Source organism: Bradyrhizobium iriomotense (genome assembly GCF_018129405.1).
In the GTDB taxonomy this organism is placed as follows: domain Bacteria; phylum Pseudomonadota; class Alphaproteobacteria; order Rhizobiales; family Xanthobacteraceae; genus Bradyrhizobium; species Bradyrhizobium iriomotense_B.
In genome coordinates, this window is record NZ_JAFCLP010000020.1 from 1 (window position 1) to 55567 (window position 55567).

The following is a 55567-nucleotide window of genomic DNA, read 5'->3' on the forward strand; positions in this document are numbered from 1 at the left end:
GACCGGTGCCATCAGCGTACGGCAAAATCGTGTGGTCCTGACGCCCGGGGTCTGTGCGTCAAGTCTTGCGGTGATGTCGCGGCCCGACCGGGTCCGCGCATCAGTCATCCGCAAGGCGACGGGGGCAATAGTGCATCGCTCCCCGGGGAGATCACGACTAAGCCGTAAAACCACTGCGCAGGGAAGGCCGGGATGCTCCGGTTGCCCTGTTACCCGCTGTGCATCGTAGCGCAATCTGCTCGTGGCATAGCGGTCAATGGGAGCCAGCCGGCTCCCGGTCTTCCCTGCGTCCTCTTTCATCTGAGGGTGAGACGACCAGGCAAAGCTCGGGCGAGATGAGCCGCGAGAATGCGAAGGTGCGTCTGCGATGAAGATGCGAGCCATAGAAGCATGCCGGAGCCACTTGCTCCGTCATTGCGAGGAGCTCCTGCGACGAAGCAATCCAGACTGTCTCGTGGAAAAGATTCTGGATTGCTTCGCTGCGCTCGCAATGACGGCGTTGCGACGGACGAGCAAGATACCTCCCCAACGTCGTCCTGGCGAAAGCCAGGACCCATTACCCCGGTCAGCGTTGCCGAAGCGCGATGTGGCCACCAGCGTTCGCAACAACCAAGTTCGGTGGCTATGGGTCCTGGCTTTCGCCAGGACGACACCAAGGATGTTGCCGCATCCCCCTCCCCAGCCCTCTTGCCCCGCCAACAGGCCCTTGTAACAAAACTGTCATACAGCAAAACTAAACGATTGCCGGGGGCCGCGGTCGGCGGCCATGCCGCCTCACCGCCAGGAGACTTCCATGCGCCGTTCACTGCTGTTGCTGTCCGCCGGACTGACAGTGCTGTCCACCGGACTTGCTTCCGCCCAGAACAATACCCCCCGAAACCTGATCCTGTTCATTCCGGACGGTCTGCGCGCGCTGAAGGTGACGCCCGAGACGGCACCGGCGATGGCCGAGGTCCGCGACAAGGGCGTCAACTTCAAGAACCCGCATTCGCTGTTCCCGACCTTTACCATGGCCAACGGCTCGGCGATGTCGACCGGCCATTATCTCGGCGATACCGGCGTGTTCTCGAACACGATCTGGACCAACTACACCTCGGTTCCGGCTGGTGACACCGTGGTCCCCTTCATCGAAAACGACGCCGTGCTCGGCGACATCGACGAGCATTTCAAGGGCGACTATCTCAACGAAGAGACCATTCTGAAGATGGCCCGCGACAAGGACCTCAGCACCGCGGCGATCGGCAAGGTCGGTCCGACCTACCAGTTCGACCACACCGACAAGCCTGAAAAGGCGGGCCTGCACTCGATCGTGTTCGACGATTCCACCGGCGGCAAGAACGGCGTGGCGCTGTCGGACGAGGTGAAGGCGGCGCTGACCAAGGCGGGCCTGCCCCTCGCCACGCCGCCGCGCGGCGACAACTCCAAGGCGGGCGATGCCAAGACGCCGGGCACCACGGTCGCCAATGTCGCGCAGCAGGCCTATTTCGCCGACGTCGCCGCCAAGGTGGTGCTGCCGATGTTCAAGGCGCGCAACAAGCCGTTCGTGCTGGTGTTCTGGTCGCGCGATCCCGACGGCAGCCAGCACAACACCGGCGACAGCCTCAACCAGATCCTGCCCGGCATCAACGGGCCGACCTCGATGGCCGGCATCAAGAACGCCGACACCAACCTCGCCCAGCTCCGCAAGGCGCTCGACGAGCTCGGCCTCACCGCCTCGACCAACATCATCGTCTCCGCCGACCACGGCTTCTCGACCATCTCCAAGGAAAGCAAGACCAGCCCCTCGGCCAAGGTCAGCTATGACGACACGCCGAAGGACTTCTTGCCGATGGGCTTCCTGGCGCTCGACCTCGCCAAGGCGCTCGACCTGCCCCTGTTCGACCCCAACGACAAGAACGCGAAGATCGAGGGCAACAAGCATCCCAAGGCCGGCAACGGCGTGCTCGGCAAGGATCCGGAAAAGCCCGACCTCGTCGTCGCCACCAATGGCGGCTCGGACCTGATCTATCTGCCGAACAAGGACAAGAAGCTGGCAGCGAAAACCATCAAGGCGCTGCTCGAGCAGGACTACATCTCCGGCCTGTTCGTCGAGGACTCGCTCGGCCGCTTCCCCGGCACGCTGCCGCTGTCGAGCATCAACCTGCGCGGCAAGTCGGCAACGCCGACGCCGTCGATCGTCGTCAACTTCCGCTCCTATGCCAGCGAGTGCGGCGAGGCGCCGACCAACTGCTCGGTGCAGGTGGCCGACACCGTGCTGCGCCAGGGCCAGGGCATGCACGGCAGCTTCAGCCGCGGCGACACCATGAACTTCATGGCCGCCATCGGTCCGGACTTCAAAGCCGGCTTCGTCGACGAGCTGCCGGTCAGCAACGCCGATGTCGGCATGACCGCGGCGCAGCTGATGGGCCTGCGCGGCGCGCAGAACGGCGGCCTGGTCGGCCGGGTGATGTCGGAAGCCCTGCCGAACGGCATCGTGCCGAAGGCGTACAAGGCGGTTGAGAAGTCGAAGATGTCCGAGAACGGCCTTCAGACCGTGCTCAACCTCCAGCGCGTCGGCAGCCAGCGTTATTTCGACGCCGCCGGCTTCCCGGGCCGCACGCTTGGCCTCGAGCCGGATGCCGGCAAACAAAAAACGGCGGGGAAATAACCCCGCCGCTCTCTCTCGCGCCTCGCAAGGGGCGCGAAAATCTTACACGCCCAAAACGTTACATCCCAATGTCGAACACTTTCGGCAATTGGCCCGCCAGAGGCAGCGCGGTGGCGCCGAGGAACGTCGCCACCATCGCCATCAGGCGACGGTTGTTGTGACGCTTGCCGCGCATCTGGCCGGCGATCCACTCCAGCATCTCGCTGTTGACCTTGGAGGCGTAGGACGGCGCCCAGCTCTCGATGTCGGTATCGGCCGACAGTGCGACGCTGCGCGGCGGCACCTTCAGACCCGAGGCGCTTGCGGCATAATGGGCAACGGCCTTGGCGAGCAGGTCGTCGAAGCGCCCGCCATCGGTGCGCTCGGTCGCGGCCTCGTTGATCTCGAACAGGACTTCGGCCTCGGTGCGGCTGACCGGCTGGTCGTTGACGGCGGTCGCGGTCAGGATACGGGCGCACCAGGCGGTGTCATCGGCATCGAGCGAGCGGGAAAAGTGGACCCGGCCCTTGGTGGTTGGGCCTTCGCCCGTGATCACGCCGTCGCGTACGATGGAGAGTGCGTGGGCCGCGGTATCGCGGCAGGACGGTTCGAGGGACGGCGACTCGACAGACTTAGGCGCAGCGGCAGACATAGTTCACTTCCAGATTTCTTCTGATCGGCCAGCATTTTCATGCCGGCGTAAAGGGGTGGTTAATGATTCGATACGGGGATCGCGACTTTTCTCAATGGTTGCCGATTAGTCGCTACGAGGACCATTTCGGTTCCGGAGAGCGTCGGGCCAGCGTGATGCGGGTCATAAAAGGCTTTATCGCGGCAACCGAGAACGGTGGAGATGTTTCGCCGCAGGTGCCGCGGTAACAGAAAAGTGCTAGGAGATCGGCTCTTCAGAGAAGGAATTCACATTTTACTTCAAGCGGTTCAGTCAGCGTTCACTTAAGCCCGCCAAGCCCCTATACTGACGGCGACGGCCAGAGACAAATTCTCAAGTAAATTCAATGCGATGAGGTAGAACCATGACACTTCCGATTGGCACCACCGCCCCCGACTTCGAAGCCGAGACCACCGAAGGGAAGATCAAGTTCCACGACTGGATCGGCAACAACTGGGCCCTCCTGTTCTCGCACCCCAAGGACTTCACGCCGGTTTGTACGACCGAGCTCGGCGTGCTCGCCAAATTGAAGCCGGAATTCGACAAGCGCGGCGTCAAGCTGCTCGGCCTCTCGGTCGATCCGATCGATCGCCACGCCAAATGGGCCGAGGATATCAAGGAGACGCAAGGCGCGGCTCCCAACTATCCGCTGATCGGCGACACCGACTTCAACGTCTCGAAGCTCTACGAGATGCTGCCGGCCTCGACCTCGGGCGATCCCCTCACCCGCACGCCGGCCGACAACCAGACCGTCCGCAACGTCTTCATCATCGGGCCGGACAAGAAGATCAAGCTGGTGCTGGTCTATCCGATGACCACGGGCCGGAACTTCCAGGAGATCCTGCGCGTCATCGACTCGCTCCAGCTCACCGCCAAGCACCGCGTCGCGACCCCGGCCGACTGGTTGCAGGGCGAGGACGTCATCATCGCGGGCTCGGTCTCCAATGACGAGGCCAAGACGATCTACCCGCAGGGCTGGAAGGAGCCGAAGCCCTACATCCGGATCGTGCCGCAGCCGAAGTAACTGACAGTCATTCCGGGACGGTCCGCAGGACCGAACCCGGAATCTCGAGATCCCGGGTCTGGTCCTTCGGACCATCCCGGGATGACGACGCTGAATTACGCCGCGTGCACGCGGTCGAGGAAGCCGTCGACCTCGGCCTTCAGTTGCAGGCTCTCGCCCGACAGCGCCTGGGCGGAGGCGAACATCCGGCTCGACGTCGCGCCGGTCTCGCTTGCGCCCTTGGCAGCGTGACGGACATTGACCGCGACATCGGCGGTGCCTGACGCCGCAGCGCGAACGCTGGCCGCGATGTTGTGGGTGGCATTCCTCTGCTGCTCGACCGCAGCCGAGATCGAGCCCGCGATGCTGCTGATGTGCTCGATGGTCTGGCCGATCCCCTTGACGGCGGCAACCGACTCCTCGGTCGCAAGCTGCATGCTGGCGATCTGGTTCGAGATCTCCTCGGTCGCCTTCGCGGTCTGGCCGGCGAGCGTCTTGACCTCCTGAGCCACCACCGCGAAGCCGCGGCCGGCATCGCCGGCGCGCGCGGCCTCGATGGTGGCATTCAGCGCCAGGAGGTTGGTCTGCTCGGCGATGGAGGTGATCAGCTTGACCACGTCGCCGATGCGCGAGCCCGCCTCGGACAGCTGCGCGATACGCTGGTCGGTGGCCTCGGCCTGCCGCACCGCCTCGGCCGAGATTTCGTTCGATTCCTGCACGCGGCGGGTGATCTCGGAGATCGACTGCGACAGCTCGTCAGAGGCTGCGGCCGCCGAGCGGACATGCTCGGAGGCGTCCTCTGAGGCCCCGGCCGACCGCGCCGAGAGATCGGCGGTGGAGCGCGCGGTGTCGGTAAGCTGCCGCGCGGCCCGTTCGAACTCGCCGGAGGAGCTCAGCACCTTGTCGAGGATGCCGCCGACGCTGCCGCGGAATTCTTCGACGAAGTTGCGCAGCTCCGCCTTGCGTTGCTCGGCCGCGGCAGCCGTGGCCGCCGTCTGCTCGCTGCGCAGACGCGCCCGCTCCAGCGAATTGCTTCTGAACACCGCGACCGTGCGGGCAATCTCACCGATCTCGTCGGCGCGGTCCTCGCAATCGATCTCGACGTCGCTCTGGCCGTTGGCGAGCGCCGTCAGCGAGCGCGTGACCGAGGTGAGCGGCCGGGTGACGCGGCGGACGATCAGCAGCGTGAGGACCAGGACCAGCAGCGCAGCAAGTCCGGCGGCGGCGGCCATGCTCGATATCGCCTGGGTCAGCATGGTCTCGAACTGGGCCATGGGGATGCCGACATAAAGAATGCCGGCGACCTTGCCGGCCGCGTCCACGACCGGGAAATAGGCGGTCATGAACGACTTGCCGAACAGGACGGCCGGGCCCTTATAGGCCTCGCCACGGCGCAAGCCGGCCTGCGCCGGATGATCGGCGGCAAGCTGGGTGCCGACGGCGCGGTCGCCATTCTCCTTCTTCACGTTGGTCGAGCGTCGGACGAACTGGCCGCTCGCATCGTCGAACACGAACAGGGTCGCGTTGCCGCCGACATAGGACACCGCGCGATCGACGATCGCATGGTCCTTGAAGTCGGGCATTCTGGGGACCTCGGCGCGTACGACCGCGCCATCCCTCACCGTGATCTTCACCTCAGGAGCGGTCTCGGCAAAGGCCAGCGCCAGGGTGCGCAAATTGACCTCGATGTCGCGCAGCGCACGATCATTGAAAGCGGACGTGAGCGACCAATAGCCGGCACCGACCACCAGCGCCGTGTTGACGGCGATCAGCAGCACGGCCGACAGGACTGCCTTGGTGCCGAGCTTGAACTGCGGCAAGAACCTTGCCGTCGAAAGGTTGGACATGAATGGAATCACCCCCGTAATTCCTGCATAATCGTGCAATCGGCTTACGGCAGCATTAACGACGGTTCACAGCGCCGCGAGCGGCATGCTTTCCAAATCGTAAACGAGGACCCGCCTGACCACGCCAAGCGCGCCGCCCATCATCGTCTGGTTTCGCGATGACCTCCGCCTGTCCGACCATCCCGCCCTCCATGCCGCCGCGGCATCCGGCGCGCCGGTGATCTGCCTTACGTCCTCGACGACACGGTCGGGCCAGCGCCGGCATCACGCCCGGCAAGACCTATTCGCAGCCGATCGTCGATCATGCGAGGGGACGCGAGCGCGCGCTCGCTGCCTACGCAAGGATCCGCAAAGGTTGAGCGTTGCTTTGACACAATTGTGAAACCAGCTATCGTCATCGCTCCATACAAACCGTGGGGGACGATATGGACGACGACAAGCCGATCACCGAACAGGCGATAGAGACGGTGGCCACCGCCGTGGAAGCGACCAAGGGCGCCGCCGTCACCGCCGCCAAGACGGTGAGGAAAGCTGCCAAGAAGGTTGCGAAAAAGGTCGCGCCGAAGAAGGCAAAGAAGGCCAAGAAATCTTCGAAGAAGGCTGCAAAGAAGTCGGCGAAGAAAGCTGCCAAGAAGACCGCGAAGAAGGCGGTGAAGAAATCCGCGAAGAAGACCGCCAAGAAGAAAAAGAAGGCCAAGAAGTCCAAGCGCTGATCGCGGCGCGAGAAGCATGTCTCCGGGTGCGGGCGCGCCCGGAGACGGCTCCTGCGATCCCCTACCCCTGCTTTTTGGCGGCGCGCCGGCCCGGGTGATGCTTGCCTTGCGGATCGCGGAATTCGCTGCGATGACCGCGCCGGTCCTCGCTGTTGAAGCGCCGCCGCTTTGCAGGCGAGCCGAATGCCTTGATCACCTTCCTGCCGTTGACTTTCTTGATGACGTAGCCGCCCTCGGTCATCGAGAACGGCTCCTTGAGCGTTCCCTTGTGGTCGAACTTGGTGCCGCGCGGATGCTGGAACGGCTCGAACCAGGACGGGTAGACAAAGTTCGACATTTCGAAGCGGCCGACGCGGAAGGAATCCTCCTCCACGGCGTCGCAGACCTCATAGGCATATTGCGTGTTCGGGTTCTTGTCGGCCCAGAGATTGGCCATGGGGTCGAGCACCATCTCGAACAGCTCGTGCGAGGCCGCCACGCTGAGGGGCTCGTCGCCCAGTACCTTGACGAAGATCTTTGAGATCGGCTGGCCGCGATGGGTCAGCTCGTGGCGCCCGAGCATGTTCTTGTGCGAGGCGTCGTCGAAATAGACCAGCTGCCAGTCGGTCGGCTTCGGCTTCCGGGTGACGTAAAGGTCGACCGGATAGCCCCACACCGGCAGGAAGTGCTTGTCGTAGCATTTTTGCAGTGCCGCGGTGAGCTCGGCCATTTCGTGGCCGCTGATCGACTCCTCCGCGTAGTTGATGCAGGCAATCCGGACCGGCTTCAGGGACCGGCCAAGCAGCGCGCGTCTGGCTTTCTTCATGGAAATCACCGCGTGAAAGGGGAAGCTGAAATGTGCTCAGCCTAACACGACGCGGCCCGCACGTCAGGGATGTATTCCACCGTACCGCTCCACCCGCCTAGAACCGCCGGTTGACCACGAACACCGCGGCCGCGCACATCGCCATGCCGGCAATCGCCAGTGCATCCAGCATTTCGCCAAACAGCAGATAGGCCATCAGCGCGGTCACCGCGGGCACGAGGTAGAACAGGCTGGCCACCGACGTCGCCGCGGCGTGGCGGATCAGCCAGTACAGCAGCCCGATCGATCCGATCGAGAGCGCCACCGCAAGCCAAGCCAGCGCGAGCACGAACTCCCGCGTCCAGTGCACCACGCGGTCCTCGAACAGGAAGGCGCCGATCGCGAAGAAGATGGTAACGGACACGTACTGCACGAGATTGCCGGCGCGCCAGTCGATGTGATTGCAATAGCGGCGCTGATAGAGCGTGCCGAGCGTGATGGAGATCAGCGAGACCACCGAGGCAAGCCAGCCGAGCCCTGCTTCGCCGGTCATCGGACGGTTGTGCAGGATCATCACCACGCCACCGAGACCGAGCACGAGGCCGCCCCATTGCACCGGCGTCACCTTCTCCCCGAGCCAGCGGTTGGCGATGGTCGAGGTCAGGATCGGCTGAAGTCCCGGAATGAGCGCCGAGAGCCCGGCCGGAATCGAATGGGCGATCGCGATCGCGGTGCCGCCGAGATAGAAGCCGTGGACGAGGATGCCGGCGACCGCGCTGTGCGCAATGCCAATCCGGTCAGGCCATTTCGGCCGGGCAATTGCGACGATGATCGCCATCAGGCCGACCACGATCGCCATGCGGATGGCGAGATAGGTCAAGGGATCGGCATTGTTGACGACGTATTTGGTGCCGATGAATCCGGTGCTCCAGAGCAGAACGAACAGGATCGGCGCGGCGCGGGCGGTCAGGGCTTCTTGATTATGGTTCATTGCCGCCCTCATTGCCCCATGGGGGCCTATGCGGCAATGCGAATTTCTGGGACGGCGATGCTGCGCTGCGACGGACGGCGGCTCGGCTCAGCCGCTCACCATTCTTCCGGACAGGGGTCGATGATCCTCCAGAGCTCGACACCGTTCTTGATCTTCTTCATGTCGGTGGTGAGCCCGCCATTGCGGCGGATCCAGTCCTTCACGGTGTCGGGGTAGTAGGACATCAGGTCGGACGTCCCCTCCGAGCTGGTGACCTTGATGCCGAAGGTGAAGGCCTTGTCGTAATAGGCCTGGTGGAAGCCGAGGCTGGCGCGCGGCGTCACACAGATCTTGTTCATCGGCACCATGCCGAGCACGAGCGTGCAGGCCGAGTTGCAGATGCCGTCGATGATGACGCGCTCGCCCTTCTCGCGGACGCGCTTGTACTTGGCCTTGTACTCCTCGACATAGCCGCCATGGTCGCGAGTGATGTGCAGCTCGGCCCGCGCCGGCGTCGTGGCGGCGAAGCAGAGCAACAGCAGGCTCAGAAGCGTGATGCGCATGACGAGGTGACGGTGAAAACCTTGCGGGAATGAGCCGGCCTCAAAGAGCACCCCAGGCGACCGGCAGGAATCTCTAACCGAATTCTTCTTGGTCATACTTGTGTGGGGAATTCGTTAAGCATCCCGAAAAGGCCAAAAATGGGCAGACTTCGACCGCACTTCCGGCAATTCTGTCACACCCATCCGGGAATCGGCGGGATTAGCCCCTGATTCCGGCCCCCGGACGGGTGCCTTCGCGGCTCGAAATGGCTATAACGGCTGAGCTATTTGCGCGGGTTCCGGAGAATCGAGATGAGCAAGTTGAAGCTTGTAGCCGCAGTTGCTGCCCTTTCGGCCGCAATCCTGGCCCCTGGCCTTGCGGAGGCAAATGGACATCACCGGTATCACCGCTCCTACGTCAACCCGCTGCCCTACCCGATCAGCTATCTGCACAATTACGGCCCGGGCATCACCCCCGGCACCTTCGCCTATTACGATGGCCCGGCGACCAACCACTGCTACCAGAGTTCAGCCGCCTATATCGGCCAGGACCGCCGCCGGCACCCCTGCTACTGAGGGGCGCCAGCGCGTCCGCTGCGGGCGTCCTTATTTCGCGGCGCCCGACCGCAGCAACTGCTTCTCGATCTCATAGACCGGCAGCTTGACGAGGTCCTTGCTGACCTCGCCCTGAAGCGCCTTGCGCACGACGTCGGAATAGTCGGCGCGGATCATGCCGAGCGCGCGCGGCGAGGCCACCATGGTCAGGGCCGAAGTCTCGCCCGAGCTGACGGCAGCGTCGAGCCGGCCGGCGAGGCTGCGCAGGAAGGCGCGCTCGGCCTCGTCGTGCCAATCGGTCTGCTCGACCGAGCTGCGTGCACCGCCGACCGCGCCATGCAGCCTGCCTGGCGCATCGCTTCCTTGCGAGCTGGTCGAGGGATTGGGCTGCTCGTGCACCTCCCTGGTGTGGAGGTTCGGAAACATCCCGTCGCCGAGATTTTCCAGAATGAGCGCCTTGCGCCCGTCGCACACGACCAGCCAGTCACCCTTGTCGATTCTCATCTTGTCCATTGCACAGCTCCAATCAAACCGTGGACCTCGGCCGATGCACGCGACCGGCCGGCCGCCTTTCGAATTCCGCGAAGGACTGCCCACAACCACAAGACTAGGGAGGAAGGCGCGACGGTGAATTGCGCAGGATCAAGGATGGCGGCGAAGTCCTGGGGGCAAGCGCGGCATGGCCGCGGCAGCAAAGCTGAGCTAGTCTGGCAGGGTCAGGTCAGGCCCGCGGCGGAGCGGCTGAAGATTTGTTCATCAGCATTACATTTCGGTTCCGCCACAATTTGATCAGAACAACTTCGATATCCTGTATTGCGTAAGCGGAGGAAGACATCATGAATCTCAAGATTGGCCTCGTCGTCGCGTCCATGTTCGGTGCTCTTGCGGCATCGCCGGCGGCGTCCGCCATGCCCGTCGCGCCTGCACCTGCCGTCCCGCAGGTCTCCGACGTCGAGCAGGTCCGCATGGTCTGCGACGCCTGGGGGCGCTGCTGGTGGCGTCCGAACTATTATGGGTATTACGGCCCGCGGCCGTATTACGGGCCCCGATATTATGGGTATGGGCCCCGTGTCTACGGACCACGCTATGGATACTACGGCTACCGCCGCTGGTGATTAGAAGGGGCCCTCGGGGCCCCTTCGCTTTTGCGAGATCACCCGTTCGGTCCACCTGGACCAATTCCAAAACTGATCTAGATCAAAGAGAAAATTCGTCGGGTCGTCATTCTACGGCGATGGCCGATTTGATTGTCTTTCGATGCCCTCAGACGGGCATGAACGTGCAGACGCATCTGGAAAAGCAGCAGAGTCCGGAGACACGAAGCTTCGAGTCCTTCGCCTGTCCCGCTTGCACACGCCTCCATTTCATCGACCTCGTCACCGGCCAACCGATGAGCCGTGAACGTTGACGGTGGCAATGATCCGGCGGACTTCATGGCATGATGTCCGCAATACTACGGCCCGGAATCCGGTTTACTGAGGCGGGATGTTTCGCCATTGATGGCAATGTACTGACGTTCATTTCATTGTCACATTGCAGCAACCGGCCAGACGCATGTTCGACGCCCTCGTCCCGTCCTCCGCGCTTCAACTCATCGGCTTTGCCGATGTCGATGCCTTCAGGCCAATCGAGTCGATGGAAGATGCGAGAAGCATTCCGCTCGACGTTGCGAACTTCGCGGCCGCCCGCGCCGTCGTCTCCCTGCCGGCGTGCCGCATCATCGTGATGCGGTCCTTCGCGCGCATCCTCGACACCGCCTATCGCATGCCGGGCGGGATGGTGATCCTGTCGATGACCGACGACCTTCAGGCCAATTCCAAGGGCATGGATCTCGACGCCCGCTTCTTCGTTGCGCTCCGCGGCAACGACGAGTGCCATTTCGTCGAGCCCCGGACCAATCATTACGCGATGATCATCCTTTCGCCCGGCCTGAAAGACCGGGGCTGGTTCGATCATGCCGACGATTTGCGGGCCTATGTCGCCAACCGGCCCGCCCTGCTCCATGCGCGTCAGCTCGTGCACGACATCCTGCGAACCGCGTCGGTGCAGCCGTTCCTGTTCGAGACCACCGAGGCCGCCGCCCATCTCCAGGAAGGCCTGCTGCTCGCGCTCGACGATCTGTTTCGGATCGGTGCGGGCCCGGACCGGAGCACCTCGGTCCAGGGCGGCCGGTCGACCCTGCTGGTGCAGCGGATCGACGATTACGTCGCAGCCTATCCGACCGCTCCGATCTACACGGCCGATCTCGCCGGTGAGTTCGGTGTCTCGGTCCGGACGCTCAGCGGGGCCGTCAGCAAGGTGCGTGGCATGAGCCTGCACCAGTACATTCGGCTGAAGCGATTGTGGGCGACCCGCGCCCGGCTCCTGAAAGGCGGCGGTGTCACCGTCGCCACCTGCGCGCGCGCCCAGGGCTTCCACCACATGGGCGAGTTCGCCGCGGCATACCGTGCAACCTTCCACGAGGCCCCCTCGGACACGCTGGCACGGGGACGGCAGAGCGGCCTTTCGGCAGGCTGAGTTGCAAGCGCGGCGACGGCCGTCCGGTCTCAGCATCGCCTGGAATACGGCGGTAACACCGCCAGCGGCTTGGCGCGCTCGGAAGGATTCGAACCTCCGACCCTCGGAATCGAAATCCGATGCTCTATCCAGCTGAGCTACGAGCGCCCTGGCCCGGGGATTGGGCCGTAACCGCGAAGCGCCGGACCGTGGCTGGCGAGCCAGCGCACCGGGCGGCGTTCGGACGGGTTCGAATTAGCAGAGAGGCTGGCCAATAAAAAGCCCTTCCCGCCTCCATAGAGGCGGGTCCCAACCGGCTTGTCACCAGGTCGTGTTGAAGAGGCCGAAATGCGGCTGCTGGGCCACCATCATCGGCCGGCCATACTGCGGGCCACCATATTGTGGCGCACCATACTGCGGCGCCGGATGGGCTCTGGCGACCTTACGCTTGGGCTGAGCCTGGGCCTGCGGCTTGACGTCCGTCTTCTTGGCGGCGTCGGCCTTCGAACCAGGCGTAAACTGGGCAAAGGTCTCGCGCACCCGCGCCTTGGCCGACATCTCCGCGAGGGCCGCTGCCGACGCGGTATCCGGCGGCTGGGGCGCAACGGCGGCAGCAGTCTTCACCGCAGGCGGGGCAATCGTGGCCTGGCTGGTGTCGAGCACGACACGCTCGGGCAGATGGCGATCGGACCGGATCCGGATCGACGGCTGGTCGTTGCTTGCGGTCGCGACGGCTGGCGTCACGGGCGAGGCCGGCACGACGAAGTTCACCGCAAACAGCAGGGTGAGCAACGCTCCGCCGACAAACATGAAATACCGAAAGATGGGCATTGGCCGCGCTCCGCCCCCCGCAATCCCCGCGTGGGCTCTCCGCCCTTAACAGGCGATACTTTGATTGGTTCCTGGCCCGGCCCTTCGGTTCAAATGGCGACGCCAAGTTTTTTGGCCAAGGTCCGAACAAGGCCGGAAACGGTAACTTTTCCGCTACCGGAAGACGCCGCCCTTCATGCCCGTCGTGCCGCAACCAGCGAACACTTTGCCTGATCGGCATTGACGTTGACGTATCCGATCGGAATGCGCGCGAACGTCTTGCGGCTCTTCATGCTGACAGTGTCGGGCAGCACGCGGCTGCGAGCGGTGAGAGGCGTGCCGTCACGACGCACGAACGCGCAGATGATCTCGACATCCCTTACGGCATAGTCATTGTCGTTTCGTAGCGTGAACGTCACCAGCGCCCTCGAGCCGAGGCCGCCGCGACGCCAGGTCTGCGAGGAAATCCTGAGATGGTCGAGCTCTGCTGCAGCCGAAGCCGGGACTTCGGCCGTCGGCGAGACTGCCGCTGCGGCATCGCTTGGAGCAGCCGGTTCGACAACGGCCACGTCCGACTTGACCGGCTCGGTGCTATTGCCCTTGGAGAACGGCAGCAGCATCCAGATGCCGCAGCCGACGATGACGGCCGCCAGCAGCCACAGCAAGCCTCGGCCAAACGAGACGCTCACAACCGTCACGGCCCGAGCCAGTCGCTCGCCGGTCCCGGCAAAGCGTCCCAACCCGATCCGGTGAAGCCTGGCGTTCATGGGTGCATCACTAGTGGCGGCCGAACTGCGTTTGCACGACGCAGCAGTCCACTGCTTACCTTAATCCCGGAGAGGAACTAAGGTTCCCGCGAAAGCGAGTCGGCGGGGACGGTGGCGATCACCGGCCGGGGCCGCTAACATGCGCCGCAACATCGAAAGACCCCGTTGGGAGACTATGAAATGCCAATCGCCGTCACTTGGGATCACGTCCATCTGCGCAGCCCCGATCCGGAGGCCACGGCGGCTTGGCTGCGGGACATCCTTGGCGGCGAGATCGTGCGCGCGCCCGGACGGATCGACGTGAACCTCGGTGGCGCCAAAATCTTCATCGCGCCGCTCGAAGGCGACAACGCCGTCAATCCGCCGCCCCCGCACCCGCATCAGGGCCTCGACCATTTCGGTCTGACGGTGAAGGACATCGACATTGTGGCCGCCGAGATCAAGGCCAAGGGCGTCACCTTCACGCGCGAGCCGACGACGATCCGGCCCGGCGTGCGCATCTGCTTCATCCGCGGCCCCGAAGGCATCTCCATCGAGCTGCTCGAGCGCGACAAGAAATACACCTGACGCCGCGCAAGCGCGCCAAGCAACAGCAAGGCCAGCCGGCGTGCCGCCTGGTGCGCTTACGTCATGCTGCCGGGCATGAAGCAGCGGATGGTGACACCCATGTAGCCGTAGATCGGCCACACCATGGTGCGCCCCACCCGGTTCGGCTCCGAGATCACGGCCTCCTCGGGCACATCGACCCAGACGAGTTCCTGCTGCTGGCCGTCAAGCACGTAGCCAAGGCGTGGGACGCGGACACGATAGTGCCCGTCCTTGCTCTCCCAGTCGGTGTCCGAGAGCGCCGAACCGTCGGCATCGGAGCAGCAGGGCCCCTTGCCGCTTCGCAGGCTGTCGAACCAGGCCTTCAACTCAGCATTGGTGTTTACGAACTGGCCCCGGTCACGGGCGTGCCCAAAGGGGGCCGCGAGCCCAATCAAAGCTACGGCGCAGGCCAGCTTCGTCACGCTTCGCCGGCGTGTCGCGCTGCCAATCCGCCGTCGTTCGTTTTTGCAAATCGTGGGACGCGCACTGTACAGACGCGGCTCATCGCCGCCGGAATCGATCCAGTTGCTCACGTTTGTCTTGCTCCAGCACCCCGCGGCCAGTGCAACAATGGTTATGCATTTCGCGGGCCAACTTGATTCGCAACGACTGGCCTCGCCCCATGATGAGACCGTCATATCGGCGTCACAGACAAGCCGGGACAATTACGGTCCGCGCGACAGGGCTACTTGCCGACCGGCAAACTGCCGCGTTGCGCGCGGGGATGTGCTTTGGCATAAAAGCCGTACCGGTTACGCCATTGGGCGATGGCGGCCGGCCCACGGGACGTTATGAAGAACGGCCTCTATTCGATCCACGTCACGCTGCTCGATGGTCGAGTCGGCAAGGGCAGCGGTGTGATCCTTTTTCGCGACGGCAAGATCCTTGGCGGCGATGCCTACCTCTATTACACCGGCAGCTATGTGGTGAAGGACGACCGTACCTTCAAAGGCGAGGTGCTGGTGCAACGGCACACGTCACCTCGGGGCGATGACAATCCGCTATTCGGTGGCCCTGCCCCGGTCGGCATTGGCGTCAGCGGGACCTACACTGACACGCGCGCGGAGATGACGGGGACGGCGCTGGTCGGTAAGGCCAGTCTGATTTTCGGCGCCACCCTGCACAAGCTTGCGGAAGCGGACTAGCTATTCCGCGGCCTGCTCAAGCGGCGCCGTGCGCGGCAAGATCATCTGGATGCGTGTGCCGCCGCCCGGCTCGGAATCGAGATCGAGCCGACCGCCCAGCCGATTTGTGACGATGCTGTAGACGATGTGCAGGCCGAGGCCGGTGCCGCCTTGGTCGCGCCGCGTCGTGAAGAACGGATCGAAGGCGCGGCGGCGGACGTCGAGCGACATGCCGCAGCCATTGTCGGAAAAGATGATCTCGACATTGTCCTTGCCGGACTCGCGCACCTGGATGTCGATCATCCCCGGCCGGCCGTCCGGGAAGGCGTGCGCGACCGAATTGAGGAACAGATTGGTCAGCACCTGCCCGTACGGCCCGGGATAGCTGTTCATGGTCAGATCCGGCTGGCACTCGACGTTGAGCGTCAGGTTGTGTTTGCGCAGGCCCGGCCGCAGGCTCATCACCACCTGCTCGGTGAGGTCGCCGAGGTCGAAGGTGCGCTGGTCCGAATAGTTGCGGTCGGCCGCGACCTGCTTGAACGACTGGATCAGCTCGGCGGCGCGGTTGAGATTGGAGACGAGCTGCGAGGATGCGTCGCGGCTGGTGTTGAGGAAGTCGTTGAGCGTGGAACGGCGAAGCTCGCCGCGCTCGACTTCGGACGTGAACATCGCAGTCTTGCGCTCCAGCGCGGAGGCAACCGTGAGGCTGATACCAACGGGATTGTTGACCTCGTGCGCGACGCCGGCGACCAGCCGTCCGAGCGCGGCGAGCTTCTCCGCCTCGATCAGCGATGCCTGCGTCTCGCGCAGATTGCGCAGCGCGGTCTCCGCCGATTCCTTGGCCTTGCGCATCTCCTGCTCGCCGCGCTTGCGCTCGCCGATGTCGAGCGCGACGGTGACGATGCGCTCGATCTCGCCATCGGCATCGAGCAGCGGCAGCTTGTTGACCAGCCATTGCCGCATGTTGCCGGCGACGTCCTTGTACTCCTCCTCGTAGAAGCCCAGGCCCTTGCGCAGCCTCAGCACGCGCTTGTCGTTCTCGTCGGTCTTGGCCGCGCCATAGCGCGACATCAGGTCCGCCGTGGTCCGGCCGAGCGCGTCGCCGGGCTCGATGCCGAAGATGCCGGCCATGTAGCGGTTCATCAGCACGTAGCGCAGGTCGCGGTCCTTGACGTTGATGACCGCGGGCACGGTGTCGATGACCTGCTGGAGCAGGCGGCGGCCTTCGGCAATGGCGTCTTCCGCCCGCTTCTGGTCGGTGATGTCGCGCAGCGTGCCCTCGTAGCGGACGATGTTGCCCTGCTCGTCCCGCACGCCCGTGGCGCTGTCGGAGAGCCAGAGGATGTCGCCGCTGCGTTGACGCACCTGGTACTCGAACTCGCGCACCATGCCGTCACGCGCCATCAGCCGCTGGTATTCGTCGCGCGCCTCGGGATGGACGTAGATGGTGTGGGCGATGTCGTTGATGCTGTCGATCAGGTGCTGCGGGCTGTCATAGCCCATCATCCGCGCCAGCGCCGGATTGGCGTTGAGGAGGTCGCCGGCCGGCGTCGTGACGTAGATGCCGTCGACCGAACCCTCGAACAGTTTTCGATAGCTCTCCTCGGCGAGGCGCTGCTCGGTGAGCGCGCGCACCGCCGCCTCGCGCGCGGTGTCGGCCTCCTCCAGCGCACGGCGGAACACTTCGGCTGCGCGTGCGATGTCGCCGATCTCGTTGTCGAGATCGGCGGACGGGATCGAGGTGTCCTTCTGGCCGGCCGCAAGCGCGCGAATCGATCGCGCGATCTGGGCCAGCGGGCGCACCGTACGCCGCACCACGAAGGCGGCCGCGACGATGCCGATCAGCACGCCGATGGAGCCGAGCACGATGCTCTGCCAGCGCGCTTCCGTCAGCGTGCGGGCAAAATCGCGCGACAGCACGTGGCCGCGCCTTGCGCTGACCTCGCGCAGCAGTTCGGTGACGCGCCCGATCAGCCGGCCCTCGGTGCCCAGCACCTCGCGGTCGATGTCGGCGATCTGACGCTCGCGGACGGCGACCGCCATGATCGCCTCGGCATAATCGTTCACCGCCGCCTTGAGCTTGGGATCGGTGATATCCATCGCGCGCATGCCCTGCGCGGACTGCTCGGCCGCCGACGGGTTGCGCGCGAGCAATCCCAGCGCGATCCGGCTCTGCGCCTCGGACAGGCGGGAGGCGAGCTCGCGGTTCGCGGTGCCGGAGACCGCCGCGTCGAACTGGTCGCGCAGCGGCGGCAGGCCGGCGAGCAGCTGGGCGCGGCGGTCGATCAGCGTCGAGATCCGCTCCAGGCCATTGCGATAGGTCGCAAGCCGCTCGGTGACCCCGTCGATCATGTCCTGCTGCTCGGGCGCGAGCTCGATGCGGGTCTTTTTCAGGATGTCGCTGAGTGTCGAGGCCGCCTCGCCCACCTGCTTGAACTGGATGCCGGCGCCGGGATCGGTGACGAAGTCGCGCGCGGCGAGCCGCAGCTCGTTCATGCGGCGGTCGATGTCCTCGGCAAGGTCGCCGACGCTCTGCAGCCGCTGTAACTCGGCGAAGGTCGTGTCGATGTGCCGGATCGCAATCACGCTCGCAGTAGAGGTGACGATGATCACCGCCAGCACCAGGATGAAGCTTCCGAACGTCAGCTGGCCGATGGACAGCGAAAATATTCGCTTTTTCTCAGGGGGCGGCGTCAATTCGGCGGACATTGGTGCGTTGAGGACCGGGCTACTGGAAACCCAATATACGACGTATTGCGGGCCCGGGGGAACATGCCTCCCGCCGCGGAATATTCTTAATATCGCGCTTCTCGGCCCACCCTCCGCGCCGGATTATGACGTTTTGACGCTTGCCCGCCGCCCGGCCGGGATCGTCATGGCGGCGACGCCGAGGACGACGCAGGCCAAGCCAATCCAGGCAGTCCGGCTCAAGGTTTCGCCGAGGAAGGCGACGCTGATGGCGACCCCGATCGGGACGCGCAAATAGGCTTGCGCGGTGGTGCCGACCGAGCCCAGGGTCTGGATCAGGCGGAAGTAGATCGCAAACGCAGCCGCGGTCGAGAAGGTCGCCAGCGCGAGCAGCGCCAGCACGGAGCCAAGTGAGGGCGACAGCGTCCAGGGCTGCTCGACGATCAGCGAGGCCGGGATCAGGACCGCAGCCCCCGCGAGCAGCGAGCCGGCCGCTGGGGCCATCGGATCAAGGCCTTTGAAGCTGCGGCCGAAGATCGCGGCGCAGGCGTAGCTGATGGTAGCGGCGACGATCGCGGCCTCAGCAACGAGGCCGCTGCCGACGTCATGGAAGGCATCGACACCGACGATCAGCAGGATGCCGGCCATGCCGGCGACCACGCCGAACAGCTTTCGCGCTGTCGTCGCCTCGTGGCGGGTGACGATCGCCGTGAGCAGGAAGGTGAAGATCGGTCCGGCCGAGTTGAGGATGGTGGCGAGCGCGGCATCGACATGGCGCTCGCCCCAGGCGATCAGCGTCCAGGGGATGACGCTGTTGAGCACGGCCTGGAATGCGAAGCGCTGCCAGGTCGGACCATCCGTCGGCATCTTGATGCCACGCGCCCGCATGACCACCAGCAGCAGCAGGCCCGCAATCGCGGTGCGCGCCGCGATCAGCGTGATCGGCGGGATGGTGGCGACGCCGAGCTTGATGAAGGTGTAGGAGCCGCCCCAGAGCGTTGCGAGCGCGACCAGCAGCGCCAGCTCGACGGCGATATTGGCATCCTGCCGGTTATCCATCCTTGCGTCCCGTCCAATCGCGATGGACGGAACCTAGCGCGTCCGCGCCCGCGATACTTCGGTGCAGGTCGAAGTGTATCAGCCGACCGCGCCGACCTCGAACACCTCGCCGTCATAGCCGGCCTCGCGGGGGATGCGGAGCTGGCGGCCGGTTGCGGTCCTGGTCATGACGGGCATCACGGTGACGATCGACAAGCCGCGGGCGTGCTCCAGCGCTGCACCCACGCTGCCCTGCTTGGCGAGCCGGATCAGATTGCGCGTGGTCGGGAACGGCAGCTTGAAGCGGCCGCTCTCACCGCCCTCCACCGCCTCGCGCGGCGACACCCAGATCGAATCGGTCGATTCCCGTCCATCATGCGCGCCGAGCTGGTCGGGCGGTGCTGCCGCCAGGAAGAACCAGGTGTCGAAGCGCTTCGGCATGCCCTCCGGCGTGATCCAGTGCGCGTAGGGCACGAGCGTGTCGAGCGCGAGCTGGAGGCCATTGTCGGCGAGGATGCTGAGGAAGCTGATCTTGTGCTCGTTGAGCGCGACGCGGTGCTTGTCCGCGATCTCGCCGGCACGCCTGGCATCAACGGGCGTGCCCGTGTCCCTGGACCGCGCCAGCAGGATGCCGCTCTCCTCGAACGTCTCGCGGATCGCGGCGATACGAAAACCGCGGTCCGCTTCGCTCAAGCCTTCGCCGCCCGAATACAGATCGGCGCGGGCGACGATCTCGTTGTCGCCGGCGTCGACACTGCCACCGGGAAACACCAGCGCGCCCGAGTTGAACTCGATCTGATGATGGCGGACCATCATGAAGACCTCGACTTCCTTTGCGCCATCGCGCAGCAGGAGAATCGTCGACGCCGGGCGCGATGCTGATGTCTCGGCCATGCAACTAACCCGCGGCGCTGGATTGCGGGCCGAGATTGGCGCGCTTGTCGAAGCGGGCGACGCGCGACAGCAAATAGTCGACCTCGGCCTTCGCCGTCGCCGTCATCGTCGCGCCGGGCTTGCGCTGCGCGCTGGAGGCGATGACGCCACGCTTCTGCAGCACGTATTTGCGCACGGTGAGGCCGACGCCGGGCTGCTGCTCATAGCGGATCAGCGGCAGATGTGCATCGAACAGATCATGGGCAGCGTCGCGCTTGCCGGCCTTGGAGAGGTTCACGACGTCGATCAGAAGCTCCGGGAAGGCGTAGCCGGTCATGGCGCCGTCGGCGCCGCGCTCCATCTCGAAGTCCAGGAACGTGCCGCCATTGCCGCAGAGGATCGAGAGCGGGCGGAGCGAGCCGTCCTTCTGGAAGCCGCGCAGCGTCGAGATCTTCTCCAGGCCCGGCCAGTCCTCGTGCTTGAGCATCACGCAGTTTGGATTGTCCATGACGATCTTGCGGATCACGGCGGGGGTGAACACCACCTGCAAGGTCAGCGGATAGTCCTGGAGCACCCAGGGCACATCAGGGCCGATGGCTTCCGCGGCCTGCTTGAAATAGCCGATGATCTGGTCGTCGGTGCGAAGCGAGGGCGGCGGCGCGATCATCACGCCGGCCGCGCCTGCGTCCATCGAGGCCTTCGCCAGCGAGCGCATGGTGGCAAAGCCCGGCGCGGAGACGCCGACGATCACCTGCATCTTCTTGGCGCGCTTGACGTAGCGCACCGCCACCTGCTCGGCCTCGGCGGCATCGAGCTTGGGGGCCTCGCCGAGGATGCCCAGCACCGTGACGCCGTCGCAGCCGACCTCCTCGTAGAAATCGGTCAGGCGGTCGATCGAGCGCTCATCGATCCGGCCATCATCGTGGAACGGTGTCGGCGCGATTGCGAAGGTGCCCTTGGCGTCGGCGGTGAGTTTCATCTAGTCCTCTATCCCTTTGTTCGTCATTCCGGGGCGGCTCGCAGAGCCGAACTCTGGTGCGCAATTGCGCACCTGAGAATCTCGAGGTTCCGGGTTCGATGCTTTGCATCGCCCCGGAACGACAACAATAGCTAGAATCGCCGCGCCCCCATCTTGATCTGCTCCTCGGAGAAGAAGATCTCCTTGGCGTGATCGACGATGTCCTGGGCCTTCCAGCCCGAGTGCGGCGGCTTCCAGCCTTCCATTTCCATCATCCGCATTTCGCGCACGCCGCGGGGCCCGGACACGCCCAGCACCTTGCCGGTCTGGTCGCCCGACAAGTCGCTGACCATGTATAGCACGGCCGGCGCGATGCCGTCCGGTCCCAGCGCCGCCGAGGGGTTCTCCTTATAGCGGGGCAGGTCTGCGGTCATGCGGGTCAGGGCGCCCGGGGCCAGCGTCCAGATCCGGATGTTGTACTTCCGGCCTTCGATCGCCAGCACGTTGGACAGGCCCCAGATGCCGCCCTTGGCCGCGCCGTAATTGGTCTGGCCGAAATTGCCGATCAGCCCTGATGTCGACGAGGTGTTGACGATGACGCCCCCGCCGTTTTCCCGCATCCAGCGAAATACCGGCATGGTGCAACAAAAGGTGCCCTTGAGATGCACCTTGATGACCTTGTCCCAGTCGGCCTCCGAGGCCTTGGCGAAGGTCTGGTCGCGCAGGATGCCCGCGTTGTTGACCAGGATATCGGCGCGGCCAAAGTGCTTGATGGCGTCGTCGAAGACCGACTGGCCGCCCTCCATGGTGGAGATGTCGGCACCGTTGGCGACCGCCTTGCCGCCCTCGGCCTTGATCGCGTCCACCACAAGCTGCGCCATCGATTTGTCGGCGCCGGAGCCGTCGCGGGGCCCGCCGAGGTCGTTGACGACGACAGAGGCCCCTTCCCGCGCGAACAGCTTTGCGTAGGCCTCACCGAGCCCCCCGCCCGCACCGGTGATCAGCGCAACCTTGCCGTCGAGTAGTCCCATGGTGGCTTCTCCCTGTTTTTTCTTCCTTCGCCTCTCCCCGCGTGCGGGGAGAGGCCTGAAATCAAGCGCAGCTTGATTTCAGGGTGAGGGGGAGCCTCCGCGTACTCAACTGTCACCGTCCCCGAGGAGACTCCCCCTCACCCCACCCTCTCCCCGCAAGCGGGGCGAGGGAGTGAAACGCCGGTGCCCGCCTAACCCAGCACCGTCTTGCCGTTCTTGATCACGGTGACGCCGCGCAACTTCACCTTGGCTTCGAACGAGATCACGTTGCCGTCCTTCCAGAGGTCCATGGTCACGGTCTCGCCGGGATAGACCGGGGAAGAGAACCGCGCGACGTGCTGGCGGAAAGCGCTTGCATCGTAGTCGGCATAGGTCTGCAGCACGCCGCGGCAGGTGATGCCGTAGGTGCACATGCCGTGCAGGATCGGGCGCGGGAAGCCGGCCTTCTTGGCGAACTCGGGATCGGAGTGCAGCGGGTTGCGGTCGCCGCAGAGGCGGTAGACCAGCGCCTGGTCCGGGCGCGTCGTGATGTCGATGGTCTTGTCGGGCGAACGCGACGGGATCCTGTGCGGATCGGGCTGGGTCAGGTTCGGCCCGCCGAAGCCGCCATCGCCACGGGCGAAGCGCGAGGCAACCAGCGTTGCCAGCTTCTCGCCCTTCTCGTTCTTCAGCACGGTCTGGTGGCTGATGACGACGCCCTTGTCCTTGCCCTTGTCGTAGACCTCGAGCACGGAGGAGTCGGCGGTGATGTGGGCGGCCACCGGCAGCGGCTGGTGGAAGGTGATGTCGCGTTCGCCGTCCACCACCATGACGCGGTTGAGGTTCATCTCGCCCGGCCCCGAGCCCCACGCGGCAACGGACGCGAAGGTCGGCACCACCTTGAGCGGCCGCGGCGTCAGTGTGCCCTCGTTGACGAAGGCGAGCTCGTTCTCGTCCATGGGATCAGCGCCGAGGCCGATGCCGTAGGCGTAGAGCATGACCTCGCGGTCGGTGTAGGCATATTTCTGGCCGAGGTTTTTCAGGCCTTTGAGCTCTTCGTATCTGGCGGACATTTTTCTGGTTTCCTCCCGGCATTCGTCTCAGCGAGCAGCGGCGCTCGTTAATGTGCCCTCTCCCCTTGTGGGAGAGGGCCGCGAGAGCCGTGCGGCAAACTCGTTTGGGTGAGGGGTTGCTTCCGCATCGAAAGCTCTCTCCGCGGAGACACACCCCTCATCCGGCGCTTCGCGCCACCTTCTCCCACAAGGGGAGAAGGAAGAATTCGTAGGATGGGTAGAGCGCAGCGAAACCCATCATTGTTTGCGTCGGTGGGTTTCGCTTCGCTCTACCCACCCTACGCAGCGTTGCCCTACACCGGCGTGAAGAACGGCAGCGGCGCGCCATCCGTCGGCTTGAACACCACCTTCACCTTCTGGCCGATCTTGAGCTTCTCGAGATCGCAGTCGACGAAGTTGGTCTGCACCGAGGGCCCCTCCTTCAGCGTGACGTAGCCGATCGCATAGGGACCAGTCGGCGATTTCCGCATCAGGCTGTAGGTGTAGATCGTGCCCTCGCCCGAAGCCTCCTCCCACACCGTCTTGTCGGAGTAGCAGAACGGACAGATCGAGCGCGGGAAGTAATGCGCTTCGCCGCAGGCGGTGCAGCGCTTGATCATGAACTTGCCCTCTTTCGCCGCATCCCAGAATGCTGCGGTCTCGGGGTTCGTCACCGGGGCCGGATATTTTTTCGCTTCGCTCATCACACGCGCTCCAGAATGGCCGTCGAGGCGGCGTGGCGGACGCCGAGCAAACCGCCGGTGCCGTGGGCGATGGCGAGATCGCAATTCTTGACCTGCACCTTCGGATGCGCCTCGCCGCGCAGCTGCCGCACGGCCTCGAGGATCTTGGTCATGCCGCCGCGATTGACGGGATGGTTGCTGCAGAGGCCGCCGCCGTCCGTGTTGAACGGCAGCTTGCCGACGCCCGAGATCAGATTGCCGTCGGCGACGAACTTGCCGCCCTCGCCCTTCTTGCAAAAGCCGAGGTCTTCGAGCTGCATCAGCACCGTAATGGTGAAGCTGTCATAGATGGAAGCGTATTTGATGTCCTTCGGCGTGATGCCGGCTTCCTCGAACGCGCGCGGGCCGGACCAGATGCCGGCGGAGTAAGTCAGATCGAGATCCTTGCCGCCACGCGGGCCCTTCATGGCTTCGCCATGGCCGATCAGGCGCACGAGAGGCTTCTTCAGGCTCTTCGCGATCTCCGGCGTCGTCACGATCAGCGCGCCGCCGCCGTCGGAGACGACGCAGCAATCCATGCGATGCAGGGGATCGGAGATCATCGGCGAGTTCAGCACGTCCTCGACGGTGACGACGTCCTTGAGCATCGCATGCGGATTGTATTGCGCGTGATGGGAGGCTGCGACCTTGATCCAGGCGAGCTGCTCGCTCGTGGTGCCATAGTCGTGCATGTGACGCATGGCACACATGCCATAGGCATTGTGCGTGGTCGCACCGTACGCGGACTCGAAATCGATTTCGGCGCCGGCCGCGCGCGGCGGCATCGCGCCGGTGCGCGGCTTGCCCGCGAGCGTAACCAGCGCGATCGAGCATTTTCCGGCCGCGATCGCCTCGGCAGCGTGCCCAAGATGGATGATGTAGGAGCAGCCGCCGGTCTCGGTGGAGTCGACGTGGCGAAGCTTCTTGGTGTTCAGGCCGAGATAATCGACCATCGGCCAGGCGCCGCCGGGCGCATCGCCCGCGCAGAAATAGCCGTCGACGTCGTCCTTGCTGATCCCGGCGTCCTCGATCGCGCCCTTGGCGACCTCGGCGTGGAGCTGGGCGGTGGATTTGTCCGGCGCATGCCGGGTCGGGTGTTCGTAGATCCCGGCAATGTAGGCCTTGCCCTTGATGGTCAAAACAGAGGTCTCCGCTCGCGTTTCTTCTTGGCTCTTTTTTCTGAACCGCGGATGCCCTGTTGGCAAGCGCGGAAATATTCCGTCGCGCGAGAGGGCAGCGGGTGGGCGCAAGGGGGGTGATGCTCTCGTGTCCCGGACGCGCTGCAACGCCTCAGCATTGCTGCGCAGAGCCGGGACCCATGCGGCCGCGTCCTCGTTGCGAAATGGGCCCCGGCTCTGCAGCGCATCACTACGTGCTGCGCGGCGTCCGGGGCACGAGACTTTGCCTTGCAGGCACACCCCCGCCTCCTCGCGGCACGATCGCCCGAGCTTTGCGTCCGTCTTGCTCCCTCCGAAAACAGAAGGCGCAGGGAAGACCGGGTGCCGGCTGGGCACCCACGGTCCGCTGTGCGCGAATGCGCGAAGAACAGATGCACAGCGGCATACAGGTGCGGCCAAACATCCGGCCTTCCCTGCGCAGTGGCTTTACGGCTTATGTCGCGCTCTCCCCGGGGAGCGATGCACTATTGCCCCCGTCGCCTTGCGAGTGATCGCAAGACTTGACGCACAGACCCCGGGCGTCAGGACCACACGATTTTGCCGTACGCGAGACCGCGCCCGTCGTGCACGCGTGTGCGTGCGACGCAGCCCGCGTCCACCGCCGCTCACCCCGCGTTTCGTGACGATCGCGATACGCCCCTCTGACTGGGATGAGGTGACGGACCGATACGACAATTCCGAATTTCGGTAAAGTGGAATATTTTCGTTCGCGGGAATTGACCCGCGCGTGGGTGTTTTGCCCAACGGGCAACGCAAGGGATGGTGTCGTAGGGTGGGCAAAGCGAAGCGTGCCCACGTCTTCTTCGTAATCAATGGCAGGTGGTGGGCACGGCGCGTTGCGCCTTTGCCCACTTTACGGGACCGCCTTATTCCGCTGCGATTTGCCGCGGCGCGGATGGCGGGCTCGCCAGATCCGCGGCGAGCTGGGCGTAGCGGGCCTTGGCGTCCTGAATCGCCTTCTCCTTCACCGGGCCGTAGCCGCGGATGCGGTCGGGCAGCGAGAGCAACTCGACCGCCGTGTCGATCGTGACGGGCGACAGCAGGCCGAGCACGGTGGCGACGTCTTTCTCGTAGCCGGCGATCAGGTCGCGTTCGAGCTTGCGGTCAGCGCTGCGGCCGAAGATGTCGAGCGGGGTGCCGCGCAGGAATTTGAATTTTGCCAGCACGCGGAAGACGTTCAGCATCCACGGGCCGAAGGCGCGCTTCTTGGGTCGACCGAGCGCATCGACACCGCGGCTAAGGATCGGCGGGGCGAGGTTGAAGCTGAATTTGAAGTCACCCTCGAACTGGTCGCGGAGCTGCTGCTCGAAGGCGCCGTCGGTGAAGAGGCGCGCGACTTCATATTCGTCCTTGTAGGCCAGGAGCTTGGCGTAGTTCACCGCGACCGCGCGCGGCAGCGCATCGCCATAACCGCCCTGCCTGGCGGCATCGCGAACCCGATCGATCAGCTTGCGATAGCGCTTGGCGAGACGGGTGTTCTGGTAAGCGATGAGATGCTTGGCGCGATGCTCGATGACCTCGTCGAGCGTCATGGCGTCCAGCGTCTTCGGCGCAACCACCTCATCCGTCCCCTTCAGCATGTCAGCAAGACGCTTGGGGTCCGCGACCGCGAGACGGCCGAGGCGGAAGGCTTCCTTGTTCATCTTGATCGAGACGCCGTTGACCTCGATGGCCTGCTCGATCGCCTCGGCCGACAGCGGGAACAGCCCCTTCTGATAGGCATAGCCCATCATCATCATGTTGGTGGCGATGCTGTCGCCGAGCAACTGCTCGGCCGGCTTGGTGAAGTCGAAGAAGACGGAGTCCTTGTGCAAAGCCGTCTCCAGCACCGCATTGAGCTTGCGGGTCTGGAAGTTGAAGTCGCGGTTGAGGATGAAGTCGGCGGTGGGAATGACGTGGCTGTTGATGACGCCGCGGGTGCGGCTGGAGTCGCAGAGCGAGATGGTGTCCTTGGCGACCGCGACCACTTCATCGGCGGCAAGTACGAGATCGGCCGTGCCGGTGACGATGCGCGAGCAGGTCACCTCGGCCGGATGATCGGACAGGCGGACATGGCTGAGCACCGCCCCGCCCTTCTGCGCCAGGCCCGACATGTCCAAAATCATCGAGGCCTTGCCCTCGATGTGCGCGGCCATGCCGAGCAGCGCGCCGATGGTGAGCACGCCGGTGCCACCGACGCCGCCGACTGCGATGTTATAGGGCTTGTCGAGCGACGGGCGCGATGCCGGCTCGGGCAGCTCTCCGATCTCGACGAGTTCGGCCGGCGCGCGGTGGCGCGGCGCGCCACCGTCGATGGTGACGAAGGACGGACAGAACCCCTTCAGGCAGGAATAGTCCTTGTTGCAGGACGACTGGTTGATGGCGCGCTTGCGGCCGAACTCGGTCTCCAGCGGCTCGACCGAGATGCAGTTCGACTGCACCGAGCAGTCGCCGCAGCCTTCGCAGACCGCCGGGTTGATCATGACGCGGCGCGCCGGATCCTCCATCAGGCCGCGCTTGCGGCGGCGGCGCTTCTCGGCCGCGCAGGTCTGCACGAACACGATGGCCGACGTGCCCTTGTATTCGCGGCACATCTTCATGACGTTCTGGAGCTCGTCGCGGTGATATTTCTTCACGCCCGGCGCGATGCTATCGGCCGGATAAGCGTCCGGATTTTCCGAGACGAGATAAATCTCGCTGATGCCCTCGGCATGAAGCTGGGCCATGATCTTCTGCGGCGAAAGATCGCCGTCATGGCGCTGGCCGCCGGTCATCGCGACGGCGTCGTTGTAGAGGATCTTGTAGGTGATGTTCGCCTTGGAGGCGATCGCCTGGCGGATCGCCAGGATGCCGGAGTGGAAATAAGTGCCGTCGCCGAGATTGGCGAAGATGTGGTTCTCGTTGGTGAAGGGCGCGATGCCGACCCACGGCACGCCCTCGCCGCCCATATGGGTAAAGGTCTCGGTCGAGCGGTCCATCCACAGCGCCATGAAATGGCAGCCGATGCCGGCGAGCGCGCGGCTGCCTTCGGGCACTTTGGTGGATGTGTTGTGGGGACAGCCGGAGCAGAAATACGGGACGCGGGAGACAGGCGCGACCGCCTGCATCTGGGTGGCCTGACGGCCGTTGAACCAGTCGGCCTTGGCGCGGAGCATCTCCGCGATCTCGGGATTGAGATTAAGTCGGAGAAGTCGCTCGGTCAGCGAGGTCGCAAGCGAGGCGACGCTGAGCTCGGCGGCGAAGGTGAGGAAACGCTTGTCGTGCTCGTCCATCTTGCCGACGATGCGCGGGCGGACGTCGTCGCGCCAGTTGAACAGCTCCTGCTTGACCTGGTTCTCGACGATCTCGCGCCGTTCCTCGACGATGAATATCTCTTCGAGCCCGACCGCGAACTGGCGCACGCCTTCCGGCTCCAGCGGCCAGGGCATGCCGATCTTGTAGAGACGGAGACCAATCTTGGCGGCGACCTCCTCGGTGATCCCGAGCTCGCGCAGCGCCTGGCGGACATCCTCGTAGCTCTTGCCTGAGGCCATGATGCCGAAGCGCGCGTTCGGCGAATCCATGGTGATGCGGTTGACCTTGTTGGCGCGCGCAAAGGCGATCGCGGCAAAGCCCTTGTAGTCCTGCAGACGACGGTCCTGCTCGAAGCGGTCGTCGGGCCAGCGCAGATTGAGGCCGCCGGGCGGCAGCTCGAAATCGGTGGGGATGATGAAGGGCTTCATCTCGTCGGTGAGGTCGATCTCGGCGGTGGTCTCCACCGTCTCCGTGATCACCTTCATGCCGACCCAGCAGCCGGAGTACCGCGACATCGCGATGCCGAGCAGGCCCATCTCGATCATCTCGTGGATGCTCGAAGGATAGAGATAGGGCATCAGCGCCGAGATGAAGGCGTGGTCGGACTGATGCGGGACGGTCGAGGATTTTGCGCCGTGGTCGTCGCCGGCAAGGCACAGCACGCCGCCGTGCTTGGCGGAGCCCGCGGCATTGCCGTGGCGGAACACGTCGCCGCAGCGGTCGACGCCGGGGCCCTTGCCGTACCAGATGCCGACCACGCCGTCGTATTTGGCGCCGGGCGAGAGGTTGAGCTGCTGCGAGCCCCAGATCGCGGTCGCGGCAAGGTCCTCGTTCACGCCTGGCTGGAACTTGATGTTGTACTGCTCGAGATGTTTTCGCGCGGCGAACAGCTGCTGGTCGTAGCCACCGAGCGGCGAGCCGCGATATCCGGAGATGAAACCCGCGGTGTTGAGGCCGTTGGCGCGGTCGCGCCGAATCTGCGCCATCGGCAGGCGGACCAGGGCCTGGATGCCCGTGGTGAAGACGTGTCCGGTATCTTGCGTGTATTTTTGATCGAGACTGATCGGACCCTGGTTGATGCCCATTCTTGTCCTCATCCGCCCTTTTGAGCGTTTGGCTGCCTAAGCCGTTGCCTGCCCGTCGTTTTTAGCTAGGGCGCGCCGACCACCGCCGCCACTCTATGTCGGATATTTAACGCGGCGCATCACAAATCTGGACCAAAGGGAGCGCCGGGTAAAAATCGCAATTTCGTGGCTGCAAAGGCATCGGGCATTTTCAATTTGTGTCACCATACCCCCGCCGTCGCGAAATGAATTGACGCTCCCTTCACGCCGGTGAGGTCGATTGGTCGCAGGAGAGGCTTTCGATGCGGACGATTCTGGCTGGCTTGGCTCTTGCGGGTTTGGCGTTGTGCAGTGCGGTTGGAAGCGCGGCCCGTGCCGCCGAACCATCGCCGGAGTTGATCGCCTATGGCAAGACGCTGGTCGAGGCCGGCGACTGCGCGGGCTGCCACACCGCCGATCCGGCAAGGCCGTTCGCGGGCGGAAAGCGCATCGACACACCCTTCGGCGCGATCTATGCGCCGAACCTGACGCCCGACCGCGACACCGGAATCGGCGCCTGGGCGGATGCCGATTTCACCCGGGCCCTGCGCTACGGCATCGCGCCGGACGGATCGAACTACTATCCGGCCTTCCCCTACCCTTACTTCACGCGGATGACGAAGGACGACACGCTGGCGATCCGCGCCTATCTTGGCTCGCTCGCCCCGGTCGTGAGCCGCAACAAGCCGCCGGAGTTGCGCTGGCCGTTCGGCTACCGCGGCCTGATGCGGATCTGGAATGCCATGTATTTCAAGCCCGGCCTGTTCGAGCCGGACCAGAACCAGAGTGCGGCGTGGAATCGCGGGGGCTATCTCGTCACCGGCCTCGGCCATTGCGGCGCCTGCCACACGCCAAAGAACTATTTTGGCGCCGACAAGCAGGCGCAGGCATTTTCGGGCAACGAGCTCGACGGCTGGTACGCGCCAAGACTCGATGGCGCCGCGCGCACCGGGCTGAAATCCTGGAGCGAGGCGGACATCGCGGAGTATCTGCAAAGCGGACGCAACGCGAGGAGTCATGCCGGCGGTCCGATGGCCGAGGTGATCGTCAAATCCACGGCGAAGATGAGTGATGCCGATGTTCGCGCGATCGCGCTGTATCTGAAAAGCCTGCCGCCGGCGCGGCGCGAGACGATCGTGACGCCGCCCGACGATGCCGAGATGAAGGCCGGCCAGGCGGTCTACGCAAAGCTCTGCATCGCCTGCCACGAAGCCGACGGCTCCGGCGCACCGCGGATCTATCCGCCGCTGCCGGGCAATGCGCTGCTGCAATCGGTCAACCCGTCCTCGACCTTGCGCATCATGCTCGATGGCGCCTACACCGTGACGACGCCGCGCGCGCCGAACACCGGCGAGATGCCGGGCTATGCCAAGACATTGACCAACGGCGAGATCGCCGCGGTGACGAACTACATCCGCAATTCCTGGGGCAACGCCGCGCCGCTGGTAACGCCGGCGCAGGTGGCGAAGGCAAGGAAGCAGCCGTGAGAGACGACCGCGCACCGCAATGACGGTGCGCCCCCTCGCCCCGTTCTTACGGGGCCGCGACGAGCTTCGCTCGCGCTGAGAGGGTTGGGGTGAGGGGCTGTCTCCGCAATCACGGTGAGAGAAGGACTCGCGGAGACTCCCCCTCACCCGGAATTTTGCTTTCGCAAATTCCGGCCTCTCCCCGCAGGCGGGGAGAGGCGAAAAAAGCCCTACCTCTCCTCGTCTCCCGTGAACACGAATTTCGGCATCTCCCATTTGTAGCGCACCGCGAGCAGGCGGAAGCTGATGCCGAGGACGAAGGTCAGGATGGTCCAGAGCTCCGCGTTGAGCTTGAGGCCGAACGCGGTCGCATAGAACAGCCCCGTCACCACCGAGACGCTGGCATAGAGCTCGGAGCGGAACAGCAGCGGCACGTCGTTGCAGAGCACGTCGCGGAGCACGCCGCCGGCACAGCCCGTCACCATGCCGGAGACGATGACGATGGGCAGCGTCGCATCCATCTGCCAGGCAACGTCGCAGCCGGTCATGGTGAAGACGACGAGACCGATGGCATCGAGCACGATGAAGGCGACCTTCAGCCGGTGCACGAGACGCGCGATCAGGATGGTGACGAAGGCGGCGCCGCCGGCGAGCGCGAGATAGATGGGGTTGGCGACCCAGGCCAGCGGATAATGTCCGAGGAAGAGATCGCGCAGCGTGCCGCCGCCGAGCGCGGTGATGCAGCCGAGGAAACAGACGCCTAGCCAATCCATGCTGCGCCTGCCCGCAGCGAGCGCAGCCGTCACCCCCTGCGCGGCCACCGCGACCAGCGACAGGAAATGCAGCACGCTATCGGTCGGTGGCAGGCTCCACATCGCCCTGTTCCCTCCCTCGCGCAATGGAACTCACGCGCGGGGTTCCCGGCGAAACAGGTTCCCGATTCCCGAGGCGAAGGCAACATGCGACGGAATCACAGAGGGGGCGGAACGGAATCTCGCACCTGAGGGTTGTCCCGGCGTCATAACCGAGGAGACCAATCGATGGCTGACGACCGTTTTCCCAACGATCCGTATCGCCCGAACCTCGCCGACGATGAGTATCTTCGCGCGGCACGCCGGGATGCCGACCTTCAGGCCGATCCCGAGCTTGGCGAAGGCCCTGCCTCCAGCGGCAGGATCGCGCTGTTTGCCGTGGCCGTCGCCCTGGTGCTCGGCGCCGTGTTCTACGGCCTGAACAACACCACCACGGGCAACCAGGCGAGCAACGAGCCGGCGTCGCGGACGGCTCAGCAGACGGCACCGGCCAATCCGGCCGCGCCTCCCGGCATGCGCGACGTGACGCCGCGCAGCAACACCGAGCCGGGCACGACCACGGGTGCCGCGCCGAGCAAGCCGGCACCGGATACGCAGAAGCCGTCTGACGGCGCGAAGTGACAGTCACAAGGTAGCTGTCGTCGCCCGGCTTGACCGGGCGACCCAGTATCCCACCAGCGGCGCAGCTTGAATCGAGAAGCCGCCGCGTACTGGATGCCCCGCCTGCGCGGGGCATGACACCGAGGGGATGAGAGAGCGGCGGGACATGACATCCCGTCGCTCTTCGTTTGTCTCGCTGCGCCCTAGCCAAACATCTTGTTGAGCTCGCCGCCGGGATAGCCGCTGCCAAGCTCTGTGAACGTTCCCTTCTCCGCCATCTCCTTCGCGGCGCGCATGAAGCCGCCCCAGGCGGCGCGGGCGAGCGAGCCGCCGACGCTGATGCGACGCACGCCGAGATCTTCGGCTTCCCGCAGCGACAGGCCGGAGCCGCCGATCAACAAGTTGAACGGCTTCGGGTGCACCGCTTTCACCACCGCGGCGATGTCCTCACGGCTCTTCAGGCCCGGCGCGTAGAGGCAATCGGCACCGGCATCCGCGTAAGCCGTGAGCCGGTCGATGACGAGCTTGAGATCGGTCACGCCCCAGAGATACGCTTCGCAGCGGCCGACCAGCAGCGTGCCGCTGTCGCCGATCGCCTTGCGCGAGGCCTTGATGCGCTCGACCGCGAGCGCGCGGTCGTAGAGCGGCTTGTCCTTGTCGCCGGTGGAATCCTCGATCGACAGGCCGGCGACGCCGGTGCGCACACAGCGCTCGACATTGTCGGCGACCTTGTCCGGCTCGACCGCAAAGCCGCCCTCGAAATCGGCGTTCACGGGGATGTCGACGGCCGAGCTCAATGCTGCCAGATGCTGACAGACGTCCTCGACGGTGACGTGGTTGTCCGCCTTGCCGATGGTCCAGGCAAAGCCCGCGCTCGATGACGCGATCGCCTTGAAACCGAGATGCTGCAACGCCTTGGCGCTGCCGACGTCGACCGGATTGGGCAGGATGAAGCAGCCGCTCTCGTGCATCTTCTTGAACGTCGCGCGCTTGTCAGCGGTCGTCACGTGCATGTTTCTCTCCCTTGTTGGCCGCGCAGACATAGGCACGCTTCATCGGACGCGCTAGTGCGCGTCGTGCACCGCGCGGCTGTCCTTCGGTGCCTCCTCGCGATCATTCATGCCGTAGTCGCGGATGACGCTGGCGATGCGCAAGCGATAATCGGCGAAGATCTGCGCCCTGCCCCTGGCCTGGGTGCGGCGGTGCTCCATGGTGTTGCGCCAGGCCTGGACGGCCGCCTCATCCCGCCAGAACGACACCGACAGGATCTTGCCCTTCTCGGTCAGGCTCTCGAAACGCTCGACCGAGATGAAGCCGTCGATGGTTTGCAGGAGCGGCTTCAGATCGGCTGCGAGGTCGAAATAGGTCTGGCGGTGTTCCGGCTTGGGCCAGACCTCGAAGATCACGGCGATCATGGGCGTCTCCTCTTACGTTCTTATGTGAGCATGATCTCCTTCGGAAAACCGCGTTGCACTTTGCGCTAACGCGGCCCTTCGGGTCCGGATCATGCTGGCGTGGCCTACAATACCACCTTGCGCAGGAAGGTGCGCTCTTCCGCGAGGATGAATTTGTGTTCCTCGGCGAAGTGAAAGTTCGCCATACCCTCCCCATCCTGGCGCAGGCGCGCGCGATAGGCCTCATAGGCGGCGAGGCTCTCGAAGGTGATCAGCGCAAAGGCGATGTTGTTGGTGCCCTCGTGCGGCATGAAATAGCCGATCAGGTCGCCGCCGCATTTCGGGATGATGGTGAGCCAGCGCTTCGAATACTCCTCGAACTGCGCGCGCTTGAAGGGATCGAGCTGGTAGCGGATGAAGACTGTGACGGACATGATGGGCTCCTGATTGGTCGTTGCAGCGGGCAAAGCACCACCATCGCCGCTGAAGCTTCTCGATTGCTTCGCTGCGCTCGCAATGACGTGTTTGCAGAGGCACGCTACGCGCTTGCCCGACCACAATGCTTCGGTTACCATCGAAGCATGAAATCAGGACCCGACATCGCCATGGTCGCTTCGCTGGTCGGCGACCCCGCCCGCGCCAACATGCTCACGGCGCTGATGAACGGCCGCGCGCTGACCGCGAGCGAGCTGGCGCAGGAGGCCGGCATCACGCCGCAGACCGCGAGCTCACATCTATCGAAGCTCGAGGCCGGCGGACTGGTGGAGCCGGAGAAGCAGGGCCGCCACCGCTACTACCGCCTCACCGACGACGACGTCGCCGGCGTGCTCGAGGGCCTCGCCGGCCTTGCGGCGCGCACCGGCCACATGCGCGTGCGCACTGGACCGAAGGATCCGGCGCTGCGGCGCGCGCGGATCTGCTACGACCATCTCGCCGGCGATCTCGGCGTGCAGATGCTCGACTCCTTGCGCGAGCGGCATCTGGTCAGGCAGAAGAAGCAGGAGATCGAGCTGACCGCCGAGGGCGAGCGTTTTCTCGCCAAGCACCTGCAGATCTCGCCCGACATGCTCAGCCACCCGCGCCGCCCGATCTGCAAGGCCTGCCTCGACTGGAGCGAGCGGCGTCATCATCTCGCCGGCACGTTAGGGGCCGCCATGATGCAACGCTTTGCCGAGCTGAAATGGGCCGCGCGCGATCCAACGCCCGGCAGCCGCGTCGTGAATTTCACCCGCACCGGCGAGAAGCAGTTTGCCGCGCTGTTCGGCAACGGGAAGGATTAGTCACGCAAACGTCGTGAAATCACACGTTTGCGTGTGAACTCTTTCTCTCGTCATGACCGGGCTTGACCCGGCCATCCATCGCTTTAAGCGCACTGTCGTTCCGGGGCGATGCGAAGCATCGAACCCGGAATCTCGAGATTTCGGGTTCGGTCCTGCGGACCGCCCCGGAATGACGGCTCCAAACAAGAGACTCCAAATGATCCGCCTCCTCCCGGCCGCGCTCGCCGCCGCCCTCCTTGCTTCCCCGCTCACCTCTGCCCACGCCGCCGAGACCGCGCCGCGCGAGCCCTATGGCATCGCGCTGGAAGGCTTTGCCTATCCCTATCCCGTGCACCTGCTCCCCGTCGTCAATGACGGCGAGCAGCTCAGCATGGCCTATATGGACGTCGCTCCCGAGCGGCCGAACGGCCGCACCGTGGTGCTGCTGCACGGGCGCAATTTTCCGTCGAGCTATTGGGTGCCTGTCATCAAGATGCTGAGCGAGGCGGGCTATCGCGTCGTGGTGCCGGACCAGATCGGCTTCGGCAAATCCTCCAAGCCTGTGGGCGAGCTGCATTTCGACAATCTGGCGCGCAACACCATCGCGCTGCTCGATCATCTCAAGATCGACAAAACCGAGATCGTCGCGCATTCGCTCGGCGGCATGCTGGGCGTGCGCATCGCCCGCGCCTATCCCGACCGTGTCGCCCATCTGGTGCTGACCGCTCCGATCGGACTCGAAGACTACCGCCTCTACGTGCCGCCGACGCCGACCGAGAAGATCATCGAGACCGAGGACAAGCTCACCGCCGACGGCTATCGCAAGCAGCTGCAGACCAACTACGCGATCAAGCTGCCGGGCGATGCGATCACGCCTTTCATCGACGCCCGCTTCAACATCAAGGGCAGCCCCGACTATCCGCGCTGGCTTCGCGCCTTCGTCAGTTCCGGCCAGATGATCTATCGCGAGCCGGTCGCGCACGAGATCCCGCTGATCGCGCTGCCCACGCTGTTCATCATGGGCGCCGACGACCACAACGCGCCGGGCCGGCCGCTCGCGCCGGAAGCGCTGCGCGCAAAGATGGGGCAGAACGCCGAGCTCGCGAAGCAGCTCGCCGCGAAGATGCCGAACGCGCGGGCCGAGGTGATCCCCGACACCGGGCATCTCGTCTTCCTGGAGGCGCCGGAGAAGTATCGCGAGCTGGTGCTGGGCTTTCTCGGCCGCTAGCGACGGCTGAGTGTCGCCTGAGGCAGGATGCGGGGAACGTTCATGCCGCATTCAGGTCATGATTGGCAGGTTTGGATCGCGACGTGTCGGCATGTTGCAAGTTTAACGTGTCGAATCGTGTCTTTTGATTCATTGTGCGGCACAAGCGCCGTGTCCTCCAAGAATCTGCCCCAAACAATCTGCCCCAAGGACGAGAAGGAAGATCAAATGAAATATCTCTTCGCCGCGGCCATGCTCGCGAGCGCGGTCGTCGGTTTCAGCGAGGCGGCCAGCGCCGCCGGCGGTTGCGGCCCGGGCTGGTACCCCGGCCGCTATGGCGGCTGCCGCCCGATGCGCGGTGCGGTCGTTGTGCGCCCCGCCCCCGTCGTGGTCGCCCCCGCGCCGGTCGTTGTCGTGCCGCGCGCCCGCGTGTGCCCCTATGGTTTCCGCTGGTACGCCGGCCGCTGCCGTCCGTTCTGATCTCGTCTTTTCGCATTTACAAAGTGGCCGCGCGGCGAAAGCCTGCGCGGCCGTTTCTTTTGAAGACCTCCAAACAGGCCATCGGCGGGGTCATGCAACAGCCACGAATCAAAACGGGGACCGCGATCGCGATCCCCGCCCAAAGCCTGGCTGGCGCGAAGCTTACCAGTGGCGGCGATGCCAGCGCCGGCGGCGCCAACCCCAGTGACGGCGGCGCCAGCCCCAATGATGGCCACGGCCGTGCCAGTGCACCTGTTCAGGCTTCAGCTGCGCGGCTTCCTCGCTGGTGGTGACGGCGGGATGAGCGTCGGGATTGCCTTCCGGCATGCGCGACGGACCGCCGACCGGCTGCGGTGACAAGGGCGCTGCCTGCGCGGTCGCGGCGAAGGCGGCGGCGCCCGCCGTCATCCCCAATGCAAGTTTCAAAAAGTTCCGGCGCTCCATGACATGTCCTCTGGGCTATCGCGCTAGTGATGCGGAGGAAGTGTCGCGGACACGACATGAACCAAAGCTGAATCGCGCATTCAGATTCGTTGCGAAGTGGACAGCTTCGTAACCAGCATGAGCGTAGCGACATGCGGTTGCAGTCGCGCCGGTCAAGGGAAGTTGCGATCGTTGAGTGGGTCAGCCTCGCGGATGCGCGAAGCGCAGCTGTCGTAGGGTGGGCAAAGCGAAGCGTGCCCACCACTCCTGCGCCGGCCAAAAGATGGTGGGCACGGCGCAAGAGCACCTTTGCCCACCCTACGATATCTGCCCGTGGAGAAAAAACATCGTCCGCTGTCGGAACGCCCGCCCCTCATTCGTCCTATGCTTAAGACAGCATGGAGGCCCCACATGCCCGACCTCACCCTCACCACCTTCGACTGGGTTCCCGAAATGCCGCGCGGCCTCGTGCGCGACCTTCGCGTGCGCTGGGCGCTGGAAGAAGCGTCCCTGCCCTATCGCGTCGCGAGCACGCCGTTCGACGACCGCGGCGCCGCGCACCTTGCGCACCAGCCGTTCGGTCAGGTGCCGTGGCTGACCGACGGCGACCTCTCGATCTTCGAGAGCGGCGCGATCCTGCTGCATCTCGGCGCGCTCAGCGCGAAGCTGATGCCATCAGATCCGCGCGGCCGCAGCGAGGCGACAAAATGGGTGTTCGCCGCGCTCAATTCGGTGGAGATGGCCAGCCTGCCATGGGCGCTCTTCAAATTCACCGGCAAGGACGACGGCTCGCCTGCCGTGAAGTTCGTCGAGGACTTCCTAAAACTCCGTCTCAAGCGCATGGAGACGGTGCTGGCGGAGCGTGAATGGCTGGCAGGCCCCTTCTCCGTCGCCGACATCCTGATGGCGGACGTGCTGCGTCCCGTCGATCGTTTCGAGGGATTGACGGAGCATCCGGCCTGCCGTGCCTATCTCGCGCGCGCCACGGCCCGCCCGGCCTTCGCCAAGGCCCACGCCGATCAGATGGCGCATTTCGCCGCGGCGGATGCGGCGCGCTCGTAGCGTGGATTAGCGACTTGTCCGCCGAAGCTCGAAGAGCGAAGGCGGAAGCGCAATCCGCCAATGTCCGCCTCAACAAAATTGGTGGGTTACGCTTCGCTAAACCCACCCTACGCGCTCAACCTATTCCACCCTAGCTTCTAGTTTTGCGAACGCGTAAAGGGGACAAAACGGACGAGCGCAACGCCGCGCGTCGTCGTCTTGCCGGGGGCGATTTTCTCGACGACCGTGAGCTGCTGAGTGGTGTAACCGGGTCCCACCGGCATGACGAGACGGCCACCCACTTTGAGCTGTTCAATCAGCGGCGACGGGGGCTGCCCGAGCGCGGCAGTCACGACGATGGCGTCAAAAGGACCGCATTCGGGCCAGCCGTCGTAGCCGTCGCCCAGCCTGACGTTCACGTTGTCATACGCGAGGTCTCTTAGTCTTTTCGCGGCGGTCTCGGCCAATTGCGGGATGATCTCGATGCTGCAGACCTTTCGCGCGAGCTGCGCAAGGATGGCGGCCTGGTAACCCGAACCGGTACCGACTTCGAGCAAAACGTGATCGGGCGCGACCTCGGCCAACTGGGTCATCAAGGCCACAATGTACGGCTGCGATATGGTCTGGCCGAGGCCGATCGGTATCGGTCTATCGGCGTACGCGATAGAGCAAGATTGCTCAGGGATGAACAGGTGGCGTTTCGTTTGCGCCATGGCCTCGAGGACCCTCTCCGACAGGCCTTGCTGTCCCAAGACACTGGCTGCGGACCGGGCGTAGGCCCGGATGGCTTCGACCATGGCGGCGCGCTCGCGGACGCATTGTGTGTCCTGTGATGCGTCCTGCGCGGTCGCTTCCCGCGCGACGACAGCCATGGCAAGCACGAGCAGGACAACCATGGCAAACACGAGCAGCAAGGCCTTCATGATCGTGCGCTCTACAAGAGGTACACAATTCACGTCGACCGCTGAGCGCAACGAATGGATTCGGCCGATCACCGGAAACCACCCGCTACAGCTTGTAGCCGATCTTTCGTAGCAGGTCTTTCCGCCACGCAATGTCCTCGTCGGTTTCGACACCCACCGGTGAGGCGCCATCCACCACCCCGAGCACGCCGCGGCCCTGCTCCGTTTGCGCGACGATCACTTGTGTGGGGTTGGCCGCAGTAGATGCGGCAGACCCCCGGCGCCGCGCGCACCGCAGCCAGCGCGTTGACTGGAAAGAATCCGTCGCCCAGGAAGATCAGGAATGTATGGCCGGCGCCGATGGCCGTTGCGTTGTCGCGTGCAAGCGCAATCGCGGCTTCGTCGTTCCCCGACCAGCGCACCAGCCGTTTGCCGGAGGCCTCGCAGAAGGCCAGCCCGAAGCGGATGCCCGGAACGGCGCCCACCGGCGCCTCATGGAGGTCTTCCACAGTCTTGATGAAATGCGACTGGCCGAAGATGAAGTTGGTTGCGTCCGGCTTGACGATCGGCACCACGGTGAGTTCCATGGCTGCGCTCCTTCAAGGTCCCAACGCCGTTCATGGTAGGCCACCAGAAGGCAATTGCAAGCGGCCAGAGATAGCCGATTTCGCGCCGGAAGCCGCTGGCAGCGAAGCGAGGGAAACCGGGCGAAGCTGGAGCAGTGAACAGAGGTGCCGAACGGCCGGCGCGTCACACCAGCTTCAGCGGCGTATCGGCGACGACCCTGAGGTCGATGCTGCCGATCAACGCCGATCGTCGCGCCTCCGCAGCGCTGATGGCGTCGTCCGTCTGCCGCAGCGTGCTGATATTCGAACCGAGCGAGACAATTCCGCCCAGCACCAGGGCGATCGATCCGAGTGCTGCGGTCTGACCAAATCCGAACAGGCCGAGGATCGTCACCAACAGCAGCGCTGCCCCGCCACCGATCGCGATCTTGGACGCCAGGATGTACTTGCGGCAGCGCTCGGCGATCTCGGCGAGCCGCTCAATCCGGTCTTCGATGTCGGAGATTTCGTCGGTCGGGTCATCTTCGGTCATTGGATTGAGGATGCCAAATCAGAAGGAACCTGTAGCCCGCATGAGCATAGCGACATGCGGGATTTGGACGAAGAACCCGGATGTCGCTGCGCTCATCCGGGCTACGCGTCCTCACAACGGCAAATTGTCGTGCTTCTTCGCCGGCATTTCCGTCTTCTTGTCCTTCAGCATCGCCAGCGCCCGCGCGATCCGCTTCCGCGTCGAGTGCGGCATGATGACGTCGTCGATGTAGCCGCGCTCGGCGGCGATGAAGGGCGAGAGGAAACGGTCTTCGTATTCCTTGGTGCGCGCGGCGATCTTGTCGGGGTCGCCGATGTCGGAGCGGAAGATGATCTCGACCGCGCCCTTGGCGCCCATCACCGCGATCTGGGCGGTCGGCCAGGCGTAGTTCATGTCGGCGCCGATTTCCTTGGAGGCCATGACGTCGAAGGCACCGCCATAGGCCTTGCGGGTGATGACGGTGACCAGCGGCACGGTGCACTGCGAATAGGCGAACAGCAGTTTTGCGCCGTGCTTGATCAGGCCGCCATATTCCTGCGCGGTTCCGGGCAGGAAGCCCGGCACGTCGACGAAGGTGACGATCGGGATGTTGAAGGCGTCGCAGAAGCGGACGAAGCGTGCCGCTTTCCGCGAGGCGTCGCTGTCGAGCACGCCGGCCAGCACCATCGGCTGATTGGCGACGAAGCCGACGGTGCGGCCGGCGATGCGGCCGAAGCCGGTGACGATGTTCTTGGCGAAAGCTTCCGCGATCTCGAAGAAGTCGCCCTCGTCCACGACCTTCAGGATCAGCTCCTTCATGTCGTAGGGCTTGTTCGGATTGTCGGGGATCAGCGTATCGAGGGAATCGTCGAGACGCTCGATCGAATCGAAGCTCGGCCATTCCGGCACGCCGTCGGTGTTGTTCGAGGGCAGGAAGTCGATCAGGCGACGCATCTGCAACAGCGTCTCGACGTCGTTCTCGAAGGCGCCGTCCGCGATCGAGGAGCGCGTGGCGTGGACCGAGGCGCCACCGAGCTCTTCCGCCGTGACGACCTCGTTGGTGACGGTCTTCACCACGTCGGGGCCGGTGACGAACATGTAGCTGGTGTTCTTCACCATGAAGATGAAGTCGGTCATCGCCGGCGAATAGACGTCGCCGCCGGCACAGGGGCCCATGATGACGGAGATCTGCGGGATCACGCCCGAGGCCAGCACGTTGCGGCGGAACACGTAGGAATAGCCGGCGAGCGCGGCGACGCCCTCCTGGATGCGGGCGCCGCCCGCGTCATAAAGGCCGATGATGGGCGCCCGCGCCTTCATCGCCATGTCCTGGAGTTTTGTAATTTTCAGCGCGTGCGTTTCCGAGAGCGAGCCGCCAAACACCGTGAAGTCTTTGGCAAAGACAAAAGTCTTGCGGCCGTTGACGGTGCCCCATCCCGTGACGACGCCGTCGCCGGGCACCTTGGTCTTCTCCATGCCGAACTCGGTGGAGCGGTGCTCGACGAACATGTCGAACTCCTCGAACGATCCCTTGTCGAGCAAGAGCTCGATGCGCTCGCGCGCGGTCAGCTTGCCGCGGGCGTGCTGCGCCTCGATGCGCTTCTCCCCGCCGCCGAGCTTTGCGCCGGCACGACGATCTTCAAGGGCGTCCAGGATATGTTTCATTTGCTCCCGCCAGTTCTTAAGTGATGCGGGATTCTAACACGGCATTTTGCGGCCCGGAAAGCCGCTTTCGCCGTCGCAGGGCTGCCTTGCCGTAGCGGGAAAGCGCAAGGAATTACAAAGTTTTGTCCGGGAGGCGAGCATGACTGAAGGAACGGCCGAGACGGGCGCTGCGACGGGCGGCGTCAACATCCTGCTGCGGCTGGAGGGCCTGACCCTGTTTGTGGGCATGGTGATGCTGTACTGGGCCTGGGACGGGTCGTGGCTGGTGTTTGCCCTGCTGTTCTTCGTCCCCGATCTGAGCTTCCTGGCATACCTGTCCGACGCCAGGTTCGGCGCGATGGTCTACAACGCCGCCCACAGCTACATGGCGCCGGTGGCGCTGCTGACGCTGGGCTTCGGCCTCGCCTCGCCCCTCACGCTGTCCATCGCCTTGATCTGGCTCGCTCATATCGGCATCGACCGGGCGCTCGGCTACGGCCTGAAATATTCCGCCGGGTTCGGCTTCACCCATCTCGGTCGGATCGGGCGGCAGAAGGATGCCTGAGCTGGGTTCGGCTGACTGCGTAGCCCGGGTGAGCGAAGCGACACCCGGGGGACGGCTCGTGCCGTGAATCCCGGATGTCGCTACGCTCATCCGGGCTACGAAACTGTATTTGCCACACCCGGCAGTTGACCCCGCGGCCCGATTCAGGCTTGCTTCAAGGCTTGCGATCAGGCGCCGAATGTTGCGTGAGCCCAGTCGGTACGGCGGCGGTCATCATGCCCTGGCTCCAGCATCCCCCATGTCCGCGACGGTCGTCCCACTGCCGCCGAACCCATCGTCCGAAACCATCGACTTCCTGCGGCGCATGGCCAGCATGGTGTCGGGACGGAACGGCGAGATGCTGCTGCGTGCAGCCAGCATGATCGAGTCGCTGAGCCGGCGGGCGATGACGGCCGAGCGGCTTTACTACGAGCAGCAGGAAGAGAGCACTCGCAACAACGAGTTTCGCGAGGCCGCCGAGCTCGCCTCCGATGCCATGGTCAACCAGATCGAGGCGCTGCGCGCGCAGCTTGCGGAAGTGACCGCAGCGGCCACCGCCGAGCGCGCCGCCTTCGATGCCGAACGCAACAAGCTGCTCGGCCTGATGCAGCATGCGGAGAGCCATATCGTCAAGCTCACGGGTGAGCTCGACAGCTTGCGCGCCTCCGTGGACAGCTTCAACGAGACCGTGGTCTCGGTGCCGATCGAGGTGCTGAGGCTGGCGCGGACGCAGTTCGATTATCTCTCCAGCGGCTTTGCGCGACGCGGCGACGTGATCTCGCAGGCGATGAGCGAGATCGGCGGCTTCGCCATCGACCAGGCGCTGACGGCGAAGAAGACAGCAGACAAGGGCTGAAGCCGGCTCGCGTGCCGACTGAATATCTCCGGTGAAGAAGTTCCTGCAGGCGCGGTTCAAGCCGGGATAGGCGCGCCTGTTCGGGACGCAGGCGCAACATACTCCGTCATTGCGATCGCAGCGAAGCAATCCAGAGTCTCTCCGCGGAAAGATTCTGGATTGCTTCGCTGCGCTCGCAATGACGCGTGGAGAGAGCCGCGCTCGCAATTACGAGGCTTGCAGCCGGCCGGGCGCCTGCTTGTCCGGCGGCACAATCTCCTCGGCCATCACGTCATCCGGATCAAATTGCACCGATCTCGGCAAGGCAGGCTTGCGTCAGCGGCATGCGCTCGCCGACGAGGCGCGGCTCCTTGCAATCCATGTTGAGCGCGAACACGGTGTGCGCCTCGCCCTTCTCGGCCCAGCCGACCATCCAGCCGAGCGACGGTTCGCCGCGCTCGGCACCCAGCAGCCCTGATTTGGCGCGGATGATGCTATCGCCGACCTTGGTCACCGGCAGGATGTCGGCGACGATGTCCTGGCTGCGCTTTGAAATCGGCAGCGCGCGACGGCGCAGACGGTCGACGAAATCGACCTGCTCGACCGGATCGATGCGCAAATTCCCGGTGAGCCAGAACTGGTCGATGCCGCCGCCGATGTCGCGATTGCCGTAGTCGAATTCGTCGACATATTTCTGCATGCGCTCCTGCCCGATGCGGCGCGCGATCTCCTGATAGACCGGCACCGCACTCACCGCGATGGCGCTGCGCAGCGTGTGGTCCTTGTTCCAGGCTTCGATCGGCCGCTTGACACCGTCCCAGGGGAACACGTCCTTGTCGGGATCAGTGACGACACCGGTCTCGAGCGCGATCAACGAGTTCGGAATCTTGAACGTCGATGCCGGCAGCCTCCCCTCGCCCGAGCGCTCCTTGTCGCTGGCGACGATCAGATAGTCCTCGACCTTGTAGCCGACGAAGGTGCCTGATGTGCCGAGGTCGGTGAAGCGTTTGGCAAGACTATCGCGGATCTCGTTGCGCGGCGGCGCGACATGGGCGAGCGCGCGTGACGGCAATGTGGCGGCTGCGGCGAGAAGGCCGAGGGTGGAGCGGCGGGTGAGCAAGGGAGGGATCCGGTAAATGATGAAGGTGGCCGCGACCATGCCGCCGCTACGTGGTGAAACGATGACAGGTGGTTTCTACCGCCCCCGGCCCGACAGCCGCAGCACGAACACCAGCACTTCGGCGACGGCCTTGTAGAGGTCGGGCGGAATCTCGTCGCCAAGCTCGACCTTGGAGAGCGCGCCGGCCAGGATCTCGTTTTCCTCGATCGGGATGTCGTTGGCTTTCGCGATCTCGACGATCTTTTCGCCGATCGTGCCCTTGCCCTTGGCGACGACGACGGGCGCGCCAGAACCCTTCTCGTAGTGCAGCGCGATCGCGAGCTTGGACGGGTCGCTCATGTGGCGCGGTCCAGGAAGTGGCCGGCGCGGGCCGGCGCCGGCTGCGGCGGAGTGCCGTCGCGCACGACGATGTCGCCGGGCTTGAGCTCGGCCTTCGTCATCGCCTGAGTGAGCTCGCCGATGCCGGCGCGGAGCTGCTGCGCGGTCGCCGGCCGCTCCGCCCACATCCGCACGAAGGTCTTGTCGCCGTTCAGCGTGATCAGCGCGTGCACCGGGCCTGCCGGCTCGACATTGAGCGTGAAGCGCGCACGCCAGGCGCGCCTGGCGGGATCGGCGGATTCACTGCCGCCGTCGCGCGAGATCTCGAACTGCGCCATCGCGGTGCCCTGCGGGGTCGCGAAGGGGATCTCGAAATTCCACTGCGGCACGGCCGGATCGATGCGGTGACCGCTGGCATCGGTGCGATCGGGGAGCGAGGCGACCTGCAGCAACGTCTGCCGCGCTATCGCGGCATCGGTGTCATCGAGCAGGCGATGCACGGTCGCGGCCAGCGGCGTATCCGGTGCGAGCGACGGCGCTGCGACAGCCTGCGGCGCCGGCAGCGCGCCGCGAAACGGCGGTGGTGTGGTCGCGCGCGCCGCGGCCTCGAAGATGTGGCCATCCGGCACGGCCTTGTTGGAGCCCGGCACATTGCCGAGCATGCGCGGCAGGTTTTGCGTGACCTCTTGCAGCAGGCTCGCGGCAAGGCCTGCGGACATGGTTCGCGGCACCGCGGCTTGCGGATTGCCGCCCGCCATCTCCGCCAGCACGGCGGCGGCAAGCGCGCCGCGCGACAACTGCGTCGGTTGGGCGATCTCCGTATCGGGCGACGGCAGCACTGCCTGCGCGGTCTCACCTGCCGGCTGAACCGCGGGAGCTGCGGTCTGCGTCGTGGCCGCCGCACTCGTCGGCAGCGCGGCGCGTTGCGTCGGCGCCTGAGGCACGCCGGTCTCGAGCGTTGTCAATGTCTGGCGCAACACCAGCAGCGCGGCCTTCAAGTCCGGGATTGCCCCTGAGGACGGCGTTGTACCTGCGGCCAATGAAGCCTCGAGAAACAGCCCGGACTTCTGGAATGCGGATTCGATATCGCCGCTATCAAGCGCGGTATTGAGTGGCGTCTGCTGCGCCAGTACGTCCAGCACCGCCTGCTTCAATCCTGCCGGCAAATCGCTGCTTGTCACCACGGAAGCCAGATTGGCGAACAGCGGCGCCTGGCTGCCCTGTTTGGTCACAGCCTCGGCCGAGGCGGCGGTGACGGCGACCTGCTCCAACGGCGTCAGCGTGTTGCGTGGTGCGCTCGCAGTGGGCGCCAGCGGCGGGCTGTCCACCAGAGACGCCGCGCGCGGCGTCAGCGTGACCTGATCGGCCGCCGCCTCGCCTGCACCCATGACGGCGAGCCGGATCGTGCCGTCGTTCTGCGACACCGCGAGCTGGAGGTTTTGCCCCGGCGTCAGCGCCACCTCCGACATCACGTCCATCGACAGATTGGCGATCGCGATCCGCACCAGATTGTCGGCGAGCACGCTGACCACCCTGGCATCGACGACGCTGCCGGCCTGGAGTACGAGATCCGGCGTCGTCGCATCAGCCACAGGGCTGGCGGCACTGACGGGAACGATCGAGCTTATCGGCGTCGGCATCTCAGGGGGCTCGGGAAACGCGAGCCCGCACCCTAAGGCCCCCTCGTAAACCTGTCGTTAAGGACCTTGGACGGCCGGCGACTTCACCGCCGTCAGAACCGTCACGGCGGCCTCAAAATCCTTCAGACGGGCGGCGCGGCGGGCGGCCGCCTCCTCGTCCACGCCCCATTGCTCGGCGTTCCAGTCCTCGTCGACATGGGCGGCGGCCCAGGCCTGGTCCGCATCGCGCACGCCGTGGGCCAGCGCCAGCGCCAACAGCGCCGAGCCGGTCAGGGTCGTGACCATGTGGAGCGCGGCGACCGACCAGGGATCACCGGGCAGTGCGGCCCGCGCCGCCTTCAGCGCCTCGTCCGGCTGCTTCACGTGCATGACGCCCTCGGACAGGATGAAATGCGCCCCCAGCGTCTCCGCGGCCCAGAACAGCACGGGGTCCCAGTGCGCGGCCTCGCGGGCGACCAGCCCCTCGGGATGGCCGGCGCGATAGAACAGCAGGTCGGACTCGAAGTATTTTGCGAGGTCGTCGCTGACGAGCTCGACGCGGTCGACGACGCCCTCGACCACGCTGTTGGCGATCCGCGTCAGCGGCATGGTGACGGGGTCGATCGTCTCGCCCTGGGCCGCCCATTCGGCGGCCACCGCATCGGCCAGCGCGCGCGCGGGGATCACCACCTGACGGCCGGAGGGCGTGCGGATCGGCTTGCCGTCGAGCGCAATGGCAAAGCTGCCCTCGGCATCAGTGACGCCGACCTCCTGATAGAAGCGCTTGCGCAGCGGCGTGCGCGTGGACTGACGCGCCGATTCCCGTGGATCCGGCAGGGGCTGGCCTGCTGCTTCTTCGAACAATTCGCGCATGTGAGTTTTCGGTTCCGGTCGCTGGATGCTAGTTTCTTAAAGTAAGACCGGCGGCCGATAAAGCGAGCGGCGGGCATGAGGGAACTTGCGGGCATTGGGGCCCTGTTGGCAGGACTTTGGCTGGCCGCGGCGGAGGCCGGCTTCCGCACCCCGGAATCGCTGGTCCGCAACGTCTACGCCCATTACGGCGAAGGCGTGCCGGAGCTGTCAAAAGGCCTGCCGCGCGATGCCGGGACCGCCCGCCAGTTCTTCGATCTGCCCCTGCGCAAGGCCTGGAGCACGCCAAGGGTTGAGCCCTATGATTTCCTGGTGCAGAGCCCGAGCTGGAAGCTCGGCCCGGTCGCGATCGCGGTCGTCCGCAGGCAATATGACAAGACCTATGTCGCGGCGAATTTCGACAATCACGGCCGCCGGGTGGTGCTGAACTTCGTCCTGGTCAACGGGCCCGAGGGCTGGCTGATCACCGATGTCGAGAGCCCGCACGACAGCTTGCGGATGTTTCTGGAGCAGTTCCGGAATTGAGCTATTGCTGTACGCCAAGCGCAGGCAGCGCGACGGCCGGATCGCCGTGAATGACCAGGCTTCGGCGATCGAGCGCCCCCAGGCGCGCGCGCAGTGCTGCTTGCTCGGCGCCCGGCACAAAACGCTGAAGGCCGGCCAGCGCCATATCCTGCTCGTTGAAGAGCGAACCGACTTGCCGATAGTAGCTATCGAATGCGCCGCCGACCGTCATCGGGTTCTTTTCAAACAGATTATCGTAGAGCGCGTATTTGATCGACGAGGTGAGCGGCTGCGCCATGTCGTCGCTGATCAGCGTCCAATCGAAGGTCGGCTCGACGTGACCGATGAACGCGCGCAACGGCTTCCTGGCGCCGAGCAGCGCCACCGGTAACGGAGCGGATTGGGCGCCCAGCTCTCCGATGCGTTCGAGCGTCTTCGACAACGCAGTCGGCTTGAACAGGTCGGCAAAGACCGACCCGGTGTCGCAGCCGGCCGAACAGCACGCATGTGCGTACCAGATGGCTCCGTTCGGCTCCCATGCGTCGAGCAGATCGGACGGCGCACAGATCATGTTGTCCCTGTCGACCGGCAAACCGAGGTCGCGCCGCATCGCGGCCTGATCGCCGAGCGGCCCTGTTCGGCCGTGACTGGTCGTGACCACCAGGCCCGGCTTGTTGGTCGACAGCATCTTCTTGAGCTCGGCGTGCGTCGCATCCTCGCCGAACCTGAACCGCGCCTTCGCACCGATGTCATCGTCCCCCTGCAGAGCTTCCAACACCGGACCGGCGACGGTCGTCTGCATCAGCGCCGTGATGTCCGTGCCGCCCCGATTGACGCTCCACAAAAGACAGTTGGCGACCTCGAGCGGTGTTCCGGTCCCGGTCCAGTTGCTGACGACGGCGGCAACGTAGTTTTCAAGTCCGGCACCGTCGAGGTCGAGCCGCCCCACCGCCGCACACAAATTCAGCGTATACTGCACCTTCCAGGGTATTTTTGCCGGACCGCCAAGGATGAGGAGGTAATGCGGCAAGGCATCCGGCGCCTTGCCCCGTTTGACATCGCTGCCGATCTTGACGTTCTTCGTCGTGCCGTCCTCGAGGTAGCGGATCAGATTCTTGGTGCCGCATTCCGGACTCCATCCCAGCACGACGCCCTGGCGAAATTTGCGGAGTTCCTTGATGGCTTCAGGCATTCCCGCAAGGGCGCAATTGTCGGCCACGGAAACATTCTGGCGATGCTCCATGACCAGGCCCCAACCGACCTTGTCATGGGCCCAATCCCGCATGTCGGGGATTTCCGCCGCCAACACCATCATCGACTTCGGCGCAGGAACCGTGGCCCACGGTTTGGTCACGGCCGCGAGGGCTCCAGTGCTGTCCGCGGCCTCACCCGTCCAGGCATTGATGGTGACAGACGCCGGCAGGTTCGGAACGACTGGCATGATGTGACCTCACCCGTTGGGCTCGCCGAGTATCGCCGCGATCAGCCGGTTCTTGGTGGCCTCGCTGGTATCCGGCGGCAGGGCCGCCAGCAACTCCCTCGCCATCTTCAAGCGGAGCGCCGCCAACTCCGGCGGGATCGCACCCGCCGCTTGCGGCTGCGGCATGATGAGCTGCAACCGCGTCCGATGCTCGAACAGAACCGGCAGAATCCACTCGGTGCACGTCTCGGGCGTGTCTTGGTTCGCCTTGTTGATCGCGTCTCGCGCGGCATAGAGCGCCTGGCGCCACTCCAGCGTCAGCACGTCATTTGCGGCAGCAGCGCCGACGCTTTTCCCGAACGAAAACAGCAGGCGCTTGTAGAATGCCCGGGTGAACCGGTTGGCGTCGCGGACGTCGACGTTTTCGGTCGCACCGATCGCAAAGGGGACCTTGCCGTCCGACACGATGCGGTAGGCCATGGACGGATAGCCTTCGAGCGAGGCACCACCGAGGCAGGAATTGAGAACGACCAGCCAGACGTCTTCCAGACCGGTGACCTGGGTCAGCTCCCTGATCGAGAGTTGCAATTCCTCCACATTCCCCTGAATTTCCAGATACGCATTGCCCGCGTCGACCTGGCCATGGCAGAAGAAGTGCAGAATGTGCGGCTTGAATTTCTCGATCTCGAGGCTCAGCGCATCGACCGTATCGGGGACCGCCGCGTATGTCAGCCAGTTGACGGCAGGCGCATCGCGAAGCGCCGCGTAGAGCGCTGCGTCGCCCGTCACGACATGCACCTGAATCGGCAAGCCGGTCGGTTGCGCGTACTCGATCGCCTGGCGCAATTCGTCCCACTCGGGCTCGGCCGGGCGGCCCTGCGCAGAGATCACGGCGAGGATGCGAATCGGTGGCTTGAACCTGGCTGGATTGCGCGCCGTGTCCGTTCCTGCGATGCGTGCAACCGATGATGTCTGGCTGAGCGAAACGAAGCGCGCCGGATCGCCCGCCCAGAGCGACTCCCAGCGAATGCCCTGCGCGGGAATTGACGAGGCATTGATGTAGATCGGCTGCGCCTCTCCATCCAGAGCCCGGTCGATGGCCTTTTTCACCTCCCGGTTCTTGCACAGCTCTTCGTATATCTTCGTGCCCCCCGCCCGCACGCTGAGCTTCGAAGCGGCGGAGATGGCGTCCAGATCGAGAGGCACGCCGCTATCCTGCTTGCCGGACAGCTGACAATAGAACGCGTCGCCGAAGCGTCCGACGTCGATCAACAATCTCTCAGTCATGATCCCTGATCTTTCACGACCTTTGCGACCGTGGCCTGTAGACGCGACAGCGTCGAGCGGATCTCATTGAGATCCATGCTGGACGCGCCGGTGCCACCCTTGCTGGAAAGCTCCGCCAACTGCTTCTTGTAGAGATCGACGAAACGCTCGCTGGCCGCCGCCCATGCCGGCACATTCTCCAGCGTCTGAAACGCCGATCGGACATCGGCGCTGCTCTGAAACGTCGCCTCATTCCGCGTATAACGATGGCTCAGGCTCTCGAGCGTCCCGTCGGGCACCCGGTCGTCAAACACCCGGAATGGCTCGCAATAGGCGAAGGTCGCCGATGACCGATGCGGCGTCGTCGGCGACTTCGACAGCAGGAACGCGAATGCGGTGCGGAGTTCGCCACAGGACAGATCCGAGGCGACATCATGATAGAGCAGTGGTCCGGGCCGCAATTGCGCCAGGCTGTCTGCGAACTGCCGCAGCCCCATGTCCGAGAACGTGTCAGGCGGCGACGACACGCCGACAGCCCAGGCGCCGACCTGGGCCTGAAACGCCAGGAACTCCTCCGCAGACACCGCGTGTGCGCTTGGGCTTTGCGTGTTGATGTCGGGTTGATCGAGCAGCAGCACGCCGCTTTCGAGTGAAAGCATGGCGTGGGCAAGGATGTGCACAACGTCAACGCTTTGTCCGCCGAGCGCCTTCCGGACTGCCCGTAGCCAGGGGCTCTTGACCGGGTCTACCGCGGTCGCGAGCAAATCCTTGCTAGACGGCAATCCCGTTCCGGTGCCCCGACCACCGCTACCGAGACCTGCCAGCCACGCACGGATCGGGTTGCCGAAGTTCGCGATCGGATTGAAGATGTAGGTCGTGAAAGCGGATTCTCCGGGGTCGATCTCGCGAAACGAAAATGCCGAAAGGCTTTTGGCCGCGTTGGATCGGGACAGCGCCTTGCAGATTTCGGCGTCGGCAAAGGCCGTCACCCTCACCTGCTGGATTTCGCTGCTATTCGACAGCGCCTTCGCGGCATCGACCAGCAGCTCGACATTGGCCGACAGATTGCCGCCCCCGAACTGGCAACACAGCGCAATGTCGATCACGGAGGGCGTTTGCAGAGGCGGATCGACCACAAAGTCTGGCAGACGGAGGATCGCGCAGGGAAGCACGGGCTCCAGCAATCTTTCCCAGGGAAACATGCCGAGGTAACCGTACGGCTTGATCAAATGCAGCCAAAGAACACAACCAGACTGCGTGATCTCGTCCACACTGTCGTGCAACCATTCGGTCAGATCGGGCGGCAACCGGAAGGAATAGTCGCCGCGGCCGCGAAGCTTGCTCCATTCGAGACGGCGCGGAATTCCCATCTCGCGTGCGGCGACGGTGCAGGATTTTCGGTCTCCAAGTCCATCGAGGACGAACTTTACCTTCGCCATCGTCTCGGACGGCTCGGAGGATTGCTCCCTCGTGCCGCCCGGCAACAAGGTGACCGTGAGAACGGCGAGGTCGGACATACCCGTCAACGGCTCAGCCACGGTGCTCCCCTAGATGGTTCGGCGCACGTTCCGCCAGGGACCAGACGCGCGCGACGTTGTTCCTCGCCGCGCACGAGGCCGCTCACACTGTCGGAGGCGGCGCAGTCGTCACGGCTTCCCAGTTCTCGTTGGCGATATAGGCGTAGGGTATCGTGCCGTTGCCGGAACCATAGGGACAGTCTGTCCCCCACATTCCGAACCAGCTGTTGCGCAGGATGAAGAACCCGCCGCCCGGCGCATTGGCCTGATCCTGATATCCGATCAGGCACATGGCATGTCCGCCATTCATCGGCTCGTCGCCGATCCGCATCGTGATCCGTCCGGTTCGCGCGGTCTCACCCGACTGATACCAGCTGTTGTAGACCGGAATTGAGAAGGCAACGACGCTGCCATTGAAGAGCGCGCTTTTGATCCCGTCGACGCTGCGCGGCGTGAGTATGACGGTCGGCAGCTTGTGGCCGGCGGCATCCGACTTTGCGGTTGCGGGTTCCTCGCCGTTGTTGTTGCAGGGCGGATCGCCGTTGTAGGGCCATACCTGCTCGCGGCATTGGCCGAGACTGCCGAGGACCTGCGCGGCCTTGACGCTCCAGGTCCCGCAAATATCGGGCCGTCCGTCGATCTTCTTGGTCTCGTGGTAGAGAAACTGCTCTGAATAGTCGCCAACGGAACGGCCGCTCGCCCGCTCGTAGTATTCGTGCACCGCCGTCATCGCGAACGAAACGCAGGTGCCACGCGACCCTTGCTGCTTGCCGGGCGACATCTTCCCGGCGTGATTGACATAGGGCGGCAGTCCGTCGGCAGCCATCTGAGGCGCCGCTTGAGCCACTATGAATTGATCAATCTCGGCGCTCGGCGGCAATGCGCCAAGCGGCATCGGTCCGGTATCCACGGCCGCAATTCCTGGAAACCGGGCCCGAAGAGCCCCGACGAATTCCTGAAAATGCGCTTCCGATACGCCGGTCGCGGCCTGCATCTTCTCCATGATGGTGGGGACGGCCAGAGCCGCCATCACTTGCTCTGCGTCTGAAAATCCGAATTTCTTGACGCTGTCGATGGTCGCTTGGGAAAGACCGGGCACCGTGTCGAGCGGGCTGCCGCCGAAGTCAGGAAGGTCGTGAGATGAAGCCACTTTACACCTCCTCGTCGAGGGTTAATCGATTGCGTAGAACCAATTCTAGTCTTTGGACTCGTCCGGGGGACGGTTCGCGCCGGTCCCGAATTGCGACGTATCAGCAGGTCGCGACAACCTGTCGCGAAGCGAGGACGGCAGCGCCTGGCGCGTCCGATCGACAAACTGCTCAACGATATCCCGAGGAAGCTCAGTCTGCGCAGCGAGCGCGGAAATCCCGCCCTGCGTGGCAGCGATGGCGACCACCTGCTCCGCAGTCGTAATCCAACTGCCGCTCAAACGCTCGAGGGCTTCGGGCGGCCAAATATCCAGCCCAGCAAGATCCATATCGCTCACACAAAATACGACGTGCATCATCTGGACTTGCGGCCCTTGCCCGCAATTTGCCAGACCGAGGTCGCTACGGTCCGAAATGTTGTCGCCCGCACTGAATACGCAATATGCCTCAGCTTACAACTTTCGGAGACAGCGTCAAATCTATTCAACGTCAGGAATAATGGAGCCGCGGCGCTGGACGGCCATGCCGTACCGCGCGGAGGACCAAAAAACCGGCCTGACGGCGAGCACCGACCTATTCTTCGGGCGCGTTCTCGATCGGGTCGAATCGGCTCGCATCCAGCCCGAGCAAGTTCCAGGACTGCTGCATGTGCGGCGGCAGCGGCGCGGTGGCGTCGATCACGCCACCGCGCGGATGCGGAATGACGATGCGGCGCGCGAGCAGATGCAGACGGTTCTGCAGGCCGCCCGGCAGCTCCCAGTTCTCGATGTTGAAATATTTGGGATCGCCGATGATGGGATGGCCGATATGGGCCATGTGCGCACGGAGCTGATGGGTGCGCCCCGTCACCGGTTTCAATGACACCCAGGTCAGCTTGTTGCCGGCGGTCTCGACCACGGCGTAGTACGTCACCGCGTGGCTGGCGCCCTCGTCGCCGTGCTGGGCGATGCGCATGATGGTGTCGTCCTCGCTCTCCTCTTTCGCAAGGAAGGTCGAGATGCGGCCCTGCTTCGGCTTCGGCAGGCCCGGCACCAGCGCCCAATAGACCTTGCGCGCCGATCTCGAACGAAATGCGCCGGTCAGATGCGAGGCGGCGAAGCGCGTCTTGGCGATCAGCAGACAGCCCGAGGTCTCGCGATCGATGCGGTGCACGAGGCGCGGCTTCTGGCCCTTGGAATCGCGCATCACCTCCAGCATCTGATCGATATGCCGCGTCATGCCCGAGCCGCCCTGCACGGCAAGGCCGGCGGGCTTGTTCAGCACGAGGACGTCGTCATCCTCCCAGATCGTCATCTCCTTGAGCGCCTTGAGCGTCTTCTGCGCAGCCTCCGAAAGCTCGCCGACCGCCTTCGGCGCGTCGAGCTTCAGCGGCGGAATGCGGACGCTCTGTCCCTCCTCCAGCCGGTCCTTGCTGTCGACGCGCTTGCCATCGACGCGGAGCTCGCCTTTGCGGACGACGCGCTGGATGTGGGAGAACGACAGGCCGGGAAAGCGCGCCTCGAGGAAGCGGTCGACGCGCATGTTGTTCTCGTCGGCGGTGACGATGACGGTCTGTACCTTGGTCGGCAGCAGCGCCTCGACGGGTTTTGCGGGCGCAGCCTTTTCCGGCGCAGCTTTGGGCGGCCGCCGCTCTGCGCGCTCGGGGCCACGCCGCTCGGCACGCTCTCCGCCAAAGCGCGGCGGCTTCCCGCCCGGCTTGCCGCCCGGACGCGGTCCGGCCTTCTTCGCGCTGCGCGCCTGATGCGGACGTGCGTCATCGCGCTCGTCACGCGAACGGGGCTTTGGGTTCATTCTCTTGATGCGGCGGCTCATGGTTGCCTGCGTACCCTAAAAGCGGCCTTTCGTCACGACGAAATGGCCGCCTCTAGCGCGAGCCGCCCCGCTCCTTGCGCAGCTTGGCCCAGTAATCCAGCCGCTTGCGGATCTCGCGCTCGAAGCCGCGTTCGGGCGGGTCGTAGAAGGTCTGGCGGCCGAGGGCTTCCGGGAAATAGTCCTGGCCGGAGAAGGCGTCGGGGGCGTCGTGGTCGTATGCGTAGCCGGAGCCGTAGCCCTCCGACTTCATCAGCTTGGTCGGCGAGTTCAGGATGTGTTTTGGCGGCAGCAGCGAGCCGGCCTGCTTTGCGACCTGCATCGCCGTGCCGAAGGCAGTGTAGACCGCGTTCGATTTCGGCGCGGTGGCGAGATAGACCACGGCCTGAGCGATGGCGAGCTCGCCCTCGGGATGGCCGAGGAAATCGAAGGCATCCTTCGCCGCATTGGCGATGACGAGCGCCTGCGGATCGGCAAGGCCGATGTCCTCGACCGCCATGCGCACGACGCGGCGCGCCAGGAACAGCGGGTCCTCGCCGGCATCGAGCATGCGCGCGAGGTAATACAGCGCGGCGTCGGGATCGGAGCCACGCACCGACTTATGCAGCGCCGAGATCAGATTGTAGTGGCCATCGGCCGACTTGTCGTAGATCGGTGCACGGCGTTGCAGGATGTCCTGCAATTGCGCGGCGTTGAAAATCTCGTCCGCCCGCGCCGAACGCCAGACCTCTTCGGCGAGCGTCAGCGACGCGCGGCCGTCACCATCGGCCATGCGCACCAGCACCGCGCGCGCCTCTGCATCGAGCGGCAGCTTCCTGCCCTCGACCTCCTCGGCATGCGCGAACAGCTTTTCGATCGCGGCAGCATCCAGCGAGCGAAATACCAGCACGCGCGCGCGGGAC

Annotated in this window: 54 protein-coding genes, 1 tRNA gene and 1 pseudogene (1 of these 56 cut by a window edge); 17 read left to right on the forward strand and 39 right to left on the reverse strand. The window is 64.7% G+C overall.

All coding sequences use genetic code 11. The features are described from left to right. Window positions 1-793: 793 nt before the first annotated feature. Window positions 794-2647 (forward strand): alkaline phosphatase family protein, encoded by a 1854-nt coding sequence (locus JQ592_RS30155; RefSeq protein WP_211406405.1) that lies wholly within the window; start codon window positions 794-796, stop codon window positions 2645-2647. A gap of 58 nt (window positions 2648-2705) precedes the next feature. Here the strand turns inward: JQ592_RS30155 and JQ592_RS30160 are convergent, their stop codons facing one another. Continuing rightward, window positions 2706-3278, reverse strand: a complete 573-nt coding sequence (locus JQ592_RS30160; protein ID WP_211406406.1) for a hypothetical protein — start codon at window positions 3276-3278, stop codon at window positions 2706-2708. Between the two features lie 382 nt (window positions 3279-3660). On the opposite strand from JQ592_RS30160, the gene JQ592_RS30165 reads away from it, so the two are divergent. Then, the gene (locus JQ592_RS30165) at window positions 3661-4320 is read left to right on the forward strand and encodes a peroxiredoxin (RefSeq protein ID WP_211406407.1); all 660 of its coding nucleotides are present in this window, start codon (window positions 3661-3663) and stop codon (window positions 4318-4320) included. Window positions 4321-4415: 95 nt separating this feature from the next. Here JQ592_RS30165 and JQ592_RS30170 read toward each other — a convergent pair whose 3' ends face one another. Continuing rightward, entirely contained in the window at window positions 4416-6146 is a 1731-nt protein-coding gene (locus tag JQ592_RS30170) for a methyl-accepting chemotaxis protein (RefSeq protein WP_211406408.1), read from the reverse strand. 425 nt (window positions 6147-6571) lie between these two features. On the opposite strand from JQ592_RS30170, the gene JQ592_RS30180 reads away from it, so the two are divergent. Beyond that, window positions 6572-6859, forward strand: coding sequence for a histone (locus JQ592_RS30180; protein WP_211406409.1), 288 nt, complete (start codon window positions 6572-6574; stop codon window positions 6857-6859). Window positions 6860-6920: 61 nt separating this feature from the next. Here the strand turns inward: JQ592_RS30180 and JQ592_RS30185 are convergent, their stop codons facing one another. The 3 genes from JQ592_RS30185 to JQ592_RS30195 all read right to left on the reverse strand — a co-directional run bounded on the left by JQ592_RS30185 (window position 6921) and on the right by JQ592_RS30195 (window position 9176). Further along, window positions 6921-7664, reverse strand: coding sequence for a hypothetical protein (locus JQ592_RS30185; RefSeq protein ID WP_211406410.1), 744 nt, complete (start codon window positions 7662-7664; stop codon window positions 6921-6923). Window positions 7665-7761: 97 nt separating this feature from the next. After that, window positions 7762-8634, reverse strand: coding sequence for a DMT family transporter (locus JQ592_RS30190; RefSeq protein WP_211406411.1), 873 nt, complete (start codon window positions 8632-8634; stop codon window positions 7762-7764). 95 nt (window positions 8635-8729) lie between these two features. Then, window positions 8730-9176 (reverse strand): hypothetical protein, encoded by a 447-nt coding sequence (locus JQ592_RS30195; protein WP_211406412.1) that lies wholly within the window; start codon window positions 9174-9176, stop codon window positions 8730-8732. Between the two features lie 291 nt (window positions 9177-9467). Between JQ592_RS30195 and JQ592_RS30200 the strand changes: the two genes are divergently transcribed. Further along, entirely contained in the window at window positions 9468-9731 is a 264-nt protein-coding gene (locus JQ592_RS30200; RefSeq protein ID WP_211406413.1) for a hypothetical protein, read from the forward strand. A 30-nt stretch (window positions 9732-9761) separates the two neighbouring features. Here JQ592_RS30200 and JQ592_RS30205 read toward each other — a convergent pair whose 3' ends face one another. Further along, the gene (locus JQ592_RS30205; RefSeq protein ID WP_211406414.1) at window positions 9762-10223 is read right to left on the reverse strand and encodes a host attachment protein; all 462 of its coding nucleotides are present in this window, start codon (window positions 10221-10223) and stop codon (window positions 9762-9764) included. A gap of 323 nt (window positions 10224-10546) precedes the next feature. On the opposite strand from JQ592_RS30205, the gene JQ592_RS30210 reads away from it, so the two are divergent. Beyond that, a complete protein-coding gene (locus tag JQ592_RS30210; protein ID WP_211406415.1) occupies window positions 10547-10825 on the forward strand; it encodes a hypothetical protein in 279 nt (92 codons plus the stop codon). Between the two features lie 439 nt (window positions 10826-11264). Continuing rightward, a complete protein-coding gene (locus JQ592_RS30215) occupies window positions 11265-12227 on the forward strand; it encodes an AraC family transcriptional regulator (RefSeq protein WP_211406416.1) in 963 nt (320 codons plus the stop codon). A gap of 70 nt (window positions 12228-12297) precedes the next feature. Here the strand turns inward: JQ592_RS30215 and JQ592_RS30220 are convergent. From JQ592_RS30220 to JQ592_RS30230, 3 genes are all read right to left on the reverse strand, one after another. Continuing rightward, window positions 12298-12374, reverse strand: a tRNA-Arg gene (locus JQ592_RS30220). A 153-nt stretch (window positions 12375-12527) separates the two neighbouring features. Beyond that, window positions 12528-13037, reverse strand: a complete 510-nt coding sequence (locus tag JQ592_RS30225; protein WP_211406417.1) for a hypothetical protein — start codon at window positions 13035-13037, stop codon at window positions 12528-12530. Between the two features lie 173 nt (window positions 13038-13210). Then, complete coding sequence (locus tag JQ592_RS30230) at window positions 13211-13783, reverse strand: hypothetical protein (RefSeq protein WP_211406418.1); 573 nt, start codon at window positions 13781-13783, stop codon at window positions 13211-13213. Between the two features lie 180 nt (window positions 13784-13963). Between JQ592_RS30230 and JQ592_RS30235 the strand changes: the two genes are divergently transcribed. Further along, window positions 13964-14350, forward strand: a complete 387-nt coding sequence (locus tag JQ592_RS30235) for a VOC family protein (protein WP_211406419.1) — start codon at window positions 13964-13966, stop codon at window positions 14348-14350. A gap of 56 nt (window positions 14351-14406) precedes the next feature. Here JQ592_RS30235 and JQ592_RS30240 read toward each other — a convergent pair whose 3' ends face one another. Continuing rightward, the gene (locus JQ592_RS30240; RefSeq protein ID WP_211406420.1) at window positions 14407-14904 is read right to left on the reverse strand and encodes a hypothetical protein; all 498 of its coding nucleotides are present in this window, start codon (window positions 14902-14904) and stop codon (window positions 14407-14409) included. Between the two features lie 258 nt (window positions 14905-15162). Here JQ592_RS30240 and JQ592_RS30245 point away from each other — a divergent pair, with 258 nt between their 5' ends. Further along, complete coding sequence (locus JQ592_RS30245; protein WP_211406421.1) at window positions 15163-15516, forward strand: GrlR family regulatory protein; 354 nt, start codon at window positions 15163-15165, stop codon at window positions 15514-15516. Here JQ592_RS30245 and JQ592_RS30250 read toward each other — a convergent pair whose 3' ends face one another. The 9 genes from JQ592_RS30250 to JQ592_RS30290 form a co-directional block, all read right to left on the reverse strand. After that, the gene (locus JQ592_RS30250; protein ID WP_211406422.1) at window positions 15517-18204 is read right to left on the reverse strand and encodes a PAS domain S-box protein; all 2688 of its coding nucleotides are present in this window, start codon (window positions 18202-18204) and stop codon (window positions 15517-15519) included. It abuts the gene before it with no gap. A gap of 123 nt (window positions 18205-18327) precedes the next feature. Further along, entirely contained in the window at window positions 18328-19242 is a 915-nt protein-coding gene (locus JQ592_RS30255; RefSeq protein WP_211406423.1) for a DMT family transporter, read from the reverse strand. 78 nt (window positions 19243-19320) lie between these two features. After that, the gene (locus tag JQ592_RS30260; RefSeq protein WP_211406424.1) at window positions 19321-20115 is read right to left on the reverse strand and encodes an NUDIX hydrolase; all 795 of its coding nucleotides are present in this window, start codon (window positions 20113-20115) and stop codon (window positions 19321-19323) included. Between the two features lie 4 nt (window positions 20116-20119). Beyond that, window positions 20120-21073: a dihydrodipicolinate synthase family protein gene (locus tag JQ592_RS30265; protein ID WP_211406425.1), complete on the reverse strand. Its 954-nt coding sequence runs from the start codon at window positions 21071-21073 to the stop codon at window positions 20120-20122. Between the two features lie 131 nt (window positions 21074-21204). Then, entirely contained in the window at window positions 21205-22083 is an 879-nt protein-coding gene (locus JQ592_RS30270) for an SDR family oxidoreductase (RefSeq protein WP_211406426.1), read from the reverse strand. Window positions 22084-22274: 191 nt separating this feature from the next. After that, window positions 22275-23135, reverse strand: a complete 861-nt coding sequence (locus JQ592_RS30275; protein WP_211406427.1) for a MaoC family dehydratase — start codon at window positions 23133-23135, stop codon at window positions 22275-22277. A gap of 293 nt (window positions 23136-23428) precedes the next feature. Further along, the gene (locus tag JQ592_RS30280) at window positions 23429-23818 is read right to left on the reverse strand and encodes a Zn-ribbon domain-containing OB-fold protein (RefSeq protein ID WP_211406428.1); all 390 of its coding nucleotides are present in this window, start codon (window positions 23816-23818) and stop codon (window positions 23429-23431) included. Continuing rightward, window positions 23818-24975 carry a thiolase domain-containing protein gene (locus JQ592_RS30285; protein WP_211406429.1) on the reverse strand — a complete coding sequence of 386 codons (1158 nt, stop codon included), beginning with the start codon at window positions 24973-24975 and terminating at the stop codon, window positions 23818-23820. The genes JQ592_RS30280 and JQ592_RS30285 overlap by 1 nt, the downstream gene beginning before the upstream one ends. Before the next feature lie 905 nt (window positions 24976-25880). Beyond that, window positions 25881-29372, reverse strand: coding sequence for an indolepyruvate ferredoxin oxidoreductase family protein (locus JQ592_RS30290; RefSeq protein ID WP_211406430.1), 3492 nt, complete (start codon window positions 29370-29372; stop codon window positions 25881-25883). Window positions 29373-29653: 281 nt separating this feature from the next. Between JQ592_RS30290 and JQ592_RS30295 the strand changes: the two genes are divergently transcribed. Next, the gene (locus tag JQ592_RS30295) at window positions 29654-30877 is read left to right on the forward strand and encodes a cytochrome c (RefSeq protein WP_211406431.1); all 1224 of its coding nucleotides are present in this window, start codon (window positions 29654-29656) and stop codon (window positions 30875-30877) included. 209 nt (window positions 30878-31086) lie between these two features. Here JQ592_RS30295 and JQ592_RS30300 read toward each other — a convergent pair whose 3' ends face one another. Further along, window positions 31087-31731 carry a trimeric intracellular cation channel family protein gene (locus JQ592_RS30300; RefSeq protein ID WP_211406432.1) on the reverse strand — a complete coding sequence of 215 codons (645 nt, stop codon included), beginning with the start codon at window positions 31729-31731 and terminating at the stop codon, window positions 31087-31089. 165 nt (window positions 31732-31896) lie between these two features. Between JQ592_RS30300 and JQ592_RS30305 the strand changes: the two genes are divergently transcribed. Continuing rightward, window positions 31897-32289 (forward strand): hypothetical protein, encoded by a 393-nt coding sequence (locus JQ592_RS30305; protein ID WP_211406433.1) that lies wholly within the window; start codon window positions 31897-31899, stop codon window positions 32287-32289. Between the two features lie 182 nt (window positions 32290-32471). On the opposite strand, the gene JQ592_RS30310 is transcribed toward JQ592_RS30305, so the two are convergent. The 3 genes from JQ592_RS30310 to JQ592_RS30320 form a co-directional block, all read right to left on the reverse strand. Further along, window positions 32472-33281 carry an isocitrate lyase/PEP mutase family protein gene (locus JQ592_RS30310; RefSeq protein ID WP_211406434.1) on the reverse strand — a complete coding sequence of 270 codons (810 nt, stop codon included), beginning with the start codon at window positions 33279-33281 and terminating at the stop codon, window positions 32472-32474. A gap of 51 nt (window positions 33282-33332) precedes the next feature. Next, window positions 33333-33683, reverse strand: a complete 351-nt coding sequence (locus JQ592_RS30315) for an antibiotic biosynthesis monooxygenase family protein (RefSeq protein WP_211406435.1) — start codon at window positions 33681-33683, stop codon at window positions 33333-33335. 104 nt (window positions 33684-33787) lie between these two features. Next, a complete protein-coding gene (locus JQ592_RS30320) occupies window positions 33788-34096 on the reverse strand; it encodes an NIPSNAP family protein (RefSeq protein ID WP_211406436.1) in 309 nt (102 codons plus the stop codon). 147 nt (window positions 34097-34243) lie between these two features. Between JQ592_RS30320 and JQ592_RS30325 the strand changes: the two genes are divergently transcribed. The 3 genes from JQ592_RS30325 (at window position 34244) to JQ592_RS30335 (ending at window position 36608) form a co-directional block, all read left to right on the forward strand. Further along, complete coding sequence (locus JQ592_RS30325) at window positions 34244-34942, forward strand: metalloregulator ArsR/SmtB family transcription factor (protein WP_211406437.1); 699 nt, start codon at window positions 34244-34246, stop codon at window positions 34940-34942. Window positions 34943-35138: 196 nt separating this feature from the next. Further along, window positions 35139-36149: an alpha/beta fold hydrolase gene (locus JQ592_RS30330; RefSeq protein WP_211406438.1), complete on the forward strand. Its 1011-nt coding sequence runs from the start codon at window positions 35139-35141 to the stop codon at window positions 36147-36149. 207 nt (window positions 36150-36356) lie between these two features. Beyond that, a complete protein-coding gene (locus JQ592_RS30335; RefSeq protein WP_211406439.1) occupies window positions 36357-36608 on the forward strand; it encodes a GCG_CRPN prefix-to-repeats domain-containing protein in 252 nt (83 codons plus the stop codon). Window positions 36609-36770: 162 nt separating this feature from the next. Here the strand turns inward: JQ592_RS30335 and JQ592_RS30340 are convergent, their stop codons facing one another. Then, the gene (locus JQ592_RS30340) at window positions 36771-37052 is read right to left on the reverse strand and encodes a twin-arginine translocation signal domain-containing protein (RefSeq protein WP_211406440.1); all 282 of its coding nucleotides are present in this window, start codon (window positions 37050-37052) and stop codon (window positions 36771-36773) included. A 390-nt stretch (window positions 37053-37442) separates the two neighbouring features. Between JQ592_RS30340 and JQ592_RS30345 the strand changes: the two genes are divergently transcribed. After that, the gene (locus JQ592_RS30345) at window positions 37443-38093 is read left to right on the forward strand and encodes a glutathione S-transferase family protein (protein WP_211406441.1); all 651 of its coding nucleotides are present in this window, start codon (window positions 37443-37445) and stop codon (window positions 38091-38093) included. A 137-nt stretch (window positions 38094-38230) separates the two neighbouring features. Here JQ592_RS30345 and JQ592_RS30350 read toward each other — a convergent pair whose 3' ends face one another. From JQ592_RS30350 to JQ592_RS30365, 4 genes and pseudogenes are all read right to left on the reverse strand, one after another. Then, entirely contained in the window at window positions 38231-38995 is a 765-nt protein-coding gene (locus tag JQ592_RS30350; RefSeq protein ID WP_246820766.1) for a protein-L-isoaspartate(D-aspartate) O-methyltransferase, read from the reverse strand. Window positions 38996-39080: 85 nt separating this feature from the next. Further along, window positions 39081-39561, reverse strand: a pseudogene (locus JQ592_RS30355) (adenosine-specific kinase). Between the two features lie 163 nt (window positions 39562-39724). After that, window positions 39725-40072, reverse strand: a complete 348-nt coding sequence (locus tag JQ592_RS30360) for a hypothetical protein (RefSeq protein ID WP_211406442.1) — start codon at window positions 40070-40072, stop codon at window positions 39725-39727. A gap of 111 nt (window positions 40073-40183) precedes the next feature. Then, on the reverse strand, window positions 40184-41716 hold the full coding sequence (locus JQ592_RS30365; protein WP_211406443.1) for an acyl-CoA carboxylase subunit beta: 1533 nt from the start codon (window positions 41714-41716) through the stop codon (window positions 40184-40186). 139 nt (window positions 41717-41855) lie between these two features. On the opposite strand from JQ592_RS30365, the gene JQ592_RS30370 reads away from it, so the two are divergent. Both JQ592_RS30370 and JQ592_RS30375 read left to right on the forward strand, forming a co-directional pair. Next, window positions 41856-42260 (forward strand): DUF4260 domain-containing protein, encoded by a 405-nt coding sequence (locus tag JQ592_RS30370; protein WP_211406444.1) that lies wholly within the window; start codon window positions 41856-41858, stop codon window positions 42258-42260. A 238-nt stretch (window positions 42261-42498) separates the two neighbouring features. Continuing rightward, window positions 42499-43095, forward strand: coding sequence for a hypothetical protein (locus JQ592_RS30375; protein ID WP_211406445.1), 597 nt, complete (start codon window positions 42499-42501; stop codon window positions 43093-43095). A 280-nt stretch (window positions 43096-43375) separates the two neighbouring features. Here JQ592_RS30375 and blaOXA read toward each other — a convergent pair whose 3' ends face one another. The 4 genes from blaOXA to JQ592_RS30395 are packed head-to-tail and all read right to left on the reverse strand — an operon-like array spanning window position 43376 to window position 47004. Then, window positions 43376-44233, reverse strand: a complete 858-nt coding sequence (gene blaOXA, locus JQ592_RS30380; RefSeq protein WP_433996443.1) for a class D beta-lactamase — start codon at window positions 44231-44233, stop codon at window positions 43376-43378. Between the two features lie 36 nt (window positions 44234-44269). Then, complete coding sequence (locus JQ592_RS30385; RefSeq protein ID WP_080137218.1) at window positions 44270-44533, reverse strand: EscU/YscU/HrcU family type III secretion system export apparatus switch protein; 264 nt, start codon at window positions 44531-44533, stop codon at window positions 44270-44272. Then, window positions 44530-46152, reverse strand: a complete 1623-nt coding sequence (locus JQ592_RS30390; protein WP_211406447.1) for a flagellar hook-length control protein FliK — start codon at window positions 46150-46152, stop codon at window positions 44530-44532. The genes JQ592_RS30385 and JQ592_RS30390 overlap by 4 nt, the downstream gene beginning before the upstream one ends. Before the next feature lie 57 nt (window positions 46153-46209). Further along, on the reverse strand, window positions 46210-47004 hold the full coding sequence (locus JQ592_RS30395; protein ID WP_211406448.1) for an ATP12 family chaperone protein: 795 nt from the start codon (window positions 47002-47004) through the stop codon (window positions 46210-46212). A 75-nt stretch (window positions 47005-47079) separates the two neighbouring features. Here JQ592_RS30395 and JQ592_RS30400 point away from each other — a divergent pair, with 75 nt between their 5' ends. Further along, complete coding sequence (locus JQ592_RS30400) at window positions 47080-47526, forward strand: hypothetical protein (protein WP_211406449.1); 447 nt, start codon at window positions 47080-47082, stop codon at window positions 47524-47526. Between the two features lies 1 nt (window position 47527). Here JQ592_RS30400 and JQ592_RS30405 read toward each other — a convergent pair whose 3' ends face one another. The 7 genes from JQ592_RS30405 to JQ592_RS30435 form a co-directional block, all read right to left on the reverse strand. Then, a complete protein-coding gene (locus JQ592_RS30405; protein WP_211406450.1) occupies window positions 47528-48946 on the reverse strand; it encodes a hypothetical protein in 1419 nt (472 codons plus the stop codon). Window positions 48947-48955: 9 nt separating this feature from the next. Beyond that, on the reverse strand, window positions 48956-50197 hold the full coding sequence (locus tag JQ592_RS30410; protein WP_211406451.1) for a CHAT domain-containing protein: 1242 nt from the start codon (window positions 50195-50197) through the stop codon (window positions 48956-48958). A gap of 11 nt (window positions 50198-50208) precedes the next feature. Next, on the reverse strand, window positions 50209-51729 hold the full coding sequence (locus JQ592_RS30415) for a hypothetical protein (protein WP_211406452.1): 1521 nt from the start codon (window positions 51727-51729) through the stop codon (window positions 50209-50211). A gap of 82 nt (window positions 51730-51811) precedes the next feature. Then, on the reverse strand, window positions 51812-52858 hold the full coding sequence (locus JQ592_RS38780; RefSeq protein WP_211406453.1) for a C1 family peptidase: 1047 nt from the start codon (window positions 52856-52858) through the stop codon (window positions 51812-51814). Window positions 52859-52903: 45 nt separating this feature from the next. Then, window positions 52904-53215 (reverse strand): hypothetical protein, encoded by a 312-nt coding sequence (locus JQ592_RS30425; RefSeq protein ID WP_211406454.1) that lies wholly within the window; start codon window positions 53213-53215, stop codon window positions 52904-52906. A 214-nt stretch (window positions 53216-53429) separates the two neighbouring features. Continuing rightward, window positions 53430-54668, reverse strand: a complete 1239-nt coding sequence (locus tag JQ592_RS30430; protein ID WP_211406455.1) for an RluA family pseudouridine synthase — start codon at window positions 54666-54668, stop codon at window positions 53430-53432. Window positions 54669-54720: 52 nt separating this feature from the next. Continuing rightward, on the reverse strand, window positions 54721-55567 hold the 3' portion of the coding sequence (locus JQ592_RS30435; protein WP_211406456.1) for a replication-associated recombination protein A. Its footprint extends 491 nt past the window's final position; 847 of the gene's 1338 nt are visible here — the last part of the coding sequence; the start codon falls outside the window, past its right edge; its stop codon occupies window positions 54721-54723.

Coding starts and splice junctions, on each gene's coding strand:
- JQ592_RS30155 (WP_211406405.1), top strand. CDS start 794: ATGCGCCGTTCACTGCTGTTGCTGTCCGCCGGACTGACAGTGCTGTCC.
- JQ592_RS30160 (WP_211406406.1), bottom strand. CDS start 3,278: ATGTCTGCCGCTGCGCCTAAGTCTGTCGAGTCGCCGTCCCTCGAACCG.
- JQ592_RS30165 (WP_211406407.1), top strand. CDS start 3,661: ATGACACTTCCGATTGGCACCACCGCCCCCGACTTCGAAGCCGAGACC.
- JQ592_RS30170 (WP_211406408.1), bottom strand. CDS start 6,146: ATGTCCAACCTTTCGACGGCAAGGTTCTTGCCGCAGTTCAAGCTCGGC.
- JQ592_RS30180 (WP_211406409.1), top strand. CDS start 6,572: ATGGACGACGACAAGCCGATCACCGAACAGGCGATAGAGACGGTGGCC.
- JQ592_RS30185 (WP_211406410.1), bottom strand. CDS start 7,664: ATGAAGAAAGCCAGACGCGCGCTGCTTGGCCGGTCCCTGAAGCCGGTC.
- JQ592_RS30190 (WP_211406411.1), bottom strand. CDS start 8,634: ATGAACCATAATCAAGAAGCCCTGACCGCCCGCGCCGCGCCGATCCTG.
- JQ592_RS30195 (WP_211406412.1), bottom strand. CDS start 9,176: ATGCGCATCACGCTTCTGAGCCTGCTGTTGCTCTGCTTCGCCGCCACG.
- JQ592_RS30200 (WP_211406413.1), top strand. CDS start 9,468: ATGAGCAAGTTGAAGCTTGTAGCCGCAGTTGCTGCCCTTTCGGCCGCA.
- JQ592_RS30205 (WP_211406414.1), bottom strand. CDS start 10,223: ATGGACAAGATGAGAATCGACAAGGGTGACTGGCTGGTCGTGTGCGAC.
- JQ592_RS30210 (WP_211406415.1), top strand. CDS start 10,547: ATGAATCTCAAGATTGGCCTCGTCGTCGCGTCCATGTTCGGTGCTCTT.
- JQ592_RS30215 (WP_211406416.1), top strand. CDS start 11,265: ATGTTCGACGCCCTCGTCCCGTCCTCCGCGCTTCAACTCATCGGCTTT.
- JQ592_RS30225 (WP_211406417.1), bottom strand. CDS start 13,037: ATGCCCATCTTTCGGTATTTCATGTTTGTCGGCGGAGCGTTGCTCACC.
- JQ592_RS30230 (WP_211406418.1), bottom strand. CDS start 13,783: ATGAACGCCAGGCTTCACCGGATCGGGTTGGGACGCTTTGCCGGGACC.
- JQ592_RS30235 (WP_211406419.1), top strand. CDS start 13,964: ATGCCAATCGCCGTCACTTGGGATCACGTCCATCTGCGCAGCCCCGAT.
- JQ592_RS30245 (WP_211406421.1), top strand. CDS start 15,163: ATGAAGAACGGCCTCTATTCGATCCACGTCACGCTGCTCGATGGTCGA.
- JQ592_RS30250 (WP_211406422.1), bottom strand. CDS start 18,204: ATGTCCGCCGAATTGACGCCGCCCCCTGAGAAAAAGCGAATATTTTCG.
- JQ592_RS30255 (WP_211406423.1), bottom strand. CDS start 19,242: ATGGATAACCGGCAGGATGCCAATATCGCCGTCGAGCTGGCGCTGCTG.
- JQ592_RS30260 (WP_211406424.1), bottom strand. CDS start 20,115: ATGGCCGAGACATCAGCATCGCGCCCGGCGTCGACGATTCTCCTGCTG.
- JQ592_RS30265 (WP_211406425.1), bottom strand. CDS start 21,073: ATGAAACTCACCGCCGACGCCAAGGGCACCTTCGCAATCGCGCCGACA.
- JQ592_RS30270 (WP_211406426.1), bottom strand. CDS start 22,083: ATGGGACTACTCGACGGCAAGGTTGCGCTGATCACCGGTGCGGGCGGG.
- JQ592_RS30275 (WP_211406427.1), bottom strand. CDS start 23,135: ATGTCCGCCAGATACGAAGAGCTCAAAGGCCTGAAAAACCTCGGCCAG.
- JQ592_RS30280 (WP_211406428.1), bottom strand. CDS start 23,818: ATGAGCGAAGCGAAAAAATATCCGGCCCCGGTGACGAACCCCGAGACC.
- JQ592_RS30290 (WP_211406430.1), bottom strand. CDS start 29,372: ATGGGCATCAACCAGGGTCCGATCAGTCTCGATCAAAAATACACGCAA.
- JQ592_RS30295 (WP_211406431.1), top strand. CDS start 29,654: ATGCGGACGATTCTGGCTGGCTTGGCTCTTGCGGGTTTGGCGTTGTGC.
- JQ592_RS30300 (WP_211406432.1), bottom strand. CDS start 31,731: ATGTGGAGCCTGCCACCGACCGATAGCGTGCTGCATTTCCTGTCGCTG.
- JQ592_RS30305 (WP_211406433.1), top strand. CDS start 31,897: ATGGCTGACGACCGTTTTCCCAACGATCCGTATCGCCCGAACCTCGCC.
- JQ592_RS30310 (WP_211406434.1), bottom strand. CDS start 33,281: ATGCACGTGACGACCGCTGACAAGCGCGCGACGTTCAAGAAGATGCAC.
- JQ592_RS30315 (WP_211406435.1), bottom strand. CDS start 33,683: ATGATCGCCGTGATCTTCGAGGTCTGGCCCAAGCCGGAACACCGCCAG.
- JQ592_RS30320 (WP_211406436.1), bottom strand. CDS start 34,096: ATGTCCGTCACAGTCTTCATCCGCTACCAGCTCGATCCCTTCAAGCGC.
- JQ592_RS30325 (WP_211406437.1), top strand. CDS start 34,244: ATGAAATCAGGACCCGACATCGCCATGGTCGCTTCGCTGGTCGGCGAC.
- JQ592_RS30330 (WP_211406438.1), top strand. CDS start 35,139: ATGATCCGCCTCCTCCCGGCCGCGCTCGCCGCCGCCCTCCTTGCTTCC.
- JQ592_RS30335 (WP_211406439.1), top strand. CDS start 36,357: ATGAAATATCTCTTCGCCGCGGCCATGCTCGCGAGCGCGGTCGTCGGT.
- JQ592_RS30340 (WP_211406440.1), bottom strand. CDS start 37,052: ATGGAGCGCCGGAACTTTTTGAAACTTGCATTGGGGATGACGGCGGGC.
- JQ592_RS30345 (WP_211406441.1), top strand. CDS start 37,443: ATGCCCGACCTCACCCTCACCACCTTCGACTGGGTTCCCGAAATGCCG.
- JQ592_RS30350 (WP_246820766.1), bottom strand. CDS start 38,995: ATGAAGGCCTTGCTGCTCGTGTTTGCCATGGTTGTCCTGCTCGTGCTT.
- JQ592_RS30360 (WP_211406442.1), bottom strand. CDS start 40,072: ATGACCGAAGATGACCCGACCGACGAAATCTCCGACATCGAAGACCGG.
- JQ592_RS30365 (WP_211406443.1), bottom strand. CDS start 41,716: ATGAAACATATCCTGGACGCCCTTGAAGATCGTCGTGCCGGCGCAAAG.
- JQ592_RS30370 (WP_211406444.1), top strand. CDS start 41,856: ATGACTGAAGGAACGGCCGAGACGGGCGCTGCGACGGGCGGCGTCAAC.
- JQ592_RS30375 (WP_211406445.1), top strand. CDS start 42,499: ATGTCCGCGACGGTCGTCCCACTGCCGCCGAACCCATCGTCCGAAACC.
- blaOXA (WP_433996443.1), bottom strand. CDS start 44,233: ATGGTCGCGGCCACCTTCATCATTTACCGGATCCCTCCCTTGCTCACC.
- JQ592_RS30385 (WP_080137218.1), bottom strand. CDS start 44,533: ATGAGCGACCCGTCCAAGCTCGCGATCGCGCTGCACTACGAGAAGGGT.
- JQ592_RS30390 (WP_211406447.1), bottom strand. CDS start 46,152: ATGCCGACGCCGATAAGCTCGATCGTTCCCGTCAGTGCCGCCAGCCCT.
- JQ592_RS30395 (WP_211406448.1), bottom strand. CDS start 47,004: ATGCGCGAATTGTTCGAAGAAGCAGCAGGCCAGCCCCTGCCGGATCCA.
- JQ592_RS30400 (WP_211406449.1), top strand. CDS start 47,080: ATGAGGGAACTTGCGGGCATTGGGGCCCTGTTGGCAGGACTTTGGCTG.
- JQ592_RS30405 (WP_211406450.1), bottom strand. CDS start 48,946: ATGCCAGTCGTTCCGAACCTGCCGGCGTCTGTCACCATCAATGCCTGG.
- JQ592_RS30425 (WP_211406454.1), bottom strand. CDS start 53,215: ATGATGCACGTCGTATTTTGTGTGAGCGATATGGATCTTGCTGGGCTG.
- JQ592_RS30430 (WP_211406455.1), bottom strand. CDS start 54,668: ATGAGCCGCCGCATCAAGAGAATGAACCCAAAGCCCCGTTCGCGTGAC.